General features: G+C 40.5%; 54 protein-coding genes and 1 pseudogene. 36 read left to right on the plus strand and 19 right to left on the minus strand.

Going from position 1 to position 57,671, the window contains the following annotated elements:
- Nucleotides 1-323: pseudogene (locus tag KO534_RS09605) on the minus strand (hypothetical protein); the annotation flags it as partial.
- Between the two features lie 361 nt (nucleotides 324-684).
- Between KO534_RS09605 and KO534_RS09610 the strand changes: the two are divergent.
- On the plus strand, nucleotides 685-2,025 hold the full coding sequence (locus KO534_RS09610) for a UDP-glucose dehydrogenase family protein (RefSeq protein WP_215929440.1): 1,341 nt from the start codon (nucleotides 685-687) through the stop codon (nucleotides 2,023-2,025).
- A 1-nt stretch (nucleotide 2,026) separates the two neighbouring features.
- On the plus strand, nucleotides 2,027-2,920 hold the full coding sequence (gene galU / locus KO534_RS09615) for a UTP--glucose-1-phosphate uridylyltransferase GalU (protein WP_215929441.1): 894 nt from the start codon (nucleotides 2,027-2,029) through the stop codon (nucleotides 2,918-2,920).
- Nucleotides 2,921-2,971: 51 nt separating this feature from the next.
- Here galU and KO534_RS09620 read toward each other — a convergent pair whose 3' ends face one another.
- From KO534_RS09620 to queF, 5 genes are all read right to left on the minus strand, one after another.
- On the minus strand, nucleotides 2,972-3,274 hold the full coding sequence (locus KO534_RS09620; RefSeq protein ID WP_215929442.1) for a ComEA family DNA-binding protein: 303 nt from the start codon (nucleotides 3,272-3,274) through the stop codon (nucleotides 2,972-2,974).
- A 118-nt stretch (nucleotides 3,275-3,392) separates the two neighbouring features.
- Nucleotides 3,393-5,144, minus strand: a complete 1,752-nt coding sequence (locus KO534_RS09625; RefSeq protein WP_215929443.1) for a hypothetical protein — start codon at nucleotides 5,142-5,144, stop codon at nucleotides 3,393-3,395.
- An 11-nt stretch (nucleotides 5,145-5,155) separates the two neighbouring features.
- Nucleotides 5,156-5,530 carry a DUF3192 domain-containing protein gene (locus KO534_RS09630; protein ID WP_215929444.1) on the minus strand — a complete coding sequence of 125 codons (375 nt, stop codon included), beginning with the start codon at nucleotides 5,528-5,530 and terminating at the stop codon, nucleotides 5,156-5,158.
- A 109-nt stretch (nucleotides 5,531-5,639) separates the two neighbouring features.
- Complete coding sequence (gene ppnN, locus KO534_RS09635) at nucleotides 5,640-6,998, minus strand: nucleotide 5'-monophosphate nucleosidase PpnN (protein ID WP_215929445.1); 1,359 nt, start codon at nucleotides 6,996-6,998, stop codon at nucleotides 5,640-5,642.
- Nucleotides 6,999-7,040: 42 nt separating this feature from the next.
- Nucleotides 7,041-7,880 carry an NADPH-dependent 7-cyano-7-deazaguanine reductase QueF gene (gene queF, locus KO534_RS09640; protein WP_215929446.1) on the minus strand — a complete coding sequence of 280 codons (840 nt, stop codon included), beginning with the start codon at nucleotides 7,878-7,880 and terminating at the stop codon, nucleotides 7,041-7,043.
- 149 nt (nucleotides 7,881-8,029) lie between these two features.
- On the opposite strand from queF, the gene syd reads away from it, so the two are divergent.
- The gene (gene syd / locus KO534_RS09645; protein ID WP_215929447.1) at nucleotides 8,030-8,587 is read left to right on the plus strand and encodes a SecY-interacting protein; all 558 of its coding nucleotides are present in this window, start codon (nucleotides 8,030-8,032) and stop codon (nucleotides 8,585-8,587) included.
- Here syd and KO534_RS09650 read toward each other — a convergent pair.
- Nucleotides 8,584-8,874 (minus strand): hypothetical protein, encoded by a 291-nt coding sequence (locus tag KO534_RS09650; protein ID WP_252732056.1) that lies wholly within the window; start codon nucleotides 8,872-8,874, stop codon nucleotides 8,584-8,586. The two genes, syd and KO534_RS09650, sit on opposite strands and share 4 nt — an antisense overlap.
- Before the next feature lie 184 nt (nucleotides 8,875-9,058).
- On the opposite strand from KO534_RS09650, the gene KO534_RS09655 reads away from it, so the two are divergent.
- Both KO534_RS09655 and KO534_RS09660 read left to right on the plus strand, forming a co-directional pair.
- Entirely contained in the window at nucleotides 9,059-9,427 is a 369-nt protein-coding gene (locus KO534_RS09655) for a DUF3192 domain-containing protein (RefSeq protein WP_215929448.1), read from the plus strand.
- Between the two features lie 172 nt (nucleotides 9,428-9,599).
- Nucleotides 9,600-10,247: a GNAT family N-acetyltransferase gene (locus tag KO534_RS09660; protein WP_215929488.1), complete on the plus strand. Its 648-nt coding sequence runs from the start codon at nucleotides 9,600-9,602 to the stop codon at nucleotides 10,245-10,247.
- Nucleotides 10,248-11,006: 759 nt separating this feature from the next.
- On the opposite strand, the gene KO534_RS09665 is transcribed toward KO534_RS09660, so the two are convergent.
- Together KO534_RS09665 and KO534_RS09670 are read right to left on the minus strand one after the other, a co-directional pair.
- Nucleotides 11,007-11,312: a DUF3301 domain-containing protein gene (locus KO534_RS09665; protein ID WP_215929449.1), complete on the minus strand. Its 306-nt coding sequence runs from the start codon at nucleotides 11,310-11,312 to the stop codon at nucleotides 11,007-11,009.
- Entirely contained in the window at nucleotides 11,309-12,334 is a 1,026-nt protein-coding gene (locus KO534_RS09670) for a DUF3549 family protein (protein ID WP_215929450.1), read from the minus strand. Before KO534_RS09670 ends, KO534_RS09665 begins: the two co-directional genes overlap by 4 nt.
- A 79-nt stretch (nucleotides 12,335-12,413) precedes the next feature.
- Between KO534_RS09670 and KO534_RS09675 the strand changes: the two genes are divergently transcribed.
- Genes KO534_RS09675 through KO534_RS09685 form a run of 3 tightly spaced genes read left to right on the plus strand, consistent with a single transcriptional unit; the run spans nucleotide 12,414 to nucleotide 13,971 of the window.
- Entirely contained in the window at nucleotides 12,414-12,734 is a 321-nt protein-coding gene (locus tag KO534_RS09675) for a YqcC family protein (RefSeq protein WP_215929451.1), read from the plus strand.
- Nucleotides 12,735-12,738: 4 nt separating this feature from the next.
- The gene (gene truC, locus KO534_RS09680; protein ID WP_215929452.1) at nucleotides 12,739-13,485 is read left to right on the plus strand and encodes a tRNA pseudouridine(65) synthase TruC; all 747 of its coding nucleotides are present in this window, start codon (nucleotides 12,739-12,741) and stop codon (nucleotides 13,483-13,485) included.
- A 39-nt stretch (nucleotides 13,486-13,524) separates the two neighbouring features.
- Nucleotides 13,525-13,971, plus strand: coding sequence for a flavodoxin domain-containing protein (locus KO534_RS09685; protein WP_215929453.1), 447 nt, complete (start codon nucleotides 13,525-13,527; stop codon nucleotides 13,969-13,971).
- A 60-nt stretch (nucleotides 13,972-14,031) separates the two neighbouring features.
- On the opposite strand, the gene rpsT is transcribed toward KO534_RS09685, so the two are convergent.
- Entirely contained in the window at nucleotides 14,032-14,295 is a 264-nt protein-coding gene (gene rpsT, locus KO534_RS09690) for a 30S ribosomal protein S20 (protein ID WP_215929454.1), read from the minus strand.
- Between the two features lie 253 nt (nucleotides 14,296-14,548).
- On the opposite strand from rpsT, the gene murJ reads away from it, so the two are divergent.
- The 6 genes from murJ to ispH all read left to right on the plus strand — a co-directional run bounded on the left by murJ (nucleotide 14,549) and on the right by ispH (nucleotide 21,925).
- The gene (gene murJ / locus KO534_RS09695) at nucleotides 14,549-16,120 is read left to right on the plus strand and encodes a murein biosynthesis integral membrane protein MurJ (protein WP_215929455.1); all 1,572 of its coding nucleotides are present in this window, start codon (nucleotides 14,549-14,551) and stop codon (nucleotides 16,118-16,120) included.
- A 130-nt stretch (nucleotides 16,121-16,250) separates the two neighbouring features.
- Nucleotides 16,251-17,177 (plus strand): bifunctional riboflavin kinase/FAD synthetase, encoded by a 927-nt coding sequence (gene ribF, locus KO534_RS09700; protein WP_215929456.1) that lies wholly within the window; start codon nucleotides 16,251-16,253, stop codon nucleotides 17,175-17,177.
- A 40-nt stretch (nucleotides 17,178-17,217) separates the two neighbouring features.
- Complete coding sequence (gene ileS, locus KO534_RS09705; protein WP_215929457.1) at nucleotides 17,218-20,034, plus strand: isoleucine--tRNA ligase; 2,817 nt, start codon at nucleotides 17,218-17,220, stop codon at nucleotides 20,032-20,034.
- Nucleotides 20,027-20,521: a signal peptidase II gene (lspA, locus tag KO534_RS09710; RefSeq protein WP_215929458.1), complete on the plus strand. Its 495-nt coding sequence runs from the start codon at nucleotides 20,027-20,029 to the stop codon at nucleotides 20,519-20,521. Before ileS ends, lspA begins: the two co-directional genes overlap by 8 nt.
- A complete protein-coding gene (gene fkpB, locus KO534_RS09715) occupies nucleotides 20,514-20,960 on the plus strand; it encodes an FKBP-type peptidyl-prolyl cis-trans isomerase (protein ID WP_215929459.1) in 447 nt (148 codons plus the stop codon). Before lspA ends, fkpB begins: the two co-directional genes overlap by 8 nt.
- Before the next feature lie 20 nt (nucleotides 20,961-20,980).
- Nucleotides 20,981-21,925: a 4-hydroxy-3-methylbut-2-enyl diphosphate reductase gene (gene ispH, locus KO534_RS09720; RefSeq protein ID WP_215929460.1), complete on the plus strand. Its 945-nt coding sequence runs from the start codon at nucleotides 20,981-20,983 to the stop codon at nucleotides 21,923-21,925.
- A 44-nt stretch (nucleotides 21,926-21,969) separates the two neighbouring features.
- On the opposite strand, the gene KO534_RS09725 is transcribed toward ispH, so the two are convergent.
- Nucleotides 21,970-22,386 (minus strand): type IV pilin protein, encoded by a 417-nt coding sequence (locus KO534_RS09725; RefSeq protein WP_215929461.1) that lies wholly within the window; start codon nucleotides 22,384-22,386, stop codon nucleotides 21,970-21,972.
- 102 nt (nucleotides 22,387-22,488) lie between these two features.
- On the opposite strand from KO534_RS09725, the gene KO534_RS09730 reads away from it, so the two are divergent.
- The 9 genes from KO534_RS09730 to KO534_RS09770 all read left to right on the plus strand — a co-directional run bounded on the left by KO534_RS09730 (nucleotide 22,489) and on the right by KO534_RS09770 (nucleotide 32,212).
- On the plus strand, nucleotides 22,489-23,007 hold the full coding sequence (locus tag KO534_RS09730; protein WP_215929462.1) for a pilus assembly FimT family protein: 519 nt from the start codon (nucleotides 22,489-22,491) through the stop codon (nucleotides 23,005-23,007).
- Nucleotides 23,007-23,630, plus strand: coding sequence for a prepilin peptidase dependent protein B (locus KO534_RS09735; protein ID WP_354667920.1), 624 nt, complete (start codon nucleotides 23,007-23,009; stop codon nucleotides 23,628-23,630). The genes KO534_RS09730 and KO534_RS09735 overlap by 1 nt, the downstream gene beginning before the upstream one ends.
- Complete coding sequence (locus tag KO534_RS09740; protein WP_252732058.1) at nucleotides 23,623-24,750, plus strand: hypothetical protein; 1,128 nt, start codon at nucleotides 23,623-23,625, stop codon at nucleotides 24,748-24,750. The genes KO534_RS09735 and KO534_RS09740 overlap by 8 nt, the downstream gene beginning before the upstream one ends.
- Nucleotides 24,751-25,332 carry a type IV pilus modification PilV family protein gene (locus KO534_RS09745; RefSeq protein ID WP_252732059.1) on the plus strand — a complete coding sequence of 194 codons (582 nt, stop codon included), beginning with the start codon at nucleotides 24,751-24,753 and terminating at the stop codon, nucleotides 25,330-25,332. It abuts the gene before it with no gap.
- 244 nt (nucleotides 25,333-25,576) lie between these two features.
- Entirely contained in the window at nucleotides 25,577-26,209 is a 633-nt protein-coding gene (locus KO534_RS09750) for a prepilin-type N-terminal cleavage/methylation domain-containing protein (RefSeq protein WP_215929464.1), read from the plus strand.
- On the plus strand, nucleotides 26,206-27,063 hold the full coding sequence (locus KO534_RS09755) for a PilW family protein (RefSeq protein ID WP_215929465.1): 858 nt from the start codon (nucleotides 26,206-26,208) through the stop codon (nucleotides 27,061-27,063). The genes KO534_RS09750 and KO534_RS09755 overlap by 4 nt, the downstream gene beginning before the upstream one ends.
- On the plus strand, nucleotides 27,060-27,641 hold the full coding sequence (locus tag KO534_RS09760) for a pilus assembly PilX family protein (protein ID WP_215929466.1): 582 nt from the start codon (nucleotides 27,060-27,062) through the stop codon (nucleotides 27,639-27,641). Before KO534_RS09755 ends, KO534_RS09760 begins: the two co-directional genes overlap by 4 nt.
- Nucleotides 27,642-27,653: 12 nt before the next feature.
- Nucleotides 27,654-31,736 (plus strand): PilC/PilY family type IV pilus protein, encoded by a 4,083-nt coding sequence (locus KO534_RS09765; protein WP_215929467.1) that lies wholly within the window; start codon nucleotides 27,654-27,656, stop codon nucleotides 31,734-31,736.
- Nucleotides 31,733-32,212 (plus strand): type IV pilin protein, encoded by a 480-nt coding sequence (locus KO534_RS09770; protein ID WP_215929468.1) that lies wholly within the window; start codon nucleotides 31,733-31,735, stop codon nucleotides 32,210-32,212. Before KO534_RS09765 ends, KO534_RS09770 begins: the two co-directional genes overlap by 4 nt.
- A 53-nt stretch (nucleotides 32,213-32,265) precedes the next feature.
- Here the strand turns inward: KO534_RS09770 and KO534_RS09775 are convergent, their stop codons facing one another.
- From KO534_RS09775 to KO534_RS09785, 3 genes are all read right to left on the minus strand, one after another.
- Nucleotides 32,266-32,457: a YwbE family protein gene (locus KO534_RS09775; protein WP_215929469.1), complete on the minus strand. Its 192-nt coding sequence runs from the start codon at nucleotides 32,455-32,457 to the stop codon at nucleotides 32,266-32,268.
- A 149-nt stretch (nucleotides 32,458-32,606) separates the two neighbouring features.
- Nucleotides 32,607-33,359 carry an alpha/beta fold hydrolase gene (locus KO534_RS09780; protein ID WP_436836581.1) on the minus strand — a complete coding sequence of 251 codons (753 nt, stop codon included), beginning with the start codon at nucleotides 33,357-33,359 and terminating at the stop codon, nucleotides 32,607-32,609.
- Nucleotides 33,360-33,464: 105 nt separating this feature from the next.
- Entirely contained in the window at nucleotides 33,465-34,415 is a 951-nt protein-coding gene (locus tag KO534_RS09785) for an SDR family oxidoreductase (protein WP_215929470.1), read from the minus strand.
- Nucleotides 34,416-34,685: 270 nt separating this feature from the next.
- Between KO534_RS09785 and KO534_RS09790 the strand changes: the two genes are divergently transcribed.
- From KO534_RS09790 to KO534_RS09805, 4 genes are all read left to right on the plus strand, one after another.
- On the plus strand, nucleotides 34,686-35,675 hold the full coding sequence (locus tag KO534_RS09790; RefSeq protein WP_215929471.1) for an AraC family transcriptional regulator: 990 nt from the start codon (nucleotides 34,686-34,688) through the stop codon (nucleotides 35,673-35,675).
- 702 nt (nucleotides 35,676-36,377) lie between these two features.
- Nucleotides 36,378-38,573, plus strand: coding sequence for a S46 family peptidase (locus KO534_RS09795; RefSeq protein ID WP_215929472.1), 2,196 nt, complete (start codon nucleotides 36,378-36,380; stop codon nucleotides 38,571-38,573).
- A 351-nt stretch (nucleotides 38,574-38,924) separates the two neighbouring features.
- A complete protein-coding gene (locus tag KO534_RS09800; RefSeq protein ID WP_215929473.1) occupies nucleotides 38,925-39,902 on the plus strand; it encodes a DUF1852 domain-containing protein in 978 nt (325 codons plus the stop codon).
- Between the two features lie 101 nt (nucleotides 39,903-40,003).
- Nucleotides 40,004-41,068: a methionine synthase gene (locus KO534_RS09805; protein WP_215929474.1), complete on the plus strand. Its 1,065-nt coding sequence runs from the start codon at nucleotides 40,004-40,006 to the stop codon at nucleotides 41,066-41,068.
- Between the two features lie 70 nt (nucleotides 41,069-41,138).
- Here KO534_RS09805 and KO534_RS09810 read toward each other — a convergent pair whose 3' ends face one another.
- Complete coding sequence (locus KO534_RS09810; protein WP_215929492.1) at nucleotides 41,139-41,960, minus strand: sulfite exporter TauE/SafE family protein; 822 nt, start codon at nucleotides 41,958-41,960, stop codon at nucleotides 41,139-41,141.
- Nucleotides 41,961-42,232: 272 nt separating this feature from the next.
- Here KO534_RS09810 and KO534_RS09815 point away from each other — a divergent pair, with 272 nt between their 5' ends.
- The 5 genes from KO534_RS09815 to KO534_RS09835 all read left to right on the plus strand — a co-directional run bounded on the left by KO534_RS09815 (nucleotide 42,233) and on the right by KO534_RS09835 (nucleotide 49,014).
- Complete coding sequence (locus KO534_RS09815; protein WP_215929475.1) at nucleotides 42,233-43,117, plus strand: LysR family transcriptional regulator; 885 nt, start codon at nucleotides 42,233-42,235, stop codon at nucleotides 43,115-43,117.
- A 542-nt stretch (nucleotides 43,118-43,659) separates the two neighbouring features.
- A complete protein-coding gene (locus tag KO534_RS09820) occupies nucleotides 43,660-44,088 on the plus strand; it encodes a hypothetical protein (RefSeq protein ID WP_215929476.1) in 429 nt (142 codons plus the stop codon).
- A gap of 88 nt (nucleotides 44,089-44,176) precedes the next feature.
- Complete coding sequence (locus tag KO534_RS09825; RefSeq protein ID WP_252732060.1) at nucleotides 44,177-46,294, plus strand: TonB-dependent receptor plug domain-containing protein; 2,118 nt, start codon at nucleotides 44,177-44,179, stop codon at nucleotides 46,292-46,294.
- Between the two features lie 151 nt (nucleotides 46,295-46,445).
- Nucleotides 46,446-46,793: a hypothetical protein gene (locus tag KO534_RS09830; RefSeq protein ID WP_215929477.1), complete on the plus strand. Its 348-nt coding sequence runs from the start codon at nucleotides 46,446-46,448 to the stop codon at nucleotides 46,791-46,793.
- Nucleotides 46,794-46,839: 46 nt separating this feature from the next.
- Nucleotides 46,840-49,014: a multicopper oxidase domain-containing protein gene (locus KO534_RS09835; protein ID WP_215929478.1), complete on the plus strand. Its 2,175-nt coding sequence runs from the start codon at nucleotides 46,840-46,842 to the stop codon at nucleotides 49,012-49,014.
- A 270-nt stretch (nucleotides 49,015-49,284) separates the two neighbouring features.
- Here KO534_RS09835 and KO534_RS09840 read toward each other — a convergent pair whose 3' ends face one another.
- Complete coding sequence (locus tag KO534_RS09840) at nucleotides 49,285-50,142, minus strand: alpha/beta fold hydrolase (protein ID WP_252732061.1); 858 nt, start codon at nucleotides 50,140-50,142, stop codon at nucleotides 49,285-49,287.
- A 617-nt stretch (nucleotides 50,143-50,759) separates the two neighbouring features.
- Here KO534_RS09840 and KO534_RS09845 point away from each other — a divergent pair.
- Entirely contained in the window at nucleotides 50,760-51,266 is a 507-nt protein-coding gene (locus tag KO534_RS09845) for an RNA polymerase sigma factor (protein WP_215929479.1), read from the plus strand.
- 1 nt (nucleotide 51,267) lies between these two features.
- Nucleotides 51,268-51,927, plus strand: a complete 660-nt coding sequence (locus tag KO534_RS09850) for a hypothetical protein (RefSeq protein ID WP_215929480.1) — start codon at nucleotides 51,268-51,270, stop codon at nucleotides 51,925-51,927.
- A gap of 113 nt (nucleotides 51,928-52,040) precedes the next feature.
- Here KO534_RS09850 and KO534_RS23705 read toward each other — a convergent pair whose 3' ends face one another.
- Nucleotides 52,041-52,208 carry a hypothetical protein gene (locus KO534_RS23705; RefSeq protein WP_215929481.1) on the minus strand — a complete coding sequence of 56 codons (168 nt, stop codon included), beginning with the start codon at nucleotides 52,206-52,208 and terminating at the stop codon, nucleotides 52,041-52,043.
- On the opposite strand from KO534_RS23705, the gene KO534_RS09860 reads away from it, so the two are divergent.
- Nucleotides 52,203-52,703, plus strand: a complete 501-nt coding sequence (locus KO534_RS09860; RefSeq protein WP_215929482.1) for a hypothetical protein — start codon at nucleotides 52,203-52,205, stop codon at nucleotides 52,701-52,703. The two genes, KO534_RS23705 and KO534_RS09860, sit on opposite strands and share 6 nt — an antisense overlap.
- Before the next feature lie 222 nt (nucleotides 52,704-52,925).
- On the opposite strand, the gene KO534_RS09865 is transcribed toward KO534_RS09860, so the two are convergent.
- Nucleotides 52,926-55,037, minus strand: a complete 2,112-nt coding sequence (locus KO534_RS09865) for a winged helix-turn-helix domain-containing protein (protein ID WP_215929483.1) — start codon at nucleotides 55,035-55,037, stop codon at nucleotides 52,926-52,928.
- Nucleotides 55,038-55,226: 189 nt separating this feature from the next.
- Between KO534_RS09865 and KO534_RS09870 the strand changes: the two genes are divergently transcribed.
- Nucleotides 55,227-56,618, plus strand: a complete 1,392-nt coding sequence (locus KO534_RS09870) for a serine hydrolase (RefSeq protein ID WP_215929484.1) — start codon at nucleotides 55,227-55,229, stop codon at nucleotides 56,616-56,618.
- Nucleotides 56,619-57,027: 409 nt separating this feature from the next.
- On the opposite strand, the gene KO534_RS09875 is transcribed toward KO534_RS09870, so the two are convergent.
- Nucleotides 57,028-57,366 carry a phage integrase N-terminal SAM-like domain-containing protein gene (locus KO534_RS09875; RefSeq protein ID WP_354667921.1) on the minus strand — a complete coding sequence of 113 codons (339 nt, stop codon included), beginning with the start codon at nucleotides 57,364-57,366 and terminating at the stop codon, nucleotides 57,028-57,030.
- Nucleotides 57,367-57,671: the final 305 nt, after the last annotated feature.

The following is a 57,671-nucleotide window of genomic DNA, read 5'->3' on the forward strand; positions in this document are numbered from 1 at the left end:
GTATCAGTATCAGTGTCTGTATCAGTGTCTGTATCGGTGTCAGTATCAGTGTCTGTATCACCTGACTGAGCGTTCGCTAATGTACCAGCAGCAACAATTCCTCCAACAATAACTGCACTACCAACAATAGTTCCCGCTACACCACTAACTCCTAATGCGCCTCCAATACCTCCCAAAAATCCACCACCAGCACCAGCACCAGCACCAGCACCAGCACCAGCAGCACCACCAGCACCAGTAGGAGCTGGATTTACTATGACCTGAGCAAATGTACTACCTGCCAAACATAAAGATACAGCAGCCGCAATTAGACTTTTTTTCATAATACCTTCCTTCATAATACGTCCCTTGGATATAAAATTATACATATGCGAACGAGTTTAATTGAATACCTCGCCCAGCTCAATAGTTATTCGTAAATTTGTAGTTAAATTGAAACGTTACTTCTAAACGTTAGAAATATGCCTATGTTAAAGCAAATTAATTTCTATTTTATTACAGTATTAATAACCTGCAGGGAAATACTGTTGTTGATAAGTACTTAACTGCTATTCGTTTGCAAACTTGAAATCTACTTTAAGTCAGTACTTGCGTTTAGATACTGTTTTTGCTCTCATTGCTTATATTTTATTATGTAAATTCAAATAGAAAATGCCAAAAATTAGATTAAGGGATCTCAGTTAAATGAAAGTAACAGTATTTGGAATTGGTTATGTAGGCTTAGTACAAGCAGCTGTTATGGCTGAAGTGGGTCATGATGTGGTGTGCATCGATGTTGATCAAAACAAAGTTGACCGCTTAAAAGAAGGGCATATCCCTATTTATGAACCTGGACTGACACCTTTAGTTCAGTCCAACTATGCAGCAGGTCGAGTCGATTTTACTACTGATGCAGCGCGTGGTGTTGAACACGGAGAGGTGATTTTCATTGCAGTTGGCACCCCTCCTGATGAAGACGGTTCAGCAGACTTAAAGTACGTATTGGCAGTGGCTGAAACCATTGCGACACATATGACTTCCCATAAAGTGGTCATTAATAAATCAACGGTACCAGTTGGCACAGCGGATAAGGTTAAGGCGAAAATTGCGAATACCTTGTCAGACTCCGGGAAATCTGTGACTTATGATGTGGTGTCTAATCCTGAATTTCTAAAAGAAGGGGCTGCAGTAAATGACTGTATGCGTCCCGACCGCATCATTTTAGGAACCGATAGCGAAACTGCAGAAAAGAAACTCCGCGAGTTGTATTCTCCTTTCAATCGTAATCACGATAAAATTATAGTGATGGACATTCGCAGCGCTGAACTGACTAAGTATGCGGCCAACTGTATGTTGGCCACCAAAATCAGCTTTATGAATGAAATGTCTAACCTCGCGGAAGTCTTTGGGGCCGATATAGAAAACGTGCGGCGTGGTATAGGGTCTGACCCACGAATTGGCTATCAGTTTATTTATCCTGGTTGTGGTTATGGTGGGTCGTGTTTCCCCAAAGATGTGCAAGCGCTAGCCCGTAGTGCAAAAGGAGCAGGTTATACTGCTCGGGTGTTAGAAGCAGTTGAAGAAGTTAACTACGCACAAAAAGAAAAGTTGTTTGAGTATATTTCCCGCCACTTTTCTGGTGATTTAAAAGGCAAAACAGTTGCTCTTTGGGGGCTCTCATTTAAGCCCAACACGGATGATATGCGCGAGGCCTCGAGTCGAGTGTTAATGGAGAAGTTATGGGCTGCAGGGGCAAGTGTGAAAGCTTTTGATCCTGAGGCGATGGAAGAGACGCAACGAATCTATGGTAGTCGTGATGACTTGGCACTTATGGGCACCAAAGAAGCGGCGTTAGAAGGTGCTGACTTTTTGGTGATATGCACCGAATGGCAAGCATTTAGAGCGCCGGATTTTCAGTTGATTAAACAAAAATTATCTATGCCATTGTTGTTTGACGGGCGTAATTTATTTGAGCCTACTCTCATGATGGAATATGGATTGCATTACTACGCCATTGGTCGTGGTTTATCAGTAAAGGAACACTAAAATGAGTCAAGTAAAAAAAGCAGTTATACCAGTAGCAGGATTAGGTACTAGAATGCTACCAGCCACAAAGGCTATTCCTAAGGAAATGTTGCCTGTGGTGGATAAACCTCTTATCCAATATGTGGTGGCAGAGTGTGTTGCAGCGGGTATCAAAGAAATAATCTTAGTTACCCATGCCAGTAAAAACAGTATTGAGAACCATTTTGATACCAGTTTTGAGTTGGAAGCCACTTTAGAGAAAAGGGTTAAACGTCAATTGTTAGAGGCGGTTCAAGCTATTTGCCCCAAAGATGTCACTATTATGCATGTTCGACAAGGTGTAGCCAAAGGTCTTGGACACGCAGTATTGTGCGCGCATCCTATGGTGGGTGATGCGCCATTTGCCGTAGTGCTACCTGACGTGATAATCGATGAATACTCTTGCAACCTGAAAAAAGATAATTTAGCCGATATGGTGGCGAAATTTAACACTAACCGAGTCAGTCAGATAATGGTTGAGCAAGTTCCACAAGAAGATGTGAGTAAATACGGCATAGTCGACTTGGAAGGTTTGGAGCTAAAACAGGGCGAATCCGGGAAAATTCACGATATGGTAGAAAAACCAGCCTTAGAAGATGCACCTTCTGATTTAGCTGTAGTGGGTCGTTACGTATTGTCTGGAAAAATTTGGGACATGCTGGAATATACACCGCCAGGAGCGGGTGATGAGGTTCAGTTAACAGATGCTATTAGCACTTTAATGAAAACCGAACAGGTAGATGCTTACTATATGAAGGGTAGAAGCCACGATTGTGGCAGTAAATTAGGTTATATGACCGCTAATGTAGAGTATGCGTTGCGTCATCCAGAATTGGGACAGGAATTTAAGTCTTTTTTATCAGGCTTGGAACTTTAATAAACAGGCCGCTGACATAATCTGTCGAGCGGCCTAACTTTTAATTTATAACTACCTTACCTTCACTTGCCCTTTTAATTTTGCAAGCATTTTTTTACCTACACCTTTTACATTTACCAATTCGTCTACAGATTTAAATTTACCTTTTTTTGTTCGGTATTCGATAATGGCTGCTGCCTTTTTTTTACCCACACCTGGCAAAGTTACAAGTTGCTCTAACGTTGCCGTATTCAAATCGACCTGTGTCATTTGTTTTTGACTCATTTTACTGTCTGCGGAGTCAGCAAATACCAAATTAGTCGAAGTAGTCAGAAATACACTGGAAAGTAATAATACAAAGATGAGTTTTTTCATAAATTAAATCCTTATAGTTGATTCCATGTTGATGCATATGCATCGCAATAAACATAGTAGGAACTGTCTATTTCGTAAAGCAAACAACAGAAGTGGTTGTGAAATTTATGAAGGCTATTCAGTCAAAGTGGCAAAAAACATGAGAATTAGATACTACCTTTGTCATGATGTTTGATAGTTTTGCTTGGTTTAAACCTAATTCACTTAATCCGTTTTTAAGGTAACAGTCAGTTTCTTCACATTGACTTGTGTCATTGAAGTAATAGTTTTGGGCTAGGATCAAACTGCTCCCAAGAAGATAGCAATATTGGTTGGTAACTGGTTTTTTGTGTCTATCCTTCAATACAAGGTCATAATTCACTAAAACCTCCAGCATTGATTCGTTTTGCTGCCATGATTTGGCCAACAAATAACCGCTATTTTTGAGGTCTTCTATTGCTTTTACGTTAACCAGACTCGCCAAACTAAATTTAGGGGCCGCTGATGTCTCCCAGTGGTATAAGGTACGAATATTTGGGAGTGTGAATAGTCTAGAAATTAAAAAATATGCCGTGGTACGAGCTAGTTCTGGTGTGGTTATTTTTGTGTTTATTGCTAGTTCAGAGACGATATTTATAAAAAACTGACTAAAGGTTAACAGTGCAGGTTGTAATGGAAAGTATTGTTGGTTCAGTCGAGATAATAGCGAGAACTGTAATAATAAACTGTTGGTTCGTTCATAACCTAACATAGCCAATCCATGCTGCGTGTTCTGAACTGTCTGCTTTTGTCTATTCATCAAAGAAGCAGAAGCTTGCAGTTGTTGGGCATAAGCGGGTTCTTTTTCTATCGCCTTTATAATCAGCGCCATATCAGCATTTAGGTGACTGAGCTGATCTTGAATGACCAACAAAGATGCGGGTGCGTTTTGAATCGGCAGTATCAAATCAAACGCTGCTTTTTGAGTATTATTTTTATTGTGAGATAACCATTGCTCCAACTCAGTGCCCCACCATTGATTAAGCTGATGAAACCCTCTGAGCTGCTGGCAAGGATAAACTTTGGTTATTTGGTGTGTTGATGTACATTGAATGCCAGCCTTCGCAGAATTCAATTCAATAGTAGCTTTGCTTGCTAAAGGTTTAGTGATTAGCCCTTTAATACTTATGGATAACACTAGATGTACAGAGTCATCTTTTACGCGAATATAACTGCCTACAGGTGTTAGGCTAGGATATTCTAAAAGAGGGACAATCAAAGCATACCATTTCTGACAACAAATAAAGCTTAAGTGTTTGACTGCCTGAGCAAAACTAACAGATTTGCTATATTTTTTAGGTGTACACAATATCGCTAATTTGTTGGCTATAAAAACTAACGCTAATGATGGGCTATTTACACTGCGTCGAGGGTAATGGCTTGAATGGATATGTTCGCAGAGTTGATAGCTAGATAACCATAACTGTTGCTGATTAATTTCTAATAGCTGAATAAAGGTTGTGTTTTGTCGTCCTATTTTTGGTGCGGTTGAGTTTTGGTTATCGGGATCCCTTCGATAATGTTCTTCGATAGATAATTGTTCTAACCCGTAGATACTGACAGAGGCACACATTAACTGAAGTGTCACTGACGGAGCAAACTTGTTTCTAACTGCTAATAAGCAGGTTAATACTGCTGAATTGAACGAGAGGTTAACACCAATAGGTAATTGTAATTTATATAATTGTGGCTGTGCAAAAATGAGGTCAGGATTTGCTTTCGCCGCAGCATAGAGGTTTTTACAAAAGAGTTGCGTAGCGTTGAGTAAATTGCTGTTTAATGGGCCAGTACGATAATTTTTGAGAAGTTTTAGCAGAGCAATATAGTGTTGCTTGACTAATTTTTCTGGCATTTGAGGTTCTCTTACCCATCTACAAAAGATTGATAGGCGCTGTCGCCCCAGGCGATTAGTTCGTTATTTTCAAAAAGTAGCGCGGTGCATTCGTCTTCTGTCGTGATCCCATCAGCTTTTCTATGGTGGGTACGATAAAACATTACTTGCAGCTCCTTGTTATCATTTCTCTTGGCTTCTGTAATGTCTGGACTACCTAATAATTCAAGTATTTGTTTTTTCTGTACGCCTAATTCAAGTTTAGAAATTTGGATTTTATTGTATTCCTGTCGATCTTCCCAATCCATGTTTTGCGGAGTATCTGGATACAGAGTGATAACAGCAATAGCAAAAACAGCGTACATACCAACACCAATCACTATTCTTTTAACTACTTTTTTATTCATGTGTTTCTTTCTAATATTAGTCCAATGTTATCATATAAAATTACTCGTATGATTGCAGTGAGTTGAACGTAAATTTTAGTTAAACTAGCGTAACCGCCGCGAATTTTAATTACTCAGTTATTTGGTAACAGGGAATATATTTACTTCCAGGTAGTTTCATTCTGTGTTGCTCAACAAAAGACTCTAATAAGCTATCCATCAATTCCATTAATTTGGGATCTCCTTTTAGTTGAAACGGGCCACACTCTTTAATTAGGGCTACTCCTTCAGACTTAACATTGCCAGCAACGATTCCGGAAAATACTTGGCGCAATGCCGCTGCAAGTTCGGTTTTAGGCTGATCAAAATTTAACTTTAGTTCGGCCATATTGGTGTGAGAAGGAATAAAAGGACTTTGAAACTCGGAAGCAATTTTAAGCGACCAATTAAAGTCGTAAGAGTCGCCTGTTTGTCTTCGATAATCTCTAACTAAGTTTTGATTCTGCTTAATTATTTGTGCTACTTTTTCGGCATCACCTACAACTATTTCATATAAATTTTGAGCTTCTGGTCCCAGTGTTTTACCAATGAAGTCATCGATTGATTCAAAATAAGCTTTACTCTCTTGTGGTCCAGTAAGCACTATAGGTAACACCTGCTGTTGGTTTTGCTCATCTAACATTATTCCAATTAGATATAGCAATTCTTCCGCCGTTCCAGCACCTCCAGGAAAAACTACTATGCCATGAGACAGGCGAATAAAGGCTTCTAAGCGCTTTTCGATATCAGGCATAATCACAAGTTCATTTACAATGGCATTTGGTGGCTCGGCTGCAATGATCCCTGGCTCTGTTAAACCTAAGTAACGGCCATGTCTATATCGCTGTTTTGCATGGCCGATAGTTGCCCCTTTCATTGGACCTTTCATTGCTCCCGGCCCACAACCAGTACATATATTAAGGTTTCGTAAACCTAGTTGATAACCCACTTCTTTGGTGTATTGATATTCTGTGGTACCGATCGAATGTCCACCCCAACATACAACCATATTTAACTCAGCTGTGTTTTTAATTGTTTGCGCATGCCGCAACATATCAAACACGCTATGGGTAATGTAAGCAGAGTCAGGTGTTACCTGTAAAGATTGAGCAGAGTATTTTGCTCCCATGTGTAATAGGTCGCGCAATACAGAGAATATGTGTTCATGCACTCCTTTTATCAAAACCTTATCTACAAAGGCGTGTGCGGGGGGATTCACTAACTCTACTTTTACCCCTCTTTCACGGATAATCAAATTGACTTCGAAGTCTTGATGAGGAGCAAATATGTCGTCGCTATTGTCTATCTCAGCACCGCTATATAAAACAGCTAAGCAGCAATTACGGAATAATCTGTATAGGTCACTATCTTTAGATTCACTAAGCAAATTAACTTCTAGCTGCGATAATTGACTCATGGAACCTAGCGGATTAAGTTGAATTTTCTGCATAATTACCTGATTTTATTGTGTTATTTTTGAATGTGTTGAGTACTACTGTCTAGCAAGTCTACCTTCGGGGTAAATGTTTTCAAAGTTACTTCTAAACGGATTGATATCAAGACCTCCACGTCGGGTATATCTGGCGTACACACTTAGTTTTTCGGGCTTACAATGAGACATGATGTCACAAAATATACGTTCAACACATTGTTCATGAAATTCGTTGTGTTGTCTGAATGAGATCAGGTATCGCAATAACCCTTCGTGGTTTATCTGTGGACCTTGATAACGAATACACACACTTCCCCAGTCAGGTTGATTGGTAATTAGGCAATTTGATTTAAGTAAATCACTACTCAGAGTTTCTGTAACGACTTGTCCTTCTGCGGTTAAGTTCGATGAATCAAGTTGATAACCATGCACTTCAATATCTAAATCATCGATTGATAAAGCATCAAAACCTTCAATTTGCATTTGTGAGAATTCAGCTGCTTTGAATAAGATCACACTGACCTTTTCCCCTGCGCATTGAGATAGATCTTTGGATATCGTTTCACGAACCGAAGTAATAGAGTCAAAATGACTTTGATTGAAGCTATTCAAAAAGAGTTTAAATGATTTCGATTCGATTAAGTTTGGTGATGTAGCTGGTACTTCACAGCGCAAGATGGCGACTTCTGGTTTGCCTTTAGCATTTAACCAAGATAATTCGTAACCATTCCATCTATCGGTCCCGGAAAATGGCAAGTTCGCGCCTAAATTCAGCTCGTCTCTGTTCATACTTCTTGGTACGGCTTGCAGTAAGTCTGGGGTGTATATTTCTCGGTATTCTGTGGCTTTTCCTAAACTTAGTCCGGCAAGCGCAGTTTGTTTATCAATTTTGTTACTCACATTAACTCTTAATTATTGGAACAGGCTATTTCAGCCAGTCTACCCTATGACTCGGGCGCTCAAAACCTTGAGTTATCATTTTTTACAATTGATGTTGATAAATGATGTTAAATTAGGTCTATGAATAGTGTGATTGAAAGAGAAGGTTAATGAGTGAAAAGGTAATAGCGGCATTGGATGACTTTGTGCAAAAGTATAAGGATGCAGCTAAAACAAATCCTGAGATGTTGCTTGTTGAATACGACAACGATTGGCCCTCAGAGTGTTACAAACAATCTGGTAGTACCGGAGATAGAGTTAACTGGCAGCCGATAAAACGTTCTGGAGACTTTAACTTTAGTGACTTAGAAGCCGCATTAGAAATGAAGATTCACCAAGATGTTATTAGTTACTATTCGGCATATTGGAGTGATAATTTAAACGCTAAAACAGACAAGGGATACCTGCAACTATTACAACCTTGGAATCAAGATGATTTTGAACGATTACAGCAAAACTTGATTGGTCATATTTTAATGAAAAGAAGATTGAAGCAACCAGAAACACTCTTTGTTGCATTAACAGACGAAGATGATTTTATTCTGACGGTCAATAATAATAGTGGTGAAGTCATGCTTGAACAAGTAGGACTGGTGCCTAAAGAGGTGGTAGCGCCTAGTTTGGCGGTTTTTATCCAATCCTTACAACCGTCACTTTCCCAAGATTAATTTTTATCTGACATATTGGCAAGTTGTTGCATTATTAACGCTATTTGAGTTTCTAGAGTTGTGACACGTTGCTGCAATGTTTGTTCGGTTTTAGTTTCCGTAAGTACTTGCTTGTTTTTGGTAAGAGGGCGGTTGCTTGCGCTAGATTTCCAATTTTGTAAGCCTTTAATTACTTCTGGGATCGCCAGAGTGCGTTGAGACATATTTTTTATTAAGGCTACGGAAGGCGTTTTACCTTGTTCTGATATGTCAAAACATAGGTTGACGATATATTCTATATTACTCATTTAGTTGGTCAAAACTCCTAATATTATGCCTAAACCGCTAACGCTATTTTAGCTGCTTATTTATTTTATCACCATATATTTATATAAAACATATGGTTAGCGTATTGGCCTTAAATTTGAATACTTCTTGCCAAATTGACTATTTTTAGTCGTCTCTAAAACAAAAAACATCAAGGAGTTCTCAATGAACAAATTTGCAATGCTTGCAGTATTTGGATTATCACTAGGATTAAGTGGCTGCGTTATTTCTGTAGATGGTGATGGAAAATATGGCCATCATTCTGATTGGCAAGACACGGAACAGACAAACCGTAAGTACATTTCAAGACTACAGCGAGATGAAAGTTATGATGACGTTCTCAATAGAATGGGGATCGCAGACTTTAATGAGTTTTATACAAAAGATAAGCAAACTTACCAGGTTTTATATTACCGCACCCAACGTATCAGCGGTGACGGAGTCACTACAAAAGATGAATGCACCCCACTAGTGTTCAAAAATGGCGAGTTAGTAGGTTGGGGGGAAACGGCCTTCAATGAAGTCAGTCATTAGTCATTTCGGCTCGCTGGCCAGTCCGGCGGGCATCCCCCCAAAAAACATATATAGATCTTGAACCCGTCGAGTAGCGCGTTGCTCAAAATTAATTAGTTGATTTGCAACAAAGTATTAACAAGTTTGCATCCATAGGGTAGAGTATTCTTAAAAACAATAGGTGCGGATCATGATGGAATTGCAAGAAGAACACATTACAGACCTAGACAAGGTAAAAGCCGTTTACTTAGCAGCTGAAGATCTTAAAATTGCCGCTTCAATTTTGTACCTTGCGTATCATGATGACCCGTTATTTGTAGATATATTTCAATATGAAAAAGAAGGGTATGAGTCGCGTCTTCGTTCTGCTATTCGTGAAGAACTAAACGCATTTTGGCAAGCAAAGCAACCAATGATCGGTTTATTTGATGATGACAGATTGGTTGCCGTAGCTTGTTTAGTTAGCCCTGATACAGATTTAGGACCTAATAGGTTTTGGCATTGGCGCTTAAAAATGCTTTTGACCGCGGGGTATTTAGGTACCAAACAAATGGTTAATAAAGAAACCAAAGTACGTGAAAGGGTGCCAGCGGATTACTTTCATATGTTATCACTAATAGGTGTACACCCCGATTTGCAACATCACGGTTTAGGCCATGTTTTAATGAGTGCGATAGAAGGGCTGATGCTTGAAGATCCCAATAGTCAGGGGATTGGTATGTATGTGACTTTACCCAAATGTTTATCTTTTTTCGAAGACGGTCAATACAGTTTGGTCGAAGAATTAGAGATAGGTAGCATTAAAGGGCATTTAATGTTCAGGCCTCGAACCGCCCAATAAACTGACCTGTAAGTTTTTCCCTTTCTTGTTGTAAGAGATCTCGTACAAAGACGTAGGCAAAATCGCCAATTATCCCTTATCTTACACCTACATGATTTTTAACTCATTGTTTTTTATGGTTAAATTTTTTTCAGGCGAGGTGTTGTTGCCATATTATTTAAAATTTCTTTTTTTAGGACCTCGCAAACTTTCTCAATTATTCTATCTTTATACCCGTCACAAGGAAACACGACGAGTCAGGATGACATCAAGGAAGAGCTTGGACGACTTCAAGGTTGAAGGAAATACCACAGGGTTGTTGTATTAGATGGATGGGAACTCAGGGAGAGTGCTTTACAAGGACAGTAAAGCTTATGGAACGGAAAGCAATGGATAGCTTCTCGTAACGGATACGAGATTAAGGATAGGGAGCTCAGGACGAGACTTTGTTTGGATGACTAAGAAAGGGAATCGGATTCACATTGACGTGAGACTTGTAAAGGACTGCAAGTTTAGGGAACTAGGACACACTGGGATGGTGCCCCATTTGGATTAATGGGTTGAAAGGGATAAAGGACACACTCAGGGAGAGTGGCTCATCGGGATGATTGAGATTAGAGGGAAAAGGCGTAATAAGGATATTTTCAGGATAGATTTTGCAATGGACAGCAGAGAGGGACCCTCAAAATTCTTTAAGGGCGTGGCTTGAAAATCTTTCAGGTCACGCCTTTTTCATTTGTACCGCGTTTTTATTTATATCATGCGGTCCCCATATTGGTCTTATTCAACTCGATATGCAGGCGTGTCGATGTTGAGTACTTTTAGACCCACCATTTTTACATGACCTTGATAACTGTCTTCTCCATTTCCAGAAAACTCAAAGGCATAATCGCTTAGAAAATCAAGTTTGCCTCTATAACTTCCAATACGCGTTTTTACTCTTGCTACACTAATGAGCTGTAATTGTTGTCTTTCACAGTAAGCATCCAATTGTTCTTTGAGTGCTTCTGATATCGCTCGAAAACGCCAAAACATGGCAACCAATAACAGTATTCCAATAAGCAAAATTAAGTCATATAAATTCATGGTGTATTTTGACCAAATAGTTGGCCCACGGCCCGAGTGAGTTGTGGACTCTTGTTTGGCCAGCGTAAAATGCCTAACATGGTATCCCGTATTTTTGGTATTTGTACTAGATCCGAAAATAATCCTACAAATATATCATCTTGGCAATCGGCCAATTGTTGAATATACGGAGTGAGGATTGACGGTTCAGTTATATACTGCCAGTGTCTAGCTGCAATCAACATAAGGGTTGCACTAGATTGTCTGTTTTCAGAATTTAGTATCAAGGCAAGCAGCGAAACAACGTCTGTATTAGCTTGGCTTTGAGCTAACCCTCGAAGTACACTGTGTAATCTTTTCTCATCTTGCGTATTTTGCTGATACCAATCGATCAACAATCTAGTGATATTATTTGGGGTGGCATGGTTTTCTAATGAAGTACACAACGCATATTGCATTTCTGGTGCTAACTTCAAAAACTGGCTTAATAGTAAATTTTGGTATTTACCGTGCGGTAATGAGGCAGTAAAGTCAGCAATTCCCTGTATCGAAACGGTACGCCAGTCGTTGTCCTTTGGATGAGTTATATATTGTTCAACTAATCGTAAGTGCTGCGATAACGGAATCCCGAGTTCAATTCGCGCAATACTATTAAAATCCGCTAGCTGTTGCTGGTTAGGAATAAAAGTAAAGGGGTTGTCAGGTAATTGGTTATTGGAGTTATTTTGTTTATCTAATGTCTGTCCCAATGCTTCGACTACGATCTGTAGAAATTGTTTTCTGGCAGCGGCAATGACTAGGCCTTGTTCATCTAATGGTAATTTGACGAACCAAATATAGCGCTCTTCGCTCAGATGTTTGTTAAAAAACAAAATGCCAAACCAAGTGTGTTGTTGTCTAGGGTAGGGGGCTGGTACGCTGGCATTTTCTATTTCTAAGAAGGTTTGAGACGCTAGCGTCCTGATACCACGGGCCATGTCGAAAACGCGGTAGTCTGTACCAGCTTGTAGTAAAAATTCGCTGATAGTATTGATATGACTCATGTTATTATGAAACTTATTAAAGATTAATCGGTTAGAAAATAAATTTGTTGGTTATTTCCAAAGGTATATGCTGTTGATCATGCCACGAAGTCATATAGAAGTCGAAATTCTAATACGTAAATTAGAGCAAAGTTTGCGAGACGCTAATATGTGGTCATATTCTACCCCAGCAGATAAAGACTTGGAGAGTAAACTGCCTTTTTCAGTGGATGTGTTGTCATTTGAACAATGGTTACAGTTTATTTTTATACCAAAAATGTCTGAATTACTTCATTCAAAAAGTACTTTACCTGAAAACGTGAACCTTCTTCCAATGGCGGAGCAAGGACTTAGCACTTCAAAGAATCGTTCTGGAGTGATTGAAGTCATTAAACAAATTGACCTAGTTTTTTCTGATTAATAACATGTTGCTCTCAATTATTTATCAAGATGAATATTTAGTTGCCATTAACAAACCGGCAGGGTTGTTGGTACATCGCAGTATGCTTGATAAACATGAAACACAGTTTGCAGTGCAGTTATTGCGAGATCAAATTGGTCAGCATGTTTTTCCTGTGCATAGGTTAGACAGACCAACTTCTGGGGTATTGGTATTCGCTTTGTCTGCCGATATTGCTAGAAAACTGAATGAGCAGTTTGCTTCGCAATTAATCCACAAAGTCTATCTAGCTGTTGTTCGCGGGCATATTATGGAGCAAGGAATAATAGATTACGGGCTCAAAGAAAAGCTCGACAAAATAGCAGATAAAATGGCTAAGCAAGATAAGCCCGCACAAGAGGCTGTGACTCTATTTAAGGGGCTGCATAAGTTTGAACTACCATTTGCCGTGGGCAGATATGCTTCGGCAAGATATTCATTGGTACAGCTTACTCCAAAAACTGGGCGTAAACATCAACTTAGACGGCATCTAGCCCATATCAACCATCCTATCGTAGGTGATACCGCTCACGGAGATGGCAAACATAATTCGTTTATGCGTCAACAATTTAATTTTAGACAATTGGCTTTGACCTGCAAATCTATGCGTTTAACCCATCCAGTTACACAACAGAGTCTTGTTTTAAACTGTGACTTAGATCGAAATATTTTAGACTTATTAGAAAAGTGGCAAATTAATCAGCAACAATTAGACACTTTAAATAACTTGTAGTTATGTTAATCATGACTTCACTTGATTAGGATTTTTAGAATGAGCAAAATTGGTATTTTTGTAGGATCGGTATATGGAAATGCACAACATGTGGCAGAAGAAGTTCACGCGGTATTGAGCAAACACGGATTGTTATCAGAAGTGTTTGTTGATCCAACCTTAGATGATTTTAAAAATGCTTCGTCTATGTTGTTTATTAGTTCTACCACTGGTCAAGGTGATATTCCGCCCAATTTAGAGTTTTTTATACAAGATTTGCGTGATCAATTTCCATTGCTAGAACAGAAACCTTTTGCGGTTGTAGGATTGGGCGATAGCAGTTATGGAGAAACTTATTGCGGAGCAGGGCGTCAAATTTTCGAATTGTTGATTGAGTTACAAGGTAAGCCAATTACTGCTCTTCTTGAAATTGATGCCTGTGAAACTCTTGAGCCAGAAGCGGAAGTGGTTGCCTGGCTAGAAAACGTATTATCTGATTTTGCGTAAATGTTGCTATTTCAGATATAAAAAAAGCGCCATCGGCGCTTTTTTTTAATCAGAACAAAATTAAGCTAAAGCTTTAATTTGCGCTGCAAGACGGCTCTTATGACGAGCAGCCTTATTTTTATGTATCAAACCTTTAGTTGCCATACGGTCAAGTATAGGTGTTGCCGCAGAGAATGCAGCTTGAGCAGCTTCTTTATCACCAGAGGCGATAGCAGAAAGTACTTTTTTCAAAGATGTACGTGTCATAGAGCGACGGCTAGCGTTATGTTGGCGACGCTTTTCCGCTTGTATAGCACGTTTCTTAGCAGACTTGATGTTAGCCAAGTTGGAACTCCCAAAAAATTCTAGTCAAAATTCAAGGGTGCGGATTATGCGGATCAAGTCGCACTATGTCAATCGGTTTTGAGGGATTTATAGTCAAAAAGCCGATTCTTTTGGCATTTATTTACATCACAACCCCTTTAGCCTTCCTTAAAAGTTTAAAACAATACTAATATTGCGGTGGTCCACTTGAATCAATAGACTCTTAGACTGCACTTCGCGCATAATATGCTTTTTGTTGGTTGGGAAGAACTGGGTGTCAGGAAAGTTATTTAAATCAGGTATGATAGTCAGTGCTATGACCTTTATTTCACGTATCTTAGGTCTAGTCAGAGACGCGGTGATTGCCAATTTAATGGGAGCAGGCGCAAACGCTGATGTGTTTTTCTTTGCAAACAAAATCCCCAACTTTTTAAGACGATTATTTGCTGAGGGTGCGTTCGCCCAAGCGTTCATTCCCGTCTTAGCAGATGTTCATCATGAAAACGATGAACAACATCTTAAACAATTTATAGCAAAAATCAGTGGTACCTTAGGAGTAATAGTTACTCTAGTGACTATAGTTGGGGTCATAGGCTCACCAATTTTGGCAGCCCTATTTGGTATGGGGTGGTTTGTTGAGTATTTAAATGTTCAATCAGCAGGAGATAAGTTTGAACTTGCCTCCGTAATGTTAAAAATTACCTTTCCGTATTTGTTATTTGTGTCGTTAACCGGTTTAGCGGGTGCCATCCTCAATACCCTAAATAAATTTGCTGTCGCTGCTTTTACTCCTGTGCTGTTAAATGTGGCGATTATTAGTTGTGCCATTTATTTAGCGCCGCAATTTGAAGAGCCTGCGTATGCGTTAGCATGGGGGGTGTTTTTAGGTGGACTGTTGCAATTATTATTTTTGCTACCCTTTTTATATCGCGCTGGGCTGTTGGTAAAGCCAAAATGGGGCTGGTCCGATCCTGATATTGTTAAAGTCAGAACGCTCATTATTCCTGCTCTTTTCGGCGTATCTGTAGGTCAACTTAATCTGTTGTTTGATACCATCATCGCCAGTTTTTTAGGAACGGGGGCGATTTCTTGGCTGTACTATTCTGACCGGTTGCTGGAGTTTCCATTGGGGTTGTTTGGTATTGCTATTGCCACTGTTATCTTACCAACCTTGTCTAGAAATCATGTTTCTAAAGATGACCAAGCGTTCAGCGACAACATTGATTGGGCAGTAAAAATGGTGTGTGTATTAGGTATCCCCGCTGCAACAGGTTTATTTATGTTAGCCGAACCTATGTTACTGACCATTTTTGGCCGCGGAGAATTTACACCGCAGACAGCGAGATTTGCTTCATATAGTTTAATGGCATACTCCTTTGGTTTATTAAGTTTTATGTTAGTCAAGGTGTTAGCGCCTGGTTTTTACTCAAAACAAGATACCAAAACACCGGTAAAATTTGGTATTTGGTGCATGGTCGCCAATATGGTATTCAATCTGATCCTAGTTTGGCCTTTTGATTATGTTGGTTTGGCTATGGCTACCTCGCTCTCGGCTTTAATGAATGCGACTCTGTTATACGTCGCGCTTCATAGGCGAGGTGTATACCAAGTATCAAGGCAAACACTGCTGTTGCTTATCAAGATAATCCTAGCCAGTGTATTAATGGGGATAGCCATTCACACAACTAGCCCTTCAATCCTTACTTGGGTAGAATTTTCTTTGTTAGATAAAATTTATCATCTTGCAAAAGTTATTGTCTTAGGGGCATCTGTACTAGGCGTCAGCTTACTTGTAATGGGAGTACGAACCGGATCATTTTTGTCTTCTAAAGTCATCAATAAATAATATCCATATGTCAAAACTATTTAAATTGACTTTTCACTATGTTACTGCTTTCAATCATTCTAGAGTCAGTTATAATCCGCGCCTTTGATTGATTTTTAGCGGGCCATTTAAGGTTTGTAAAGAGAGTAAAGTGGAACTAATACGTGGCCTACATAATATTCGTAATAAACACCGTGGCTGTGTACTAACTATAGGTAAATTTGATGGGGTGCATTTAGGGCACCAAGCCGTTTTAACTCAAGTAGTCGAAAAGGCTAAGGAGCTAGGTTTACCTTCGACTGTTATGGTGTTTGAGCCGCAACCAGAAGAACTATTTACGCCGCAACAAGCGCCGGCAAGATTAAGTCTGCTTCGCGATAAGTATAGGCAATTACAAATCTTAGGCGTGGATAGGCTGTTGTGCGTCAAATTTGATCGCCAATTTGCCAATTTTAGTGCCACCTACTTTGTTGAAGGTCTACTAGTCAATCAGCTTGGTGTTAAATATTTGGTGGTAGGCGATGATTTTCGATTCGGGAAAGGCCGAGTAGGGAATTTTGCAACCTTGGTCGCCGAAGGGGAAAAATGTCAATTTGAAGTGGTCAGTACCCAAAGTTTTCGATTAGCCCAATGCAGAATTAGCTCTACGGCTATCCGAGAGGCCATTAGTGACGATAATTTCCTATTGGCAGAACAGATGTTAGGAAGACCCTTTACTATTGCGGGAAAAGTGCTTCATGGCGACAAACGAGGACGAACTATAGGTTTCCCCACGGCCAATGTTTTATTGAAACGCTGCAAAGCTCCAGTAAATGGCGTATTTGCGGTAAAGGTCACAGTGGCGAGTAACGTGTATTTTGGTGTCGCCAATATTGGGCACAGACCCACTGTTAACGGGCAGCGTTCGCAATTAGAAGTCCACCTTTTTAATTTTAGTGGCGATTTATATAGCCAATTTATTAGTGTGGCTTTAGTAACCAAAATAAGAGAAGAAATGAAGTTCGATTCCTTTGAATTACTTCATAAACAAATTCAACAAGACGCACAAGTAGCTAAAAAACTACTAGGCATGTCTTAATATTGACTGTAACCATTGACCAATTTGGATTTAACCAACAATGAGTGATTATAAACATACCTTAAATTTGCCTGAAACCGAGTTTCCAATGCGAGGCAATTTGGCTCAGCGCGAGCCAAAAATGCTAAAGCAATGGACAGATAAAAAGCTCTATCAGCAAATTCGTGTCGCCAAAAAAGGCCAGACGCCTTTTATTTTGCATGATGGCCCTCCCTATGCGAATGGTGATATTCATATTGGTCACGCAGTCAATAAAATCCTAAAAGACATTATTGTAAAAGCTAAAACCTTATCAGACTTTGACGCGCCTTACGTGCCTGGCTGGGATTGTCACGGTTTACCTATTGAATTGATGGTAGAAAAAAAGGTCGGCAAGCCTGGTAAAAAAGTCACTGCTGCGGAATTTAGACAAAAATGCCGCGACTATGCCGAGAAACAAATTGCCGGTCAAAAAGCGGACTTTATTCGTTTAGGCGTGTTGGGGGAATGGGATAAGCCATACAAGACAATGGACTTTAGTTCTGAAGCTAATATTATTCGCGAACTTGGCCTTATTGTGCGTTCTGGGCACCTTGAAAAAGGTTTTAAACCTGTGCATTGGTGTACCGATTGTGGTTCAGCGCTAGCCGAAGCAGAAGTCGAATACCAAGATAAAAACTCTCCTTCTATTGATGTGCGTTTTAAAGCAGATGATCCAGCAGCGCTAGCAAAGTGTTTCTCAGCTGAGATTGATGGAGAGGTATCTGTTGCTATCTGGACTACTACGCCTTGGACATTGCCTGCAAACCGTGCGGTATGTGTGCATCCAGAGCTTGAATATAGTTTAGTGAAAGTGACGTCAGATTCTGCTCAAGAATACTTAGTATTGGCAAAGGATTTGGTGGATGATTGCATGCAGCGCTTTGGGTTTGAAAATTTCGAAACCATTGGAGTATGTAAGGGCCAAGACTTAGAAAACGTAAAACTACAACATGCGTTTTATGATTTTACTGTCCCCTTAATTTTAGGTGACCACGTGACCACTGAGTCGGGTACAGGTTGTGTTCATACTGCACCTGGCCACGGTGTTGACGATTTTAATGTAGGTAAAAATTACGGCTTAGAAGTCGCCAACCCCGTTGGTGCTAATGGCGTGTATTTAGAAGGTACAGAGCTATTTGCTGGTGAGCATGTATTTAAAGCTAACGATCATGTTGTAGAAGTACTAAAAGAACATGGTGCCTTGCTGCATCATCATGTTTATAACCATAGTTATCCCCATTGCTGGCGTCACAAAACGCCTATTATCTTCCGTGCTACGCCTCAGTGGTTCGTAAGCATGGATAAAAATGGCCTGCGTAAACAATCGATAGAGGAAATTCACAAAACTCAGTGGATCCCGGAATGGGGCGAAAGTCGTATTGAGACTATGGTGGCAGGTCGACCAGACTGGTGTATTTCGAGGCAGCGTACATGGGGTGTACCCATTGCTTTGTTTGTGCATAAAGATACTGGCGAATTGCACCCACGTACCGACGAGTTAATTGAGCAAGTAGCTCAATTAGTAGAGCAAAAAGGCATTCAAGCCTGGTGGGATGTTGATCCAGAGGCACTATTGGGCTCAGATGCGGACACCTTTGTAAAGGTGCCAGATACTTTAGACGTATGGTTTGATTCAGGTGTAACTCATTATTTTGTTGTGGACAAACGTGACGATATCCCTGCAAGTGCTGATCTATACCTAGAAGGCTCAGATCAACATAGAGGTTGGTTTATGTCTTCATTAATGACGTCTGTTGCCACCAAAGGGCATGCACCTTACAAACAAGTCCTCACTCATGGATTTACCGTTGACGGTGAAGGCAAAAAGATGTCTAAGTCATTAGGCAATACAATTGCACCGCAGCAAGTGACCGGAAAGTTAGGAGCAGATATTTTAAGATTGTGGGTTGCTTCTACCGATTATCGAAGTGAAATTGCAGTATCTGATGAAATCTTAAATCGTTCAGCCGATGCCTATCGCCGTATTCGTAACACTGCTCGGTTTTTGTTAGCCAATTTAAATGGTTTTGATCCCAGCAAAGATCTCGTTGCTATTGACGATATGGTTGAACTAGACAAATGGGCTGTGGGGCGTGCTTATAGTATTCAGCAAGAGATCATTCAAGCTTACGAAAATTATGACATGTTAGTTGTTAGTCAAAAACTTATGCAGTTTTGCTCGATTGAACTAGGCAGTTTTTATTTAGATATCATCAAAGATAGACAGTACACCGCAAAAGGCGACAGCCATGCACGTCGCTCATGTCAAAGTGCTTTGTACCATATCATTGAAGCGTTAGTACGTTGGATGGCACCGATTACTAGCTTCACTGCTCAGGAATTGTGGCAAGAAATGCCATGGCAGCAAGACGAGTTTGTTTTTACTGGTAAATGGTACAGCGGATTACAAGAAGTGAGTTTATCAGGTGATTTTGACAATGATTTTTGGCAGCAGGTATTAACGGTTAAAAATGAAGTAAACCGTTGTATTGAAGTGACCCGAAAAGAAGGCAAAATCAAAGGATCATTGCAAGCCGAAGTAACCTTGTACGTCAACAGTGAATTGCAAAGTCTGTTATGTAAATTAGAAGACGAACTACGATTTGTATTGATAACTTCTGCAGCGAAAGTGGTTGAATATTCTGACGCGCCTTCAGAGGCAATGGCGACAGAACTTGAAGGTTTGGCAGTATCTGTGAACGTATCTAGCGCGCAAAAATGTAGCCGTTGTTGGCATCATAGAGAAGATGTGGGTAATCATGCTGCTCACCCTGAATTGTGTGATCGCTGTGTAGAAAATGTCGAAGGTGAAGGCGAGAAGCGCGCCTATGCGTAATTTGTTTACGCAAACCGGATGGCGTTTTTTATGGTTGTCGGTATTGGTTCTGGTACTTGATCAATATACTAAAAACTTGGTCTTAGAGAACATCGAGTTGTATCAGGCGATACAAGTGTTACCGTTTTTTAATTTGACCCATGTTTATAATTACGGTGCCGCCTTTAGCTTTTTACATGATGCTGGTGGCTGGCAACGTTGGTTTTTTACGATTATTGCCTTTGCCGTTAGTGCTTTAGTGTTGTGGTGGCTAAAACAAACCACTAAAGAACAAATAATTTTACCCGTGGCTTTTAGTCTTATCATAGGTGGTGCAATTGGCAACGCTATTGATCGATTAATTTATGGTTACGTAATAGATTTTTTGGTGTTGTATTATCAAGATTGGTATTGGCCCGCATTTAACGTGGCTGACAGTGCTATTTGTATAGGTGCCGTTTTGTTGATAGTGGATATGTTTAAAAATAAAGAGGAAAGGCATGCCTGAGTTGCAGCAAAACTTGATAAAACAAGGTAGTGAAGTGGTGTTGCACTTCGATCTTAAATTGGCCGATGGCTCTGCCGCTGACAGTACTAGAGTCAATGATAAACCCGCTAAATTAGTGATAGGTGACGGTAGCCTAACGCTTAATTTTGAAGATTGTCTATTAGGCTTACAAGCTGGTGATAAAAAGTCATTTACCTTAGAAGCCAATGATGCTTTTGGTATGCCCAATCCAGATAACTTACATCATCTAGAACGCAGTAAATTTAGTAAAGATACACCGGCCGAAGAAGGTATGATTATCGCGTTTACTCAACCGGATGGCACCGAATTGCCAGGCATAGTGCGAGAGGTCACAGGAGATTCAGTCACTGTAGATTTTAATCATCCTTTGGCAGGTCAGGTGATTACTTTTGATGTAGAAATACTGTCAGTTAACTAGAAAAGTAGGAAGGAATAACTATGCAGATTCATCTTGCTAATCCACGAGGTTTTTGCGCCGGTGTTGACCGTGCGATTATCATTGTAGAGCGTGCTTTGGAAATGTTTCCAGCACCTATTTTTGTGCGCCATGAAGTGGTACATAATAAATTTGTGGTCGACGGTCTCAAAGAGCGTGGTGCGGTTTTTGTAGATGAATTATCGGAAGTACCTGATGACAGTATTGTTATTTTTTCGGCTCATGGTGTATCACAAGCGGTACGCACTGAAGCTGACTCCCGAGGTTTAAAGGTATTTGATGCTACTTGTCCTTTAGTGACCAAAGTCCATATGGAAGTGATGCGCGCCAGCAAGAAAGGTACAGAATGTATTTTGATTGGCCATCACGGGCACCCAGAAGTCGAGGGTACAATGGGGCAATATGATAATACTAAGGGCGGAATATACTTGGTGGAATCGGTTGAAGATGTAGCCAAACTATCAGTTAAAGATCCGTCCCAGCTTTATTATTGTAGTCAAACCACGTTGTCAGTAGATGATACGGCTGAAGTGATTGATGCCTTGAGGTCGCAGTTTCCCGCCATTGAAGGTCCGCGTAAAGATGATATTTGTTATGCCACTCAAAATCGCCAAGATTCTGTGAGGGAATTATCCGCTGATTGTGATTTATTGTTAGTGGTAGGCGCACAGAATAGTTCAAACTCTAATCGCCTTAGAGAATTAGCTGAGAAAATTGGAGCCACGGCTTATCTAATTGCTGATGCTAATTGTATACAACAGTCGTGGCTCAATAATGTCAAAAATATTGGTGTGACCGCTGGAGCATCCGCACCCGAGATATTGGTGCAAGGGGTGGTTAATCGATTAAAAGAGTGGGGGGCCAGTGCCGCAATAGAAAGAGTGGGGCGCGAAGAAAATATTGAATTTGCTGTTCCTAAGGAGTTAAGGGTTAAGAACCTTTCTTAACTTTTTGTTAGATACCCCTAGTTTACAACTGCAAACTAGGTCATTCATAAAAAACAATCAGCTGGGGTTTTATTTAAAGACTGATCAATTTGTATTGATAAACATTTTTCATCCGCTAACTGACTACCTTTCGCATTGGCGCTAATTCTATAGGTTGTTGCCGACACATCACTTACCACAAAAGTATAATACTCACTTTCAGGAAGACTAAGCTGCTCGGTTTTAGCGTAACTTATATTGTCTAATCGAAATGACTCTTGTTGTATTTTAAGTCGCAGTAATTGCGTAATTCCATCGCCTCTCCTAGACGCCAAAATTTGCTGTTGAAAAGATGGAAAAATAAGAGTCGCCAACACCCCTATAATAATCACTACCACCATTAGTTCAATCAAAGTAATACCGAGTTGTGTTCGAAATTCTAAGTGAATATGCGAGGTTATTTTCTTTTTGTACGAAAGCATAATCATTCCCTTTTTATGCGTTTTCAAAAATCTGAACTATATTGACTTTAAAGGATTTGATTATAGGCCAAAATTAATTTGGTGCTAAGTAAGGAGGCTAATATGCACAATCATTCCGGTCTTACACTCTTAGAATTACTCATCACCATCTCTATTTTAGTGCTTGTGGTGTCGCTCGGTGCCCCAGCAATCAATTCAATACAAAAGAATATGCAGTTAAAAGCGGCTGCTGAAACCAGTTATTTTGCCTTTCAGCAGGCCAGAGTCGCAGCGATTACTCAAAGTATAGATGTGACGGTTGCAATTCGTCCCAATGCTAACTGGTGCGCTGCATTGAGCGATAGCGGACTATGTGACTGTTCTGTTTCAAACGATTGTACCCTCAATGGTGTAGAGCAAAAAGTGAATTTTTCAGATTACCCTTTTGTCAGTATCTACAAGGTGACATTTGGCGATGACAACATAGCGGTATTTGATTCCAATAGGGGCATGGCAATGGGTCATGCGGGATCTGTAGTATTTGGCGATGGTGATAAACAACTTAAATTGATTTTGAGTAATATGGGGCGAGTTAGAATTTGTGCCGTCGCAAGCAGACTTGGAGGATATGAGGCGTGTTAGTGCTACGGTTAAAGCAAGTTGGCAATAGTTTAGTCGAATTAATGATTGCCATGACATTAGGACTCGCCTCCATTACAGCAATGGCATCCTTAGTTGGCCATGGCATTGGGTTAAACTCGAGCCTACTTGCAAAATCAAGATTAGAGGAGGAGGTTAGTGCCGTTGTTGCCGTGTTAAGTCATGATCTTAAACGAGCAGGCTACTATGCTCACACCGATCAGTTCGTTAAAAATCCTACAACAGTTTCAAATCCCTTTGATAACAGTGTAAAGATCGCAGCCTACCCATCTGAGGCCGCCAATAGCTGTATTAACTTCGCCTACGACCGCAATCAAAATGGGGTCCTAGATACTTCTCCATCAAATGAAAATTATGGTTATCGTCTAAAAGATAGAGCGATAGAAATTCGTCTGAATGGCGCCGCATGTGATGAGTCTGGTTGGCATGACTTAACTGATCCACAAGTTGTTCAGGTAATGATGTTCGCCCTATCAATCGAAAAAAACACTGTGCAGCAAATTGTTCAAACTCGGGTCAATATTGATTTACAAGCGCGATTAAAAAAACACCCTGAAATATCCCGTCGAATCACAACTCACATTTTAATTGAAAATTATGAATAAGTGGCGCATTGAAGACTCGGAAAATCTTTCTAACCAAAAGGGAGCAGCAATATTACTGACAGTGGTTTTATTGTTGATCATGGTGACATTGGTTACGTTATACACCGGAAAAATTCAATCATTCGAACATCAAATATTGCTCAATACACAAAACCAAGTAAGAGCTCAAGCAACGGCTAAAGCCGCTCTAAACCAAGGTTTGGCAAAGCTTAACGTAGATAAAGCTTGGTTGGGTGCGCAAGTGTCTGGAAGTTTAGACGATAACAGTTCTTTTACTGTTTCCGCTATGAGTGAAAACTTACCAGGTAATCGCAAACTTGTTACTTTGACTGCTAGCGGCAAGTCAGCTGATGGTTTAGCTAACGCCAAAATCATAGAGCAATCTTTGGTTTACCCGATACTGTTTAATCCTCCTCCAGCGCCACTTATGGTGAAACACGGCTTTAATCATGATGGTGAGTTTGAAATCGCTCTAAATCCAGATGGTTTAGGTCTTTCCGCTCCATTTTCAATATGGTCTGATTCTGCCATTGTCCTAACTGGTACTAACCATCATAGCTGTACTTTGAGCGCTTTTAATGAAGGAAATTGTGAAACCAACAGTTACTCGAACCCCAGTAATAAGCTGGCAGATATACAAGACGCCTCAACTTCTTTTCCGGTAGATGTTTTAAGCTATTTGTTTAATATTTCATCCGTAGAGTGGATGTTGTTACAACAACAAGCTGACTTTGTCTTTAACAACTGTGACAGTTTAGATATAGGAAGTTGGGGCTTTATATGGATTGAAGGTGATTGTGTAGTGAGTGCCAGTACGCAACTTGGAACTGATTCAGAACCCCTTATCTTAATTGTTTTTGACGGTAACGTTGAGTTTCATTCTGACGTGGTTATGTATGGACTCTTGATTGCCCATAAACCTTTAAGCTCTTTGAAAAACCTCGATATAAATATGCAAACCGACAGTGCTGTATTTGGGGCGATTGTCGCCAATTATGAGTTGGGAACCACAAGCGATTTAACTCGAGTGGTATTTAATGCTGACGTGATGCACCAATTGCAACACAGTAAAAAGTTGCAACGAGTGGCTCGAGTACCTGGCAGTTGGCGCGATTTTTAGATGAATATTAATATGTTTAATCAACAAGGATTTTCCCTAATTGAGGTGACAGTCGCTTCTCTAATTATTATGTTAGGAGTGACCGGTTACGTCACGTTACAAAGTGAATACGTGGTGACAAATAACCAACTCAATCTGCGCGCAGTGGCGTTAAACCTTGCTCAACAAAAACTAACAGATTTAGGCTATTTTCAGCACCTAAGTCATGTCGAAGGCACCTCCTCGTTCCAGAATATTGCCAATAATATGGGTGGCAGTATCCCCTCAGGGGAGAGTAGTATAGCGATGACTAGCGGGGAGAACTTGCAAACATATGATACACAATGGAAAGTCGAGAATTTGTACTACGTAGACACCAATTTTGATGATGTTGCGGATAGTTGGGTGAAACTAGGTTCCCCTTTTTTTCCAGTAAAATTGCCGCGAAATGCCGATCTTAAGAATGTTCAGGTTACGGTTTCTTGGCTTGATTCTAATGGAGATCCCAAAAAAATCGACATTTTTGGTAGTATTGCGCCGATTGAACCGGCACAAAGCTTTCAAACGAAATACCGCTTAACAAGCGCTCTTGCTGTTCCATAGTTATCTGAAAATCAAATATTTACTAAAGACAATCTACGCTGTTAGCCATTGAACTAAGCTATAGTTTCTTGATTCAAAAACAATTGTTGTAATATTTCCTAATAATAAGATAAAAAAATATACCTTTATCCCTGCACTGATAACCTAATACTTTATATTTTTAGCTAACATACTAGTCATAGATATATCTGGATGGTTAGTCGAATATTAATATTGATGGTTTGCAACTAGAGTGAGAAAAAGCGTGAAGAGCCTGCCCCAAAAATTGAATGTAAACAGTCAACAAGGTGTTGGCATGATTGAAGTGCTGGTTACTTTATTCATTTTATCTGTTGGCTTACTCGGTGTTGCATATTTACAGTTTGTTGGATCATTTACAAATTCTGAAGCCTTAAGTCGTTCACAATCAGTGTTAGTGGCTCAACAATTAACCGAACGTTTAAGAGCAAGCGCAGTGTTTTCTCCATTAGGTAAAGGGTTAGTGGTTCATAACGATTACTTTAACGAGGAGTTGTATAACTTTTCCGGCATGACTTGTACCGCAGGTCTGCCTCATGCTTGTTATTGTTTAGAACGACCAGACTCCATCCCTAACTGCAACGACAACGACTGTACCGCCTCTGAGTTGGCTGCTTTTGATGGTTACGAGGTTTCTTGCTCAGCCGTTGCTGCCAATCCAGAAATAGAAATTAGTTTAACATGTGAGTTGGATAACAACGCGGCTGATACAGATGCCTGTAGTGTTGGTTCCAAGCATATAGTGACCTTAAGTTGGCCAGTGGAAAATTGGCAAAATATCCAAAGAACCTTGAATGCAGATTGTAACGTTGATGAAACCATACCCCACGATTGTGTGACAGTGGATGTGACTTTATGAGAACTAGTAGTAACCAAAGTGGTTTTAGTCTTATTGAGTTGATGATATCCCTGACGCTGGGACTTATTGTGTCTGCCGCTGTCGTGCAAGTCATGATCAGCAACAATTCTACCGAACGGTTAAACAGGTCAATAGCATCTGCCCAAGAAAATGGACGTTTTATTATCGCTAGACTACGAAACGACCTCATCATGACTGGGCGTTACGATATGTTGCGCCCTGAACTCAACAAAGATGTGGATATTGTTGTTGAGGCCGCTTTTGTTCAGAACAATCCTATCCCAATTGTGGGCGATTTTAGTAATGGGCTGACCAAAGGGGCCAAAGAAGGCGCTGATGCAACGAGTGATACTTTGATGGTTATGCTGCAAGGTACCCAAGATTGCCGTGGCGCTTCTCATGGTTACAACAATGAAGAGTTTTTAGTGGTTAACGAGTATTTTTTAGATGGCACCTCGCTAAAATGCAGAGGGTTTGATGGCAGAGTGTTACGTGGCCTAAAGGCAGAGGTTGATGACGATACAGCCTACACTTTGTTAGATGATGTTTTTAGCTTTCAGGTTCAATATGGGATCACAGACAATATCGCGTCTCAAGACAACTCAGCTAGGCCGGTAAGGTTTATTGATGCCGATTCTCTAGGAGCAGAAAAAGCAGCTGGCGCCTTAGTTGTGGCGATTCGCGTAGCTGTTTTATTGAAAGCTGATTCTGATGTGATTATTAGTCCCGTTCCACAGTTTAAATTGCTCAACGAGGATTCGATTCAGCCCTCTGAAGCGAGGCTGTATAAACAATTTGAAACCACAATCACTTTGCGTAATAGCAAAAATTTCGCTCGAAGTAGAAATATATGAATTATCCATCAAAACAAAAAAACTCAGGAATGGTCATGGTATTTTCATTGCTGATCCTGATGAGCCTCACGATTTTAGGCGTTTCTTCAGTCTCAAGTAGTTTAATGCAAAGCAAAATGGCATCGTCAATGGAAAAACGTTCCCTTTCATTTGATGCGGCCGAGTCAGCGATTGCGGCTGTGATGTTTGAATCAGAAGATGAACTTCTGCTTAGCAACCCAGCTTTGGATGACCCACTATCTGCTGCAAGGGGCGGCACTTTATTAGATTTAGATGTGCAGGAGCTGAGTTGCTTTGAAGATGTCACTTGGACTAATAGAACCCTGACTAAAAATGGGTTGATAAAAAGTACTCAACATACTGCCGCGGGAAATTATACCGATAAGCCAGTCGTTAAAAGCTGGTCACGTGCGGCGTTTGTACGTGAGCAACCTTGTGTTGGTTCAAGCAATGTTATCGGTGGCAGTAATATCAGTTGTCACGTCTTTATTGTAAGAGGTTGTGGGCAACTTGATGATAGTAATTACGCCGTAGCCAATTCAGTTAACGCGTCAGTATTTGCGCCAGCAACCCAATAAGTGGTGGTTTTTATGAAATATATCAACAAAATTGTGGCAGTGACTTTGGCTGCTAGTCTGACGCTTTTTAGTAGTGTGAATTATGCAGATGATCTAGAGATATATCTAGGAACAGCAGGCAGTGAAGTTACTTATAATCCCAATGTGCTCTTTATTATGGATACGTCTGGCAGTATGACTGGCAAAGACGGAGGCTCTGAATCCCGGATGTTAAGAGTGCAAAATGCCCTCAAAGAAACCCTTAACTCAGTCACCAATATTAATGCTGGTTTGATGCGTTTTTCGGATTTTGGTGGCCCTGTTTTATATCCGGTTAGGCCAATTGATGATGCGGTCTCCCCTGAAATCATTACTTCAATTGCTCAAGCCACAGATGATGCTTATGAGATTTCCTCTTCAGTGAATACATCCAGTTCCAGCTTGAGACTATCTCAAGGTACCAACGAAGTGACATTAGGTCTTAGATATCAAGATCTTAATATACCTCGTGGTGCAGTGATTACTAACGCTTATATTCGCTTTAGTTCAACCGCTTTTAATAGCGGAGCAACCGATATTACCTTTAGTGGTGAAAAGGTAGGAAACTCCACTACTTTCAGTAATACAAATAACAATATCTCGGACCGCACCAAAACTACCAATTCAGTATTGTGGGACACAGACAATGATTGGCCAGTTTCAGGTGAAACTGTGGTTTCTCCAGATTTAAGCAGTGTTGTGCAGGAAATTGTCGATCAAGCAACTTGGTGTGGCGGAAACGCTTTAAACATTATTATTGACGGTCAAGGCATTAGCAGTAGTAGCGAACGCCGTTCTCCTGCATTTGAGGATGGAGAAGGTCTCACACCTCAACTGGTTGTTGTTTACGATGATTCTACCGCTACCGGTTGTGTTAAAGGGAAATTGAGCTACCAAGTTGATTCTCAAAGTAATAATGCTGAAGAGAAAAGTAACGGTTATCAATCAACCGGCACCGAACTGACACTTAGAGACAGCTCCAACAAATATATTGGTGTTAGGTTTAGAAACATTGCTTTACCGCAAAATGCGAGCATTACCAATGCATATTTGGAGTTTACTGCCTATCAAACTAGTTCTAGTTCTTATGCCAGCTTTAATATTTCCGGCGTCAATGAAAACGACCCAAGCAGCTTTAGTTCGTACCCTAGGTATCTGTTAAGAGATAAGTCAAAAACAGGAGCAGTTGCATGGACTGATATTCCTAGGTGGTATAAGAATTACACTTATCAAAGCCCTTCGGTCGCGACCATAGTCGAACAAATTGTTGGCCGTGGCGGTTGGGAGCCTGGCAACGATATGATGTTTGTATTTTCGAGTTTTGTGGGAATTCGAGGGGCTTATAGCTATAACGGCAAACCATCAAGTACAGTGAGTTTAGTCATTGAGTACGAAGGCAATGCCACGCCAGGTAGCACCTCAACAGTAAGGGAGCATCTCGTAAGTCAAGTGGATGCGATGAGTGCAAGTGGACTGACACCTATAGTTGATACTTTGTACGAGGCTGCTAGTTATTATGGTGGTCTACCGGTTTATTATGGAAAAACTCGTGGTCAGTCTTCAGTTTCGAGTACGGTGCGCCGTAATACAAGGGTGAGTCATAGATTATCCTACGTTGGATCTGATTCAGAATTACCCTCGGGATGTACCGCGGACAACCTCAGTAGTTCAGATTGTAAAAACGAATACATTCCTGGCGACCCCGTCTATATAAGTCCTGTTACAGACAAAGTCTGTCAGACCAATAACCATATCGTGCTTTTGTCTGATGGTGTGGCAAATAATAATCACAGTGTTACCGAGATCCAAAGTTTACTTGGAAAATCATGTACCGGCTCCAGTGGTGAAAAATGTGGTGTGGATTTGGTCAAGAACATTGGTGATGGCGACGAGTCGAAAATTGATACCCGAGTGTTTACTCACACTATTGGTTTTGCTGCAGGCTCAACCGCTAACGCCTTTTTGAACGATTTAGCGGTGAATGGTAACGGTGATTTTTATACCGCAGAAAATACCGAAGATCTGGTAGGGGTTTTTCAATCTATTTTAAAAACAGTTAAAGATGTGAACGCTACTTTTGTTTCTCCTGGGGTGGCGGTAAACCAGCTCAATCGATTAACCCATAACGACGAACTATATTTTGCGCTTTTCAAGCCTGCTGAGGGAACCATTTGGCCTGGAAATGTTAAGAGGTACAGACTCGATGGCTCAGAAATTTTAGATAAGAATGGTTTTAATGCGGTGGATAGCGTGACTGGGTTTTTTAATGATAGTGCCCATAGTTATTGGTCAGTGTTGGCTGATGGTAATGATGTACGCGAAGGTGGAACCGCAGGTAAAATGGGGCTGCCACGTGATACTTATACATTTGATGGCCCAGGTACAATTATCAACACCGGTAACTTATTGCATGAAGACAACAGTAATATAACGGTTGCTGACTTAGCCGTTGGCGCGTTATCAGATCCCGAAACGACTCGTGAAACCGTCATAAAGTGGGCTCGTGGCGTCGATGTAAAAGATGACGATGGCGATGACAGCACAACTGATGCTCGTCAGGCGATGGGAGATCCGATTCATTCTCAACCGGTAATAGTTAATTATTCCCTGACTGATAGTGCCGTGTTTGTGGCGACTAATCATGGATTTTTACACTCTTTTGATCCCGATACCGGTGAAGAAAATTTTGCGATTATCCCGAAAGACTTATTAAACAATTTGTATGACTTGTATCAAGACTCTTCGACTTTCTCACACATTTATGGATTAGATGGTGACATGGTACTGAGAACGGTTGGCAATAATATTTATCTGTATGTTGGCATGCGCCGCGGTGGCAATAATTATTATGCCTTTGATATCACTAGTAAAACTAACCCTAGATTGATGTTCAAAATAGATGGTGGAGTGGGAGATTTTGCTAACCTAGGGCAAACTTGGTCTAAACCCACAGTCACAAAAATCAAAGTGGGATCGACAACTAAAAATGTTTTGATATTTGGTGGTGGTTACGACGAAGACCAAGACAATAGATTACTTAGAAGTGCTGATTCTGTAGGAAACTCAGTATTTATAGTAGACGCTGATACTGGTGATTTGATTTGGTCAGCAGGTAAAACAAATAGTGATTTAAACCTGACACAAATGGAATACAGCATCCCAGCAAGGATTTCCGTTATTGACCGCGAGAACGACGGGTTTGCAGACCATATGTATGTTGCAGACACCGGAGGGCAATTGTTTAGGCTTGATATCCACAATGGAGAGTCGGTAGTTGATCTCGTTACCGGCGGCTTGCTGGCTGATTTTGGCGGCAGTGTAGAAGCAGATAATAGACGTTTTTATTATGGTCCTGATGTATCGGAGATCAGTTTAGGTACAGACCACTATTATGCTGTTGTACTGGGTTCTGGTTATAGAGCACATCCACTAAATGCTGTTATTAACGACCAGTTTTATATGATCAAAGACGAAGGTGTATTTACTTTTGATGAAGACGGTAATTTTGAATTGCCCTCCATCGCGCTAGGTACCAGTGATTTATATGATGCAACAAACCATTTATTAACATCGTCTGACTCGGTAGCAAAAGAGTTAGCGGTCGAGCAGTTTGCAGATTCACAAGGCTGGTTGATTAGTCTCAATACCGGAGGCGAAAAGGTGCTCGCTTCACCGCTGATTTTGGACTACCAAGTTATATTCACTACCTATTTGCCAGCGACGGCCAGTTCAAGTGAATGTGCCCCTCCAACGGGTAATAGTCGTGCGTATTTGGTAGAGTTAATTAACGGCAATTCAGTAGTGGATTTGAATCAGGACGGCGACCAACTACATGAAGATCGTTATGCTCAGCTAAAACAAACAGGTATCGCTCCAGACACTAAAATTTTGATTGAAGATATTATTAAGCCTATTATCTGCTTGGGTACCGAGTGTGCTTCTACCGTCTTTGAAGTTGACGAAGATGGAAACAAAGTTGGCTGTGGTTCAGACTTCGAGTGTTTGGCTGAAAACATTCACAGTTACTTTGAAAGGGTGCAGAAAAGTAGTTGGAAAACGGAAACCGAAAGACCATGAATACAGTACTAAAAATAACAAATAAACCGCAACAGGGCTTTTCATTAATCGAGCTAATGATATCGGTGGCTATTATTGGCATCATTGCCGCCATAGCTTATCCAAGTTATCAAGGGTTTATTGCTAGCACAAACCGAGGAGCGGCGCAGGCGGATTTAATGAGTCTCGCAGCCGCAATGGAGCGGCATAAGGCGGCTAGTTTCACCTACAAAGGAGCTGCCGAGTCGTCAGCAGATACGGGGAACCCTGCTATTTTTCACAAGCATTCGCCCTCCGCAGAACTGTATGCTAATCGTAAATACGATTTGTATATTAGTGAATCCAGCGGCAGCGCATTTTTAATTGAAGCTAAACCAGTATCAAGCTCTTCCCAAGCAGGTGATGGAAACGTAGCCTATTACAGTGATGGTCGTCGGGCATGGGATGCTAACAATAACGGTACTTACGGTTCTAGTGAATTTTGCTGGAGTTGTTAGATTGTGTATTTAGCACGTTGTGAAACGTGCGCTTTGGTTTGTTAGTTATCTTATCAATTAATTTGTTTCACCCGTCCTACTTCGCCACTCTCTAATCTGACCTTAATTCCGTGAGGGTGATTTGGCGAGTTGGTGAGAATTTTTTCGACTACACCTTCGGTTAAATTCCCAGTTCTTTGATCTTGCTTAAGCACAATAGATACCTGGGCACCAATTTTGACATTTGCTCGTTTAGTACCTTCCATCATTATTTCCTAGTTGTCTGTTTTAGTTATAGAAGTTCACCAGTCAATCTTTGAAAAAATGCATCACATTCTGGCTGGTGGACTATGTAAGTATACCTAGCATGTTTTATTAACCAATGATCTTGTTCGTATCGAGTCGCTAGCAGAAGTTAATGTTCAAAGGTACCCTTTTGCAAAAAGTGAACAGTTTGCTCCGCGACTTCTTGGTTGTAGCGCATTTGCGAATGTCCTACTTCTATGGTGATAAAGTCACTCATGCTGTTTAATTTGGTCGACTCCACAGAAACCAATCCGTCATTTTCGCCACTGAAATGCTTGCTAGTTAAGTCAGAGGATTGAGTGCCGGCAATCACGCCTATATTTACGTCGAGCTCTTTAATTTGATTGCCAAAGCTATTGGAGCCAGTTACCAGAGCTTGACTTACCCCCCCAGCTAATTGCATTAACCAAGATTCACTTAAGTGATCGGCCAATTCGCTGCCTTTGTTTGGGGTGCCCATGAGGACCACTTCACCCAGTTGATTGGCTTGCAAACTTTGCAGATTATTTTGTAAATAACTTCTCACCACTAAACCGCCTAACGAGTGGCCCACAAAGTGTACTTTGGGTGCACCTACTATACAGGCATTAATTTGCATTGTGGTTTGTTCTATAACCGCTTCAACACTTTTGCCTATGGATGAATAATCAAGGCGGCACACTTTATAGTTAGCATCTTCTAGCTTCTGCGCAAAGCGCCACATCGCCCAATCACTTCGACCTAAACCATGAGCCAGCACCACCAGTTCATCGCTCGGCTGATATTTAGGCGAGTTAGCGGCCAAGCTACTACAACCGGAGAATTGCATCAGTAGCAATACTGTTGCAGCCAACATTGCCTTGGTTAAGGTCTTTATTTTCATTGGTTTCTCTTGTGGTTATTTTTGTATTTGCTCATTTTTTGCAGTAGCACATCAAAGACAAATTTTACCTCGGGCATTGAATCTAAAGCAATGAATTGCCTGACATTACACTGGCCAGTTGAAAGATGTTTGTTGCTCCGACAGTGTCCATAGTCTGCTTAATACGGCTTGATCCAACACAAATGATTCAAGCTTACATTCACCCACTGGGCCGCCAAAGTTCAGCAAGCCTGTGGGGCCATAATAGGCTCGTTGTTTAAGGTCGTTTTCGGTGGCGCACATCACTTCTGGGTAAGCCCCTTTTTCGGCCGATTGAGCCATGCCAAGCTTAACCATGATTGACCATGAAATTCTGGTAGCCAAATTAGCCTTTTCATTGATCAGTGAAGTATTAGATGCGCCCGGGTGGCAAACGTACACTTTCACGTGTTTGTTTGCCCCTAGAATTTTGTTTTGTAATTCATAGGCGAACATCATCTGTGCTAGCTTGCTTTGGCTGTAAACTTTGTTGGGGTGATAGTTTTTGTTCCAGTTGATGTCGTCAAACTGAATACCTCGTAAGCCCATTTTATGGCCTTCGCTGGATACCACTACAATACGGCCTTTTGACGCTTCGAGTCTTGCAAAAAGCAATCCGCACAATAAAAAATGACCGTAATGGTTTACCCCTAACTGGCTTTCAAAACCGTCTACTGTCAGCTCTTGCTTGGCGATTTGGGCGATAGCCCCGTTACACATAAGTGCGTCTATCTGTGGCAGTTGCTCTAGTACTTGGGTGGCGGCGTTACGTACAGATGCCAGCTCAGCTAAGTCCATTTGGATAAAACTGACATCAGCGTTTTCACCAAATTCTTGCCTAAGTTTAGTCACGGCCCCGACAGATTTATTAGGGTTACGGTTAAGCATCACAACCTTAGCCCCTTTGGTTAGCAGTATACGTGTAGCCTGAAATCCTGCACCGGTGTTAGCGCCAGTAATCAAATAGGTTTTGCCCGCCAATGATGTGATCCGTTTTGGAGTCCAGCCCTGTGGGCCAAATTGTTTGTCAGTTGCCATAAGTTAAATTCCAATAATTTGCGAAAAGTATGCAGCCTTAGCTAGAAGCTAGCTAAGTAACAAGTAATAAATAACACGTAGAAACGGATAAGCCATCTCACTCTACTGGAAACTACTATAACTATCGTATGTGTCGATAAATAGGCGATATACTCTTTAAAATATGCCTATTTGTATCACAGCGTTGAGTCCTGACTTTTTTAGTGTTACTTTCTCGGCATGTTTTTGAATTTGATTGGTATAAGTACAGATCGAAATGAGCAACGGGTTATGAGCAAAAATAAAATTAAACACATAGTTCAAATAAAAATGAATGAAAGTGGCGTAAAAGGCGTAATCGAAACGGGCATTAAGGGTGTGCAATTATTTAAAGTCACTGAGTCGATGCGCTGCGCGCCAGCTGTGTACGAGCCTTGCGTGGTAGCCATAGTGAATGGCACCAAAGAAGCCATATTAGATGGTAAACATTTTATCTACGATGAAAATCATTATATGTGCTGTGCCATGTCTATGCCTGTTGAAGCAGGCACGCCTCAAGCCTCCCTAGACAATCCACTACTCGGGGTGATGATTTCGTTAGATACCAAAGTGATGACCGAATTAGCCATTGAAATGGCAGCGGGAGGTTTGCACAAGCCAAGTGCTAGTAGCTCTCAGCAAACGGACTCTTTTCAAACAGCTAGCGCCCAAAATATTAATCATCAAACTGCTAGTCACCAGACTAATAACCATCACACAGCAAGCCAAGGCTTAACACTGGCACAGTGGGACGACAGATTTACCGATGCACTATTACGTTTACTACAATTAGTAGATAACCCAGAGGGCGCATTCCTGTTGGGTGACGGCCGACTTCGCGAGTTGTATTACGCAGTATTAAAAGGCGGAGCAGGGGAATCGGCAATACGAGCTTTTGGGATAGGAAATGCCATTGCTCGCTCAATTGAGTACTTGTCTTCTCGCTTGCATGAAGTGGTGACCATAGACGACATGGCGGCTCAAGTCGGCATGAGCCGCGCGGTGTTACATCGAAAATTCAAACAGGCCACGTCTATGTCACCCATTCAATTTGTAAAAGCTATGCGCTTAAACACGGCCGCCATGAAAATAGCTGGTGGTATGAACGTCAACACCGCAGCCATGGAAGTGGGTTACCAAAGCTCTTCGCAATTCAGTCGCGAGTTTAAACGTTTATACGGACAATCTCCTAAACAGTGGAGTCAGGCTAAGACAATACCTGAAGGATTGGCGGTGCATTAGAAGCAGTGACTAGAAACTAGAATTAGTGGCTAGGAAAAGCAGAAGCAAAAGATAAAAATATTGAACCACAGAGGGCACAAAGAACACTGAGGAAATGTATTGAAAACAACGGTTAATCAACTTGTATCTTGAACCATCAATATTTTTCTGTGTAGTTTAGCGCTCTGTGAACTCGGTAGTTAGGTTTGTAATCTATTAAAGTTTACCATTTCGGTGTTTCCCCTTTCGTCATTCCAGCTATCTTTTGGGCTGGAATCTATTTTGATGTTGTCAACTTGGATCCCTGCTAGCGACATGCAGGGATGACGGGCTTAGAAGCAGAGTAGTTTAGCGCTCTGTGAACTCGGTAGTTAGGGTTGTAATCTATTAAAGTTTGCCATTTCGGTGGTTCCCCTTTCGTCATTCCAGCTATCTTTTGGGCTGGAATCTATTTTGATGTTGTCACCGTGGATCCCTGCTAACGACATGCAGGGATGACGGTCTTAGAAGCAGAAACTAGATTCTAGTAAATAGTGATTAGATAAAGTGTCGGTCATCAAACATTACTAATTGTCACTCGCGATTCTTCGTATTTTGTTTAGCTTTATTTACACAAAGTTTGACCGTTCAAACGCCTTTTTACGTTGCAACTAGGTAATAGTGTTCACCTTAGTAGGGCCTTGTGGCATAGTGTTTTCGAAAATTAATCACAGGAAAATAACCATGACAAAATGGAAAACAGCTAAAGTTTCACACTTTTTGCTTTATCCTTTGGCTGCTTTAGGTCTTGTTGCGTCAAGCCAAGGTTTTGCAAAAGAAGGCATGTTTACACCAGAACAATTACCTCTAATTAAAAATGATTTGGTTGCCACAGGTTTGGAACTACCACCAGAATCATTGACATCCCTAACGGAATTTCCAATGGGGGCGATTGTATCTTTAGGTGGCTGCTCTGCGTCTTTTGTGTCACCGCAAGGTTTGGTCGTGACCAACCATCACTGTGCGCGTGGTTCTGTTCAATACAACAGTACTGCTGAAAATAACTATTTAGTAAATGGCTTCGTTGCCAAATCACTTGACGAAGAATTACCTGCTGCGCCCGGTTCTCGAATTTATGTCACAGTCGACTTTAAAGACGTGACTAACGATGTGGTGGGTTCGTTAGATTCTAATCTAACTGGTCGCGAGCGATACGATGCCATCACTAACAACAAGAAACGCATCGTTGCCGAATGTGAAAAAGATCAGGGGCATCGTTGTTCTGTGCCATCTTTTCATCAAGGCTTAGAATATAAGTTGATCAAACAACTTGAGATAAAAGACGTACGTGTTACCTATTCGCCAGCTGATGCAATTGGCCAATACGGCGGCGATATAGACAACTGGATGTGGCCACGTCACACAGGTGACTTCGCTTTTTACCGGGCTTATGTGGGAAAAGATGGCAAACCAGCCGATTTTTCAAAAGACAACGTGCCTTACCAGCCCGCTCACACTTTGAAGGTTTCAGCCGCTGGTTTAGACGAGGGTGACTTTGCCATGGCAGTCGGTTATCCAGGCTCTACGCAACGTTACCAGCGTTTAGTGACTGTTAAGCATGTTTTTGGTTGGTCTTATCCACAGTGGATTACTGCGCTCGAAGATTGGATTGCGATGATCGAAAAAACAGCCCCTGAAGGCAGTGATGCACGAGTAAAATACGAAGCTTCATTAGCGGGTTTGAATAACTTTATGAAAAATACAGTTGGTCAAATTAAAGGGGCAAAACGAGTTGGTTTAGTGGATCGTCGAGCGCAACGCGAACAAGAGTTGTTAGCTTGGATTGGCAAGGTGCCAGAGCGTCAACAGTACCGTGATGCCATCGAGAAGCTCGACAAATTGGAAACTGAGATAAGTGCCTTTAATAAAGCTTCTTTCTTATATGGCAACGCTTCCCGTTCACAAATGTTAAGCACAGCTAAACGGCTCTATCGCTTAGCAATTGAAAAACAAAAGTCAGACGCTGATCGCGAACTAGGTTACCAAGAGCGCGACATGGGGCGAATTAAACAAGGTCTACAACGAATTGATCGTCGCTTCGATGCCGAAGTAGAGCAAGCACTTTGGTTAATGTTTATTGAAAAATATGCGGCGCAACAACAATCACAGCGTGTGGCAGCATTCGATAAATTTATTGGATTAGAAGGACAAAACTTCAACAAAGACAAGGTTGCAAAACAGCTAAGCTCGTTTTACGAACGTACAGTGCTTACTGACTTAGATAAACGTATTGCGTTAATGGATGCAACAAAAGAAGAACTTGAAGCCAGTGATGATCCGTTTATACAGCTTGCCGTTGCGACTTTTGACTATGGTCAAGAAATTGAAGACATAGAAAAGGTCCATGCCGGTAAACGCGCTAGTTTACGCCCGCAATATATGAAAGCTATCATTGATTGGCAAAGTTCTATGGGTAAATTAGCTTATCCAGACGCAAACTCAACCCTACGTGTTACTTACGGTAAAGTAATAGGTGGCTCGCCAAAAGACGGTTTGATTTACCAGCCTTTCACTAAATTAGAAGGCATTGTTGAAAAAGATACGGGTGAAGAGCCGTTTAATTCTCCAGAAAAGCAATTAAAGCTGATCAAAGCTAAACAGTACGGAGACTATGAGCTTAAAAGCCTTGGTTCAGTACCTGTGAATTTTTTGACCGATTTAGATTCTACTGGTGGTAATTCTGGGTCTGCCACGTTGAATTCAAAAGGTGAGTTAATTGGATTGTTGTTTGACGGTACCTTTGAGAGCGTGAATTCTGATTGGGATTTTGATCCAACTACCACACGCACCATTCACGTTGATTCTCGTTATATGTTGTGGGTAATGGAATATGTAGACGATGCTAAGCACCTTGTTAAGGAAATGACTATAGTGAAGTAAATCGCTTACATGTACAGGAATAGAAAGCCGAGTTCGAGTCAAATCAACTCGGCTTTTTTGTGCCTGGGTTTAATTCCTCTAAGGTTTAGTGGTACTTCGTTGTAAGGCTTCGTTGGGCAACGCAAGCAAATGAAATGACCTAGCTGCCGTAACCCGTACTCAAATATAATACATGACATAAATTCATGTGTTAATGAAATTAAACCATTTTTATTCATGTAATGAACCACGTATAAATCTCACTCTACTCTTCACTTTACACAATATTTAATTTGATTGTTAAAGAGGGAAGCCCCGCAAGAGTATCGAAAAATTCAGGTTTATAACGGAAAAATTGGATATCAGAACGCCATGAATAAAGGTTTTACATTTAATATCAAGAATATTTGTCTCGATGAAAACTATCATCCTGCGGACAATACACGTATTACAACTAACTTTGCCAATTTGGCAAGAGGTGAGAGTCGCCAGCAGAATCTGCGCAATGCGTTGAAGATGATTGACAATAGTTTTAATGCCTTAGCCTTTTGGGATAATCCTAAAGGTGATCGCTATAGTGTGGAACTTGAAATTATTTCAGTAGATATGGCGATAGAAAGCTGTGCTGAGGCTTTCCCATCAATTGAAGTGTTGAAAACCAATATTGTTGATCATAAAACCAACGAACGTATCGAAGGCATAGTTGGCAATAACTTTTCCTCTTATGTGCGAGATTACGACTTTAGCGTGTTGCTGGGGGATCATAACAAAGGACAAACACAATTTAGCATTCCGCCAAACTTTGGCGAGTTGCATGGAAAACTATTTCAATATTTTGTTAATTCAAATGCTTATAAACAGCATTTTAAAAAGCGACCTGTTATTTGCTTAAGTGTCTCAGATAACAAAACTTATCAGCGTGTTGAAAATCAGCACCCTGTATTAGGCTTTGAATATCAGCCCAATGAATCTAGCTTGACCGAGCAATACTTCAAAAAAATGGGCTTGCAAGTCCGTTATTTTATGCCTCCTAAAAGTGTGGCACCTCTGGCTTTTTACTTCTTTGGCGACTTGCTCAATGACTACAGTAACCTAGAGCTGATAAGCACTATCAGCACCATGGAAACCTTTCAAAAGATCTACCGGCCAGAAATTTACAATGCCAATGCGGTCGCTGGAAATTGTTACCAACCCAATTTAAAAAACAGTGATCATTCATTAACTCAAATTGTGTACGACAGAGAAGAACGCAATAAATTGGCTATCAAGCAGGGTAAATTTGCTGAAAAGCACTTCATCAAACCGTACCAAACGGTGCTTGAGCAATGGTCAGCTGATTATGCTCTGTAATATAAATTGTGCTCATAGATAAAGAGCCTTTAATAGACAACTTTATTCCATGCGGTTAAGCCTCGCATTTTAATAAATCAACAGGTACAGCAGTTTTACTTATGAAAACACCTATTTTAGCCCGACATCTTGAACAACAACTATTGCCTACATCAACCGCAGGTAGTTTGCCTAAACCGTCTTGGTTAGCAAAGCCTGAGGCGTTATGGTCGCCGTGGAAATTACAAGGCGAAGAGTTAGCCGAAGGTAAACGCGATGCGTTGTTAGTGTCATTACAATTACAGCAGCAAGCGGGTATCGACATCGTGAGTGACGGCGAACAAACCCGGCAACATTTTGTGACTACCTTTATTGAACATCTTACGGGTGTTGATTTTAACAGTCGCAAAATCGTTAAAATACGTGACCGTTATGATGCCAGTGTACCTAGTGTAGTAGGGGCGGTTTCCCGCCCTAAATCGGTATTTGTTGAAGATGCCAAACTATTACGTCAGCAAACGACAAAATCAATAAAGTGGGCTTTACCTGGCCCCATGACAATGGTTGATACCTTATACGATGACCATTATAAAAGTCGCGAAAAACTCGCATGGGAATTTGCGAAAATTCTCAATCAAGAAGCCAAAGAGTTAGAAGCTGTTGGGGTGGATATTATCCAATTCGATGAGCCTGCATTTAATGTGTTTTTTGAAGAGGTGAATGATTGGGGCATTGCGTGTTTAGAAAGAGCTATAGAAGGACTTAAGTGCGAAACGGCAGTACATATTTGTTACGGTTATGGCATTAAAGCTAACACAGATTGGAAAAAAACTTTGGGGTCGCAGTGGCGACAATACCAAGAAGTTTTTCCTAAACTGCAAAAGTCTAATATCGATATCGTTTCACTGGAATGTCATAACTCGGGTGTTCCAATAGAGTTAATCGAATTGATTCGAGGAAAAAAGGTAATGGTAGGTGCTATTGATGTGGCTAGCGACACAATTGAAACACCACAGGAGGTCGCCAATACCCTAAGAGATGTCCTTAAATACGTCGATGCCGACAAGTTATATCCCTGTACTAATTGCGGCATGGCACCCTTATCTCGTGATGTGGCAATCGGTAAACTAAAGGCTTTAAGTGCTGGTGCGGCAATAATTCGCAAAGAACTTAGTGCAGTTAGCTAATAAATTTAGAGATGCAAACTAGCGGGGATACAGGGAAGGAAGCGCTACCTAGTCGGGCAGCTATTAACCTTTAACTAAAAAGTTGTGCCAACATTCGTAAACCGGTAAGCAGCAATACTAATGCAAATATTTTCTTAAGTTTTGCTGCGTCTAATTTTGCCGCAAGTAACGCACCCAAAGGTGCGGTTAATACGGTAAAAGGTACAATACATATAAAACCGATTAAATTAACTAAACCATAAGTGCCAGCCGGTGCATCAGTTGGAGAGCTACCGAGTAGCAGCATAGTAAGCGCACCAGGTAGGGAAATCATTAATCCTATTGCCGCTGCGGTGCCTACTGCCTTGTGTGCGGGGTAATTAAAAAGCGTGAGTAATGGAACAGAGAGAGTGCCACCGCCAATTCCCACCATTGAACTAAAAAAACCAATGGAAGTACCTATTACTCTTTGTGTAGTTTGGCCTGGCAACTGTTGGTATAGCGCCGATTTTCCTGTTCTGAATAGCATATTTAATGCCGACAAGATGGCTATTACAGCAAACATAATAGAAAACAAATCACCTTCAAGACGTGTCACTAGCCAACTTCCTGCCAATACACCCATTAGAATAAAGATTGCCCAATGTTTAAGTAGAGTGAAGTCAACGTTACCTCTTTGGTAATGAGAACGAATTGAACTAACAGAAGTAGGTACTATGGTCGCCAATGAGGTAGCAGTTGCAATTAACATCGCTGATTCTGGTGAGCTTCCAAAGCTCTGGAACAAAAAAAATAGCACTGGCACAATCACAATGCCGCCACCTACGCCTAATAAGCCCGCTAAAATTCCAGCGAATATTCCAGTAGCGATCAATGCTAAAAAGGTGGTGATGTTACTTGTTATAAATTCAATACTATTCACTTACTACTTCTAATCTTTTTTAATGCTAATAACCAAACAGTACCTAACTTTATGTAAAGTGACGAGTTCAGTCTCAATTGACAGGTTTTTTATTAAAAAGGCTGCCGATTTTTAGCATAGGCAAGCAATTAACAACACTTTTTAAATTCTATTTATTCCAATACGGTCGATTGTAAGTAATCTAATAAGATGAATAAAAGTGATATGATTTCATTAATCAATGAGCATTGTTCATCATTATATCTAACATAAGGAGTGTACACGTGTTGGAGAGGATCCATTTAGAAATACTCACCGCAATAAAAGAACACGGAACGTTAACTAAGGCGGCTGATTCATTACATTTGTCACAATCTGCTTTGAGTCACAGTATCAAAAAACTAGAAGGGCAAATCGCCACTCCCATTTGGGAAAAAGAGGGGCGCAATTTACGTCTAACTGCGGCCGGAGAAAGAATTCAAACCCTTGCTAATCGCGTATTGCCGCAGTTTTTACATGCGGAACTATTGCTCAGTCAGATTGCGAAAGGTGAAGCGGGAGCATTAAGGATAGGGATGGAATGTCACCCCTGTTATCAATGGCTTCTCAGAGTTATTAGCCCTTATTTGCAGCGGTGGCCCGACATAGACATGGATGTAAAGCAGGAGTTTCAGTTTGGCGCCTTAGGTGCATTGCTTAGTTATGAGATAGATGTGCTAATTACCCCCGATCCCCTGTTTAAACCCAAGATAGACTACATTCCGGTTTTTGATTATGAACACCGACTAGTGGTGTCTGCGACGCACAAACTGGCTGAGCAGGACTTTGTTTTGCCAGAACAGCTAGGTCAAGAAGTACTGTTTAGTTACCCTGTTGAGCCATTGAGACTTGATATTTTTAGTCAATTTTTAAATCGAGCTAAGTGTTCGGTGAAGAAACACAAAATAATTGAAACAACTGAGATTATGTTACAGATGGTAGCTGCAGGCCGAGGTATTTGCGCTTTACCTGGGTGGCTTGTAGACGAATACTCCAAATCAATGCCGATTAAGAGCCTTCGCTTTGGTGAGAAAGGTATTAGTAAACAAATTTTTATAGGGATCCGCAAAGACGAACAACATATAGACTACTTAAACGATTTTATTAGCCAAGCTAAAAAGACAAAGTGATATTTTGACAGAGTTCGCAATAATCTTGGGCAATCAGGTTATTGTGAACTTAGTGTAAACTGCATTCTTGATACTCCGCATATGCAATGAACTAATTGTATGTCTGCGATATTCGATGTGAACAACCGCAACTTAAAGCAAGACTTCATTATTTTTATAGTGTTTTGAACTGAAATCTATTTTTTCGTTGTCAGTTTGGATCCCTGCTACGTCATTCCTGTGGTTCCCGTTTTGTCATTCCGGTGGCTCTCGTTTCGTCACTCTGGTGGTTCCTGTTTCGTCATTCCAGTGGTTCCTGTTTCGTCATTCCGGCGATGTTTTAAGCCGGAATCCATTCATTGTTGTCAATGTGAATCCCTGCTAACGACATGCAGGGATGACGGTATAAAAAGCAGTGGTTAGAATTTGGAAACTAGTTTCTATTTACACGTTACTACTATTCACATATTCCTTAAAAATCCTTACAATGGCCGCGTTTTTTGTTAGAGGTTCTTTACCTCAGTAAGGTCAAAATGTTTAAACCGTTTTCAAAATTGCTGGTTATGATTAATCTGTTGATCGCCTTTGTGGGGCAATCTATGGCTTATCATTTTATCGCCTTTGATGATGTTGACGCTAGTTCACAAACTCTTGAGGACACGTCTACTTTACATACGAAAACCTATCCACAAACAGAAAACAGCTCGCTAGTAAAACCGCAGCAGACACCCCCTCAAAGCAACAAGCTCGATAACAGTATCGATGGCACTGGCTTCAAGGCATCAGACGAAGTTGATGATTGCTGTGATGTTGACTGCTGTGACGGCGAATGCTTTTGCCCGGCGAACGCTTGTAGCTCTATGATTTTTATAGATAATACGCTTGCGCAGTCAAAATTTATATTTAACAGTGAGTCGGTGTTGTCATTTGTGCAAGCATCCCCTCAGTATATTGTTACCTCCTTGTATCGGCCGCCTATTTTTACCTCATAAACTGCTAATTCCACCCCCTAGAAAACACTAAAACTCGTTTAATTAATTGCGAAATTTTCGCAGTTTTTAGCATTATTTGAGGTAAAAAATGCTTACTAAATATTCTAAAGTCGCTATGGCTATGTTGTTAGCGCCGGCATTATCTTTCGCAAGTGAAGATGGCCAGCATCAAGATACTCATAAAGAAGCCCATGAAGAGCGCCGTACAGGTCACCAAGCAGATCACCAAGACGCTCACAATAAAGAAGACCATCACGATGACCATGAAGAAGATCATCATGATCATGGTGAAACTAAGATTGAAAAAATCCAAGTTACCGCATCACGACTAGGCCGAATTGTCACTGAGTCGGCCACCCGTACCGAAATTATCAACGGCGAAGAAATTCAAGAAAAAGCCCTGATGCGACCGGGCAATATTTCTATGCTGGTGGCCGAAACGGGTGGTGTGCGAGTACAAAATACTTCACCAGCTATGGGCAGCGCCAATATTCGTTTACAGAGTATGTATGGCCGCTATACCCAGTTACTCAGTGATGGTTTGCCTTTATATGGCGGGCAAACGGCTTCCATAGGTTTATTACAAATTCCACCTACGGATCTGGCGAATGTTGAAATTATTAAAGGCTCGGCATCGTCACTGTATGGTGGCTCTGCCCTTGGTGGGGTGATTAATTTGATTTCTCGCACGCCGTCAGATGAGTTTGAGGGGGAGGTGTTAGTAAACGCCACCTCAAAAAATGGCCAAGACCTAACTTCGTATTTTGCTGCACCTATTAACACCACCACCAGTGCTTCGTTAACCGCTGGTATTCACAATCAACAGCAACAAGATTTAGATGATGATGGTTGGCTGGATATGGCTGAATTTCAGCGTGCGACCATTCGCCCCCGTTTGTATTGGGAAGGGGAAAACGGCGAGAATTTGTATGTAACTGTTGGTGCCATGAAAGAACAGCGAAATGGCGGCACAGCAGAGGGATCTACCGTATCAGATGGTAATCCATTTGTGCAAAACCAAGATTCACTGCGCCTCGATAGTGGCTTTATTTTTGATAAGCCTCTGGCTAATGAGCTTAACCTAAATATACGAGGCTCGGCCATGCGCCAAGAACATGATCACGTATATGGCTTGGCTGAAGAAACCGACCTCCATCAAAGTTATTTACTGGAGTCCAGTGTATCGGGTTACAGTGATAAAACCGCATGGGTTGTGGGCGCGGCTTACCAAGTAGAGCGCTTTGAATCAGAAGATTTTGCCGAGTTTAATTATCACTACCAAGTGCCTGGATTGTTCTCGCAAGTGGATTATGAGGCCAGTGATGATGTGTCAATGTCGCTAAGCGCTCGCGCCGATTGGCATAGCGAATACGGCACTCAATTTAGTCCAAGGGTTTCTGTATTATACAACCCAGATAATTGGACCATTCGCGGTTCATACGGCCTAGGCTTTTTTGCTCCTACACCTTTTATCGAAGATATTGAAGACGCAGGTTTATCGCACCTAGCGCCTTTTGAAAATGTTATTGAAGAGCAAGCTACCACGGCTTCTATCGATATTACTTATCTGTTTGATAGTGTTGAAACTAGCCTGACATTATTTTCATCTGACGTGGATAATGTCACCGAGCTTGAAGTGATAGAACCGTTTGGCGCATTGGATATTCCGGCAGACTCAAACAAACAAGTGCGTATTGTTAATGCCTTAGGTGCCAGCGAAATACGCGGTGCCGAATTGCTACTTCGCTATCGCTGGCGTGACATAAAGTTAACGGGCAGTTATTTGTATACCGATGCCACTAAACAAAGTGAATCTGGCATGGGCCGCGAACCGCTAACACTCACGCCAAAACACTCGGCAGGTGCGGTGATAATGTGGGAAGAGCACGGCAGTCATTTAGTCGGGTTCGAAGCTTATTACACAGGTACTCAGCACTTAGAGGATAGCTCTTTTTCTGGGAGTAGCTCTAGTACAGGGCGCAGTAAAAGCGATGCTTATTGGCACTTAGGTTTACTCGGGCAAATTACTATTGGTAAAGTGAGTTATTTCTTAAATGCCGAAAACCTACTCAATGTGCGCCAAACCAAAGATCAATCTTTGTTATTGCCACAACAAGCCCCAAGTGGCCGTTGGACCACAGATATTTGGTCACGGAACGACGGCTTTACTGTGAACGCAGGTATTCGCTTCAAATTTGGGAATTAGCGGAGCTCAAGTTTGATATTTTAAATCGACAGACAGTCAGCGTTAAAAACTTTTATCGTTAAAAGCCAGAACGCAAACCTGTCTGTCGATTTGTCAAAAACAATCCACTTTTTATAACCAATATATTTGATATTCATGTAAAATAACCACTATGAAATATATCCATGCACTGTTTTTAATTGTTGCCCTTAGTGTCAATGCCTATGCTGGTAGTGACCTATGTTCGATGGAGCACGAGGTTATTTCTGAAGCTCCCCATGCAATGCCGTGCCATGAAATTGACCCACACCAAGAAAATAAGCAAGAACCAGAGCAACAACAAAAACAACAGGTTAAGTCTCATTTATGTGACTGTGACATGTGTGTTCAACTAATCAGTTCGACAAACATCATTAAATCTAATGCACTATTTAATGAAACCCCACGCTTTATTGATATCTCATATCAGTCATTAGCCAGCAGCCCTAAATACCGTCCTCCTATCTATTTTCTCAGTTAAAAAATTCCTGCTGACTATCAGCACTTTTTAATTTTTGGAGAAATAAATGAAAGCAATTTTTACGTTTCTGTGTGCGCTACTCATCACCACTGCGCAGGCTAAAGAAGTTCGATACGAACTCAATGTTGACTATAAAACCGTCAATTTTTCAGGTAAAACAGTGCAGGCCATGGCTATCAATAAAAGCATTCCTGGACCTGTACTTGAGTTCAATCAAGGCGATAGCGCTATTATCAACGTCACAAACAATACTAATGACGACGCCTCTATTCATTGGCATGGCTTGCTGTTACCTCAAGAGCAAGATGGCGTGCCTTATATCACTTACTTTCCTATCAAAGCAGGGACCAGCTTTGAGTACCAATTTGAACTAAGCCACGCTGGCACCTATTGGTATCACAGTCATACTCGTATCGATGAGCAGCGCGGCCAATATGGGGCGATTGTGGTTCATCCCAAAGGTGGTTACCAAGATAAGTTTGACCATGATGTGCTGGTACAGCTTGCTGATTGGACAGATGAAAACCCATTAGATGTACTAAAAAATCTAAAAAAAGACGGTGATTGGTATGCCTACAAAAAGAATTCGGTGATTAGCATTAAGGGTTATCTTCAAAATAGTGATCTAGATGCGTGGTTAAGTAATCGCTGGCAGCGCATGGAAGGTATGGATGTATCAGATGTGGGCTACGATGCTTTTCTTGCTAACGGGCAAACCTCTTTGGAACTAGTGCCAACAGCTAAAGCCGGTGACCGAGTGAGAGTTCGAATAGTCAACTCTGGGGCTTCAAGCTATTTTGACATTCAGCAAAATTCTGGTGCTTTTGAAATTGTCGCAGCCGATGGAGTCGATGTTCAGCCGGTAACCGTGAATGAATTTAGAATGGGGATGGCCGAAACTTACGATGTGATAGTAACTATTCCTGACTCTGGCGTGTACCAGTTTGCTGCCAATAGCATGGATGGCACGGGTGGGGTAAAAGTGACTTTAGGTAGCGGTAACTCTGGCTCTTCTCCTGATCCCGTTCGGCCTAATGTATTTGCTAAAATGTCTCATAGCAATGATCATCAAGGTCGGGGGCATCAAGGTCATTCGCATCAAGAACAAGCGCATCAAGAACAAGCGGATCACCCTAGACAGCATAAAAGCAAGGAACCCCAAGGTGAAGACCACGCCATGCATTCTATGCCTAAAATGGCACAAGAGCCGCCAATGTCGTCGCAACATCAGTCACATGAAAATAATCATAACCATCACCAAATGATGGAGATGGATAGTGAGCCTGATGCACAAAAACTCGATTACAGTTTACTGAAAGTGCGACAACCAGTGACCTATGACGGTGAGTTACGAGAGTTTACTTTAAAACTAACAGGCGACATGGAAAGTTATAATTGGAGCTTTAATAATACGCCTCTATCGGCAGCAGATGTGATTAAAATCAATAGAGGAGAGGTGGTGCGTTTTCATTTTCAGAATGAAAGCATGATGCATCATCCGCTGCATTTACACGGCCATTTTTTCAAAGTGATATCGGGTAATGGCGAATATGATGTGTTGAAACACACAGTAGACGTGCCTCCTATGGGTAATGTGACTATTGAGTTTGCAGCAAATGAGTATAAAGACTGGTTCTTCCACTGTCACAACTTGTATCACGCCAAGACAGGCATGGCTCGAGTGGTAAGGTACAGTGATTACTCAGGCAACCCTGACTTTGTAAAAGCTAAAATGCAAAGTAATGAAATCATGGATTTTGATTGGTATGGCAGAACGGATTTAGCTTTATTTTCTTCTCACGCAGAAGTGATGTATCGCTATAGCAATGCCAAACACATTATTGAGCTTGAAGGTGTTAAGCACTTTTCTGACGAGTCGGAATTGGAACTAGCAGCACACTACAACTACAAACACTCTCGCTGGCTTAGATCTTTTATTGGAGTTAGGCGCATGGACGATGAAAACGAAATTTTGTTGGGCTTCAAGTACGTTCTACCCTTTAGCATTGATACTGCCCTTTGGATCACCGATGAAGGAAAGGTAAATGTAGAAGTGGAAACAGAATTCCAACTAACCGAGCGCATAGGCATAGAGCTGAGCACATCAACCGAATCAGAGTGGGACGCCACCCTAGAGTACCGTTCGTCACCAAGTTGGTCCGTGGCCATCAATGCCAATCAAACCTCAGGAGTAGGCGTGGGCTTAACCGCCACATTTTAGACTGGAACTCATTAGGTTTGAGCTCAGTGATTGTGAGTAAGAGGTGCTTCTTACTCACAACAAATGACTGCCTCGAGCAGGCTTGTGCTCAAATTAGGTGTTCGATCAAAATAGATACTTTCTCAATATAAATAACGCTATTTTGTTTGTTCGGAATTTTACTTATCACTTATCAGTGCAACACGGCAGCTCTTAATTTGATATTAATTCACTTGTATAAGGTAAGTTTGCTTAATTTGTAATTCAATTTTTGACTAACGGCTCTACCGCTTATTCTAAGAATCTTAAAATATCTGAAGAAACACGTTTTACATCTTCAACCATAGGCATATGGCCAAGATCTTCATAAATATGCGTATTTGAATTAAGCATCATTTTCCAGTGGGTGAAATCGTCAACGGGTAACAGCTTATCGTTGAGACCCCATATCAACATAGACTGAGGATGATCGAATCGATAATCACGAGGGTAAAAATCACGCAAGTTGAAAAATTGCTTAAACATGTGAGTATATTGCTCTCGCTTATTGATATATTCCCACGCCAGTGCTCGTAAAATAAACCTTGGCACAAATGGAGGTTTAGCCATAATTAAATCATAGAAATCAAAAAAATCCTGTTCAACGTTATGCTCAAAAGGGTTTAATTGGTTGTCTATCATGTCCTGCGCATATTGTGACTTAGCTCCCGCTGGGTCGATCAATACAGATTTTTCAATCCGCTCAGGTACTTCATCGAATAGTTTAGCTGCCATCATTCCGCCCATAGAATTCCCTACTATGCTGAAACGCTTAATTTTCAATTGCTCCATTAATGCCAAAAACATCTGGCATTGACTGGGCACAGAATAGTCATCATTGGGGTTGTATGCAGTTTGGCCATGGCCTTTAAGATCTGGAATAATTAAGTGATATTGAGACGAAAACCTTTTGGCAAAACGGTTCCAAACATACTTGTCAGCACTGAAACCGTGTAAAAGTACCAGCACAGGTTTATCACTGGAGAAGTGTTTTGTGTTGCTAAGATAGAACACCTCAAGTCCATTAACTAAGCGACTGGCACAATTCAATCCGGCTAGTTTTGCTTCTACACAATTAACCATATTAAAAATCAATCGACTAAATAACATACGACGCCGCCTAGTTGATAAAACAATTATCAATCCCACGGCGACAGTCATAATTAATACAAAAGTGATAAATAATTCCTAGTAATTTATATGTTTGTTTATAGCAAGGTGTAGGCATTTACCTAAAGGCAATAGTTTAATCGGAATTTATGACGTTGACTAACAGTGCGAACCAAATAACTGGGCCCGAATCTGCACAAGTGGTATTGCCCAGCATATTATTCAACGAGGCAATAATCGTCAAATTTCGTTAAGTAAGGATTCAAATTTAAATCCGCCTATTTTTTAGTTTTATGTTGAAGGCGAATTTGTCCAATATAGATGGTTCAGATAATTACTTTAAAATTACCTCAAGCATCACATTTTGCTTAGTGCAGAATCAAAGTGTTGCCACCCCTTAAGTTTCTTCCGTTCTATCTAGTTTATTTCCTCCAATAAATATATTTTTAAAAAGTTTTGTGATTATTTTAGCGGTGTTGCGAATAACTAGATAACAAGATTATGTATGTATTATCAAGAAGTAAGAAAAGGAGCGACAATGTCTATATTAAGGATGATGAAATTGATACGAGTCTTATACGTGATGGGATTAACTCAAATGATGGATTTGTGTGTAAATGAATACAACTAAGAAAACGCTATTTGCTCAGACAATGGAGCAACATAAGGGCATTGTTTATAAAATTGTGAATTCATATTGCCAAAATCAAGATGACCGACAAGACCTTGCTCAAGAAATACTAACCACCATGTGGCTAGCTTTCGATAACTACGATACAGAATACAAATTTTCTACTTGGATGTATCGAATAGCATTAAATGTAGCCATTTCTTACTACCGTAAAGACAGTAAGCGAGTAGATAGAGCCAACGCAGATGAAGAATGTATCGTGAAAATTGCTGACTTCTCGCAAGAAGGAGAGCGCAGTGAAGATGTGGTGCTGTTATACCGATTTATCGGACAGCTGGATAAATTAAATAAAGCGATCATGCTGCTCTACCTGGAAAGTGAACCATACGACAGCATCGCGAATAGCTTAGGTATGAGTAAAACCAACGTCGCAACGCGAATTGGCCGAATTAAAGAAACATTAAAAAATCAATTTGAAACACAGGAGTCTTAATATGAATTTAGATAATTTTAAAAAAACTTGGGAGCAGCAAAACAGTGACACAGATGCGGCTATTAAAATAAACCAAGCAATGTTGGCTGAAATGAAAGTGAATAAACAAATCAAAACACTCAACAATATGAAGTGGGCACGCACTCTTGAGAGCGTAGTGTTCTTCTACATTATTTTTTTATTGGGGCAGTATATTGCTACAGATTTCAGTCTTTCAGCATCAACGATATCTGCATTTATCCTTAATATTTTTGCCATTGTTGGGCTTGCTGGAAATATTGGTCAAATTGTTCTTATTTCAAAAATTGATTATGCCAAGCCAGTTAGCCAATTGCAGAAAGATATCTACAGCGTTTGCTCACATAAATTACAACTAACTAAGTTGTTACTCATGTCAGCGCCTTTTTATATGGCCTACGTATTTTTAGGATTTGACCTACTGTTGGGAGTTGATTTGTTTCAACACCTAGAGCAGCAAATGGTTTTGTTTTATTCCGTAACATCATTATTGCTTTTAACTGGCATACTATTCTTGTTAGCTAAATTGCATTACAAAAATATTGGAACCTCTTGGGTCAAAAGTACCATCCAATTTATTGTTGGTGAGCGTTTAGTCAATATGGCTCAATTTATTAACAGCATAGAGGCGACTGACAGCTAAGAAAGTGCTGTGGTATTTGCACTACTAGCATTAAGCTCTGTTTGATTCGAATTATTTAAAATACAACTTAATGCTGAGGTAACTAGCAATCTAGGCGCTATGCTGGATTACGGTTACTCAGCGTTATTTTTATACTCAGACAGGTCTTCAATATTACACGCACTACATTTAGGTTTTCTTGCTGTACTAATTTTAGCGACTAAACAGAATGAATCAGTGATACAGGTTTTGATTTCAGCAATCAAATCAACGTAATTAAAAGAGATAGAATTAAGATGCAAAGGTTCAATTTGGCGAAAACCAAGATGGTCGGCGGGGCTCTATCGATAATTGGGTTAGTTTTGAGTGTTTTTTTTGCGGCACAGACAAGTGTCAGCATCAGATTGGAAACTTGGTTCAGTCAGGAATATTGGGCACAGTTTATGCCGTTGGTCTTAACTATATGGTTGCTTGTCGCTGGCATGCTAGCTGCCTTCGAACGGCCCAATGCAAATTTCACCTTAGCGCTTTTCGGGCATACAATTTCAGAACAAATAATGTTTGGTTGGCTTGGATTAACCAATATCAGCACCAGCTTTTTTGATTTGTTTGGACTAAAAAACATCAACTTACCGGATTATGCAATATTGTGGTTTTTTGGTTTATCTCTTATTTCCCTGTGTATTGCTTATAGCAATGTGCTAAATCTGAGGCGTGTGTCCCGTAGCGAAGCACTCATTGGTATCGCCACTGGAGTGGTTGTGAGTTTTTTACCTCATTTCTTGTTGCTCTCATAGAAAAAAGGGGGGGTATGATATATGGAAGGTAACCTTGTAAGCACTAATTAACGACCAGATAGTTTAATCTCTAAAAAACTAAGTCGTTTTAAGCAGCAATTAAAAAATAACAAAAAAAGTCATTTTGAGTAGTCTCCATCCAACTAAAGTAGACGTTCTACTGCTTTTGAACCCACTTATTTAAACTTGACCTTGAATAACCATGATTGCGTTATTGCGGTGTCACTTTACATACACTCTATGTATATCACCTTCAATTGTTTTCAACTGACTCACTACCAAGCCTGACTGAGTGACATCATATTCATAATAACCATGAAGCTGATGACGAGATTCTAATTCTGACTTGGTTATTGAAAATTGCTGTAGATAAAACTGTCTGCTTTCGTTTGTGACAAAGAACAAATTATCTCCTCTAATTTGCGGATCAAAATAAGCATAGGGCATCAGTTTATTTAAATCTAAAGGCGTCAATTCAGCTTGCCGAACGGAATTTTTCGTTACATTCAAAATGGCGCTTAATGAGCTCGCATAAACTCTTCCGGTTGATTTTTCAATCATATAAATAGTGCTTAAATCATAGTGATCAGTGAAAAAGTACAGCCACCTTTTAAAAGCAACAGTATCTAGCTGATTATTGCCATTAAAAAAGGTATGGGGTTTTTCGGGGTCTTTTGTTGACACAACAAAGTCGTCATTACTAAGCCAATTAATGTTGTGAATTTGTGTTTGGCTAGAAAAAATTTGGTAGGGTTTTAACTCAATAATGGGGGAGCTTAAATTAAGTAGTGTATTAACAGGGATTTTCCAGACAGAGCTTTGGTCCGCGATCAGTAAATATTTATCGTTAGGAGAGACTTGAAGGTTAGTAAATACTTTATGCTCTTGAATGTTTAATAGGTTTGTTGCCTCACCATTGGACAAGTCACCTAGGTAAACTTGATTTTTACCAGAACGACTAGATACAAAAAAGTAATAGGCTTGTTGATGAAGTAGTGCAGGAATTGTGTCGTATACAATCGAGTTATTGAACAGAGTTTGTGAGTCATCAAAAGCAAGTAACCTTTCTATATTAAAATTAACCTGCCGAGTGCCAAATAAAAGTTGATCATCTTGAAACAAAGACATGTCATTAGAAAGATAATGACTAACATTTACTATTGTCGCTCCCTTATCGTCCTCGCTCGTTGCGGCAACTTGGCTTCGCACAATTTGATGTGATGGAGGTGCGGTTGAGTAGAAAACATGTTCCGAATCATGGTCCCAAATGGCCTCGGTCACTAGATAATCAAACGTTTTATGGCGTGATAGCTTTTCGCGATTAATATCTAAAACATAGAAAGTGGTTTGATTAAGTGAATTGCTACTCATGATCAATAATCTATTGTTGTCGGGTGACAAATCAATACTTAGATTACCTCTAGCTTCTGCTGCTGGCTGCTTAATTAGTTCGTGACTATCTTTTTGAATATCATACCGATACACCTGAAAAGAAGACTGACCTGATTGACGTGCGGTGTAATAAATGATCTCAGCATCGTCATTTAACACTATGTCTTGTATCTGAATTGTCTGGCAACTAAAAATGGCGGTGATATTGTCTAAGGTTTTAAATTGATTGAGCTTAGCCTTATAAATATTACATTGGGTGTCAAAATCAGCAGAAAAATACACATAAACCCCATCAGGCCTTTTGGTAGCGGCTATCAAGTGAGAAATGTCGTATTGGCCAATATTTACGTTTTTGACATGATTCGTTTGCACGTCCTTTATCCATAATGAGCTCTTAGATTGGCTTAGTTTTTGATTTAGAAATAAAATTTTGCCGCTGTTAGGGATTGCGCGTGGTGAAAAATCGACACCTTCTTCTCTGGTTACTTCTAAGCTTGTTAATGGGCGACTACTGTTATTTTCGTGGAGAAAAATAAATATCGCCAACAATATAACAACCAAGCCAACAAATGATGTCGTTACTAAAGGCGAGAATCGCGTGGTTCGCTTACTTAATGAGGAAGGAGCTTTCTCAGAAATTGTATTGACTGGGCAAATTAGTCGATAACCTTGCTTTGAAACCGTTTCCACGTACTTAACATTTTTCGGGTCATCGCCTAATAGTTTCCTTAAATTGGCGATATGCTTATTAACGGTATTGTCAGAAACAATTCTGCCTAACCAAAGATGTTCAATTAGGTCATCTCGAGTCACGATTTGGTCGGGATTATTGAGCAAATATACGAGTAACTGGAAAGTCTTCGGTTCAACTTCTACTAGGATTTCCCCCCGATATACTTTTGAGTTCGCTAAATCAATTTTAAAGTCACCTAGTTGCAACATATAGTGAATCAAGCCCTAAATAGATAATATCGATGTTATTTTGTCTTGTTTAATAACAAGTTTGAAGTTTTACTCTTTAAATAGATGAATAAATTCACTCTTTTTCACCTTTTATTCACCTATTCTTCATTACTCCAAGCCCAGAGAAATGTACGCTTTTTTTGCAAATTAATATTAAAGGAGGCATATATGAAAAATATAATTCAGGTGGCTATGGTCATATTTACAACACTTACCGTTGGTGGTGCTTTTGGCGCAGAGCAACACGATTTAGCGAAAATAAAAAACGCCGCGACTGACATTGTTGAGCAATACAATAAACTTGGTTGGTTTAGCGGAACAGTGCTAATTGCGAAGGACGGTAAGGTGTTTCATCGCCAACAGGTTGGCATGCAATCACAAACGCTAGGTGTAAAAAATACTGCTAACACTCGATACAATATTGGGTCAATCATGAAAGCGTTTACTGCAGTATTAGTGTTACAACAGGTGCAATCGGGGCACCTTAAAACAACAGATACCTTAGATAAATTTAAATTAGGCTTTACCGACCCTGACACCGCCAAAATAACCATTGAGCACTTGCTATCACATCGTTCGGGCTTACCAGATATATTTAATGCCCAATACAGAGAAAACCCATTGGCATATGAAACGGTAACGCAACGACTACATTTACTGCTCGATACCACTTTATTGTTTCAACCAGGTACTCAAAAAAAGTATTCCAATTATGGTTACGTTGTTTTGGGCGCAATTTTAGAAAAAGTAACGGGACAATCATTTGAAACATTGCTGAATGACAATATATTTTCGCCAGCAAAATTAGTGAATTCGAGTTTCAAACCACTGACCAATCTACCTCAGCAGTCAACTCGATATACTTACCTGTATAACAATAGTCTAAAAGAAGTGGGAATTACTGAGCACCCAGGGCCAGATGGCGGTATAGAGTCAAGTGTCGATGACATTCATCAGTTTGTTCGTGCGCTATTTTATCGAGATGATCTGCTTAATCGTACACTTCCTAAAAACCGAAGCTTTTTCAAAATGGATCAAGATAGTTGGCGCTCATACGGTGGTGGTAGCGGTGTCAGTGCTGCAGTAGAAGTTGATCTAAAAAGAGGTTATGAAATAGTCGTTTTGGCTAACTCTGATAACCTCGTTGCTGAATTCATTTCACAAAGAATCCTGACTTTTATAAACACCGGAGAGTATTCTGAGATTAAGCCTAAAGCGTCTAATTTTGCTTATCAATACTATCAAACGCAGCACCCTGAGCCGTCTTTTTCATTTTTTAAAGAGGCTTACCAAAAAGCGGGGTATAGTACTTTTATTGGCAAAATCTTAAATCAATTAGCAATGGAGTTAATTACTGAACACCGCTGGAAAGAGGCGTTTGATGCGCTTAACTATTTACAGCTTTTATATCCCCAAGCGCCACAAGTATATGACAGTTTGTCCTTTGCATATTTTAAAAAAGAAGAGTACCAAGAAGCGAGGTTAACATTTGAAAAGGCTAAAGCATTATCACCAAACTTTAAAAGTGATTACAGTGCTAATGACTATCAAAACGACTAGATGTTTTGCCAAGAAGGGTTTGTAATGCGTTGCTAGAATTAGCCAATTACAGATGCGTAAATCGAGTAGCGCTATCACTAAAACTTTGTATCTAGTTAAAAATAAAAACCGTGAGTTGCCAACTAGGTACAAAGTAACCAGTGTTTTAATTATGAAGTTGTGGATCTAAAGAACTAGCTCTGAAATGAAAGCAGCATGTATTTAGAGGCTAAATACTATAAGTTCCTATTTATTTTACCTTGCCCTTTACGTACACAAGTCTTCGATAATACGGCTGACACAGCGTGATTTACGGGCGATGCAGGTGTAATTGTATTGCCCATGCAAAATAAACCAGTGGTGTACACTTACCTTGAACAAAGAAGAGGGCAAGTTGCTGTCTTCACAAAAAAGAAACAGTCTCCATAACTCACAAACCACTGCCATACATTAGTCCTGCAATTAAATTGTATCGCTTGGTTAACTTTGGCATCAATAACTTCACTTCATCTTTTGTCATGACAACAGGTAATTTAGCTTGTCGCTTAGAGCGCACAAAATTTAGATTTAACGACAGTTCGTTTTTGACTATGTGCTTATATAAAAACGCCAAAGCATTTAGTGCAGTAGCTTGAGAGCTTGGTGCGACATTGTTTTTTAATACTAAATGTTCAAGATAGATTTCAACTTCATTATTGCCCATCGAGGCAGGGTGTCGTTTTTGGTGAAAATGAATAAATGACGTTATCCATTTTAAATAAGTTTCAATCGTTTTTTAGGAGTATTGTCTGGTTAACATATAGTCAACTATGTACTGTAAATATGGGATTTAGTTTTCATTTTATCTATTCGCCAAGGCTGTTTGTTTATACAGTGCAATGCAGTTTCCCCCATATTTAGGAAAATGAGCGAATCGCGCACTTTTGTAGAGTAAAAAATTTCTAAATGAATAAATTTTTCTATAGATAGCAATGTGTTATGAAATTTGTTAAAAATAGTAAAATTAAGAAAGTGCGCGACTTGTAAATAGAAATATGCGCGGTTAGCGCACTATTAAATTGTTAGCCCCAAGGA

It is taken from the genome of Paraglaciecola arctica, assembly GCF_018861065.1.
GTDB classification, from domain to species: Bacteria; Pseudomonadota; Gammaproteobacteria; order Enterobacterales; family Alteromonadaceae; genus Paraglaciecola; species Paraglaciecola arctica_B.

Excerpts from the sequence above, each read along its gene's own strand:
- KO534_RS09780 (WP_436836581.1), bottom strand. The coding sequence starts at position 33,359 with ATGAAAATAAAGACCTTAACCAAGGCAATGTTGGCTGCAACAGTATTG.
- KO534_RS09865 (WP_215929483.1), bottom strand. The coding sequence starts at position 55,037 with ATGTTGCAACTAGGTGACTTTAAAATTGATTTAGCGAACTCAAAAGTA.
- KO534_RS09675 (WP_215929451.1), top strand. The coding sequence starts at position 12,414 with ATGCCACGAAGTCATATAGAAGTCGAAATTCTAATACGTAAATTAGAG.
- KO534_RS09685 (WP_215929453.1), top strand. The coding sequence starts at position 13,525 with ATGAGCAAAATTGGTATTTTTGTAGGATCGGTATATGGAAATGCACAA.
- KO534_RS09670 (WP_215929450.1), bottom strand. The coding sequence starts at position 12,334 with ATGAGTCATATCAATACTATCAGCGAATTTTTACTACAAGCTGGTACA.
- KO534_RS09850 (WP_215929480.1), top strand. The coding sequence starts at position 51,268 with ATGAATTTAGATAATTTTAAAAAAACTTGGGAGCAGCAAAACAGTGAC.
- KO534_RS09655 (WP_215929448.1), top strand. The coding sequence starts at position 9,059 with ATGAACAAATTTGCAATGCTTGCAGTATTTGGATTATCACTAGGATTA.
- KO534_RS09770 (WP_215929468.1), top strand. The coding sequence starts at position 31,733 with ATGAATACAGTACTAAAAATAACAAATAAACCGCAACAGGGCTTTTCA.
- KO534_RS09790 (WP_215929471.1), top strand. The coding sequence starts at position 34,686 with ATGAGCAAAAATAAAATTAAACACATAGTTCAAATAAAAATGAATGAA.
- ppnN (WP_215929445.1), bottom strand. The coding sequence starts at position 6,998 with ATGCAGAAAATTCAACTTAATCCGCTAGGTTCCATGAGTCAATTATCG.
- KO534_RS09760 (WP_215929466.1), top strand. The coding sequence starts at position 27,060 with ATGAATTATCCATCAAAACAAAAAAACTCAGGAATGGTCATGGTATTT.
- KO534_RS09820 (WP_215929476.1), top strand. The coding sequence starts at position 43,660 with ATGATTAATCTGTTGATCGCCTTTGTGGGGCAATCTATGGCTTATCAT.
- KO534_RS09835 (WP_215929478.1), top strand. The coding sequence starts at position 46,840 with ATGAAAGCAATTTTTACGTTTCTGTGTGCGCTACTCATCACCACTGCG.
- ileS (WP_215929457.1), top strand. The coding sequence starts at position 17,218 with ATGAGTGATTATAAACATACCTTAAATTTGCCTGAAACCGAGTTTCCA.
- KO534_RS09730 (WP_215929462.1), top strand. The coding sequence starts at position 22,489 with ATGCACAATCATTCCGGTCTTACACTCTTAGAATTACTCATCACCATC.
- galU (WP_215929441.1), top strand. The coding sequence starts at position 2,027 with ATGAGTCAAGTAAAAAAAGCAGTTATACCAGTAGCAGGATTAGGTACT.
- KO534_RS09805 (WP_215929474.1), top strand. The coding sequence starts at position 40,004 with ATGAAAACACCTATTTTAGCCCGACATCTTGAACAACAACTATTGCCT.
- KO534_RS09795 (WP_215929472.1), top strand. The coding sequence starts at position 36,378 with ATGACAAAATGGAAAACAGCTAAAGTTTCACACTTTTTGCTTTATCCT.
- KO534_RS09830 (WP_215929477.1), top strand. The coding sequence starts at position 46,446 with ATGAAATATATCCATGCACTGTTTTTAATTGTTGCCCTTAGTGTCAAT.
- KO534_RS09800 (WP_215929473.1), top strand. The coding sequence starts at position 38,925 with ATGAATAAAGGTTTTACATTTAATATCAAGAATATTTGTCTCGATGAA.
- KO534_RS09845 (WP_215929479.1), top strand. The coding sequence starts at position 50,760 with ATGAATACAACTAAGAAAACGCTATTTGCTCAGACAATGGAGCAACAT.
- KO534_RS09625 (WP_215929443.1), bottom strand. The coding sequence starts at position 5,144 with ATGCCAGAAAAATTAGTCAAGCAACACTATATTGCTCTGCTAAAACTT.
- lspA (WP_215929458.1), top strand. The coding sequence starts at position 20,027 with ATGCGTAATTTGTTTACGCAAACCGGATGGCGTTTTTTATGGTTGTCG.
- ispH (WP_215929460.1), top strand. The coding sequence starts at position 20,981 with ATGCAGATTCATCTTGCTAATCCACGAGGTTTTTGCGCCGGTGTTGAC.
- KO534_RS09775 (WP_215929469.1), bottom strand. The coding sequence starts at position 32,457 with ATGGAAGGTACTAAACGAGCAAATGTCAAAATTGGTGCCCAGGTATCT.
- KO534_RS09610 (WP_215929440.1), top strand. The coding sequence starts at position 685 with ATGAAAGTAACAGTATTTGGAATTGGTTATGTAGGCTTAGTACAAGCA.
- KO534_RS09725 (WP_215929461.1), bottom strand. The coding sequence starts at position 22,386 with ATGCTTTCGTACAAAAAGAAAATAACCTCGCATATTCACTTAGAATTT.
- KO534_RS09620 (WP_215929442.1), bottom strand. The coding sequence starts at position 3,274 with ATGAAAAAACTCATCTTTGTATTATTACTTTCCAGTGTATTTCTGACT.
- fkpB (WP_215929459.1), top strand. The coding sequence starts at position 20,514 with ATGCCTGAGTTGCAGCAAAACTTGATAAAACAAGGTAGTGAAGTGGTG.
- KO534_RS09785 (WP_215929470.1), bottom strand. The coding sequence starts at position 34,415 with ATGGCAACTGACAAACAATTTGGCCCACAGGGCTGGACTCCAAAACGG.
- KO534_RS09740 (WP_252732058.1), top strand. The coding sequence starts at position 23,623 with ATGAATAAGTGGCGCATTGAAGACTCGGAAAATCTTTCTAACCAAAAG.
- KO534_RS09870 (WP_215929484.1), top strand. The coding sequence starts at position 55,227 with ATGAAAAATATAATTCAGGTGGCTATGGTCATATTTACAACACTTACC.
- KO534_RS09765 (WP_215929467.1), top strand. The coding sequence starts at position 27,654 with ATGAAATATATCAACAAAATTGTGGCAGTGACTTTGGCTGCTAGTCTG.
- KO534_RS09755 (WP_215929465.1), top strand. The coding sequence starts at position 26,206 with ATGAGAACTAGTAGTAACCAAAGTGGTTTTAGTCTTATTGAGTTGATG.
- truC (WP_215929452.1), top strand. The coding sequence starts at position 12,739 with ATGTTGCTCTCAATTATTTATCAAGATGAATATTTAGTTGCCATTAAC.
- KO534_RS09665 (WP_215929449.1), bottom strand. The coding sequence starts at position 11,312 with ATGAATTTATATGACTTAATTTTGCTTATTGGAATACTGTTATTGGTT.
- KO534_RS09860 (WP_215929482.1), top strand. The coding sequence starts at position 52,203 with ATGCAAAGGTTCAATTTGGCGAAAACCAAGATGGTCGGCGGGGCTCTA.
- KO534_RS09745 (WP_252732059.1), top strand. The coding sequence starts at position 24,751 with ATGAATATTAATATGTTTAATCAACAAGGATTTTCCCTAATTGAGGTG.
- KO534_RS09660 (WP_215929488.1), top strand. The coding sequence starts at position 9,600 with ATGGAATTGCAAGAAGAACACATTACAGACCTAGACAAGGTAAAAGCC.
- KO534_RS09650 (WP_252732056.1), bottom strand. The coding sequence starts at position 8,874 with ATGAGTAATATAGAATATATCGTCAACCTATGTTTTGACATATCAGAA.
- KO534_RS09630 (WP_215929444.1), bottom strand. The coding sequence starts at position 5,530 with ATGAATAAAAAAGTAGTTAAAAGAATAGTGATTGGTGTTGGTATGTAC.
- KO534_RS09825 (WP_252732060.1), top strand. The coding sequence starts at position 44,177 with ATGCTTACTAAATATTCTAAAGTCGCTATGGCTATGTTGTTAGCGCCG.
- KO534_RS09840 (WP_252732061.1), bottom strand. The coding sequence starts at position 50,142 with ATGTTATTTAGTCGATTGATTTTTAATATGGTTAATTGTGTAGAAGCA.
- syd (WP_215929447.1), top strand. The coding sequence starts at position 8,030 with ATGAGTGAAAAGGTAATAGCGGCATTGGATGACTTTGTGCAAAAGTAT.